Source organism: Thioclava kandeliae, from assembly GCF_040297545.1.
Classification (GTDB): Bacteria; Pseudomonadota; Alphaproteobacteria; order Rhodobacterales; family Rhodobacteraceae; genus Thioclava; species Thioclava kandeliae.
The window spans coordinates 56,639-113,405 of record NZ_JAYWLC010000008.1 but is presented as its reverse complement, the minus strand read 5'-3'; the positions used below and the strand labels follow the sequence as shown (position 1 = coordinate 113,405).

Sequence of the window (56,767 nt, the reverse complement as noted above, 5' to 3'; positions counted from 1 at the left end):
TGCCCGAGCACAAAGAGGATGATCCCGAGGAGATGCATCGAGACCAGCGTGACAAGCGCTGATGTCTCGCCCACCCGCGAGGACACCGCCCCGAGGAAGAATACGGCCACCACCGGCGGCACGAGGATGGAGAACGCCTGCTGGAGATAGGACCAGATCCCGTCCGCATACTGGATCAGCGGCGCCACCAGCACGGCGATCAGCATGAAGAGCACCGTGCACAGGCTGCCATATCTGCGCGCGGCCTCTGGCGCGACCGCGCGATCGGGGCGGGTGAGGAAATCATGCACGACAAGCGTGGAGGAGCTGTTGAGCGTGGAATCCACCGTCGACATGATCGCGGCCACCAGCCCCGCCAGCACCAGCCCCGTCAGTCCGGGTGGTAGGATCTGGGTGATCATCGTCGGGAAGACCATATCCTGCGTCGGCAGATCGGGCAGAAGCGGCACCGCCATCGCCCCCGGCAGGACCATGATGAAGAGCGGTACGCATTTGAGGATGCCGCCGAAAAGCGCACCGCGCTGCGCATCGGGCAGGCTGCGCGCGCCCAGCACCCGCTGAACCACATACTGGTTGGTCACCCAGTACCAGAAGCCCAGCATCCACACCCCCAGAAACAGCCCCGGCCATGGCAGTCCGGGATCGTCGATCGGCTTGACGATATCGAGATGTCCTTCGGGCAACGCCTCGCGCACGCGGTCCCACGAGAAATCGAGCGATTGGAACATCAGGAAGGCGACGATCGAACATCCCACCAGCAGGATCACCGCCTGGATCACATCGGTATAGACAACCGCCTTCAGCCCGCCTGTGGCGGCATAGCCGCCCGCGAAGGCCCCGATGGCGATACAGCTGAGCCAGAGCGGCAGATCGGGGAAGAAGGTGGTCAGCACCACGCCCCCCGCATAGAGCCCGCCCGCTGTCTCGACCACCACGGTGAAGAAAATGGTCAGCGCCGAGAAATAGAGCCGCACCTTGCGCGAATAGCGCTGATCCAGCCATTCGGGCGTCGTCGTGACCTTTGCCTTGAGATAAAGCGGCGCGAAAATGAGCGCGAGAAAGATCAACGGGATCCCCGACATCCACTCGAAGGCCGAGCTGGCGATGCCGGTCGCATAGGCCGAGCCCGTCAGCCCGATGATCGTTGTGGTCGAGATATTGGAAGCGAAAAGCGACAGGCCGATTGCCCCCCATGCCAGCGACCGCCCGCCCAGAAAGAGGTCATCGCCGGTCTTGGTTCGCATCGAGACCCATATCCCGATCGCCAGCACCACGACGAGATAGGCGATGATCACGGCAATATCCAATGTGGTGATATGGGTCTGGACGGATTCCATGTGACGGGTTCCTTTTGGCTGGATGCGGCGGGCGGATCGCCTGTCGCGGGCCTTGCGCAGCGGCTGGATGCGGCAGGCACCTTACCCTTTCGCAAGATGGCAACAGGGCAGTGCGGGAAACGGGTTCCAGAGGCGCAAATATGGATGGCTGCCGCCCCCGAAATTATCGAGCGGGTGTCCTGCCGGCCATCGGGGCGATCTCGGGGCCGAGTCCCGGGCAGGGATCTCACTGGTGATCAATAAACTGTGTCACGTCTGACAGGCAGGTAGCCCGCAGGGCGGGTTCGTAAAGCGTCAAGCGCGCCGCGGGTGCAAGGTGACATCCTCCGGAACCGAGAAAATACCGGCAAAGGGGGAGGGGCGGCGGTCTGGCAGAGGGGCCTGAGATGGCGGCCCGATTGGTCGTTAGGCCTTCTCGCGCCACGATTTCAGCACGATGGAGGTGGTCACATCGATCACCTCCGGATGGCGCGAAAGCCGGTCGCGCAGCTCCTCGAGCACATCGAGATTGGCCGCCTCCAGCAGGATACGCATGTCGATATCGCCGGTCAGCGACCAGCATGATACCACTTCGCTCCAGCGTTGGATCGAAGCATAGACCACCGAGCAGGTATTGCGCTTGAGCCGCAGATCGAACATCGCGCGCGTTGTGGTGACCGAGGCCGCATGGGTCTGGTCCATCTCGATGGTGAAGCGGCTGATCACTTTCGTCTCGATCAGCTTGTCGACATGATACTTCACCGTAGGCCGCGACAGCCCGATGATATCCGCAATCTCGGTCAGCGAGCGACGACTGTTTTCGCGCAAGAGTTCCAGGATCAGATTATCGGTCGGGCTCAATTGCATGGCGATTCCTTAATTCCTGACAAGGATAGGGGATTTTTCTCCGAATCGAAGAGAGAATTGCATTTTGCACTGTATGCGGCGCGACGTCAGCGCGGCCAAACTCACTTAAACACTCAGTCAAGGATCATGATTCATGGATTTAGTCCTCACGCGGAACGATGTGGCCGGAAGGTATGGCGGCCAGGATTGGCAGCGGGTCGTGTTTTCCGAATTCGATGCGGCACTCACCAGCAAAAGCCGCCCCTTCCCCTGTGTCTTCGGCGTGGCGGGGTTCAAGACGGACCGGCTGCGCTTTGCCTTCCCCGAGCCGTTGACCCCCGAGACGCTGGCGCCGATCCTGCGCAACTATCTGGCGCAGGCCCGCGGGATCGGGGCAATGACCTCGCTGGTGATCTTCGCGCGCCCCACGCCGGTCGACACGCTCGAAGCCTATCGCGACCAGTTCTGGGATCTGCTCGACGGTCTGGTGGCCCTTGATGACAGCCCGCAGCCCGAAGGTGTCTCGCGCAATCTCGACGATCCGACATGGGAATTCTCCTTTGGCGGGGAGCCGATCTTTGTCGTGTGCAATACCCCCGCCCATGTGCTGCGCCAGAGCCGCCGCTCGAGCAGCTTCATGATCACCTTCCAGCCGCGTTGGGTGTTCAACGGCATCACCGATAGCAAGGCCCCCAGCATCACCCGTTCGCTGGACCGTGTGCGCGAGCTTCTGTCCGAATATGACATGCTCGCCCCCTCGCCGACGCTCGGCCATTACGGCGATCCCGCCAATCGCGAATACCAGCAGTATTTTATCGACGACACCAACGAGACCCCCGCCTGCCCCTACCACCAGCTGGGCAAGCCGCCTCTCAAACTCGTCAAGGAAGGATGATCCCATGAAAGACCTGAACCTGAGCCCCAAATCCCCGAGCGTGCGCCAGATCTCCGTCACCAAGGCCGATTACTGGTCGATCGTTGAAGAGCTCATGCCGCTTCAGGGCTGTATCGAGGTGCAGCAGGACCAGCCCGGCAAGGAGCATGCCTGGCATGTGCATGACAATGACGAGACCCTGGTGGTGCTGGAGGGGCATGCGAAATTCTACTGGGAGGGCGGCGATCAGATCTGCGGGCCGGGCTCGGTGATCTCGCTGCCCGCAGGCGTGCGCCACGGCTCCATCGCGATGGAAGATGGCGTGCGCTATCTCATCGCCTTCCAGGCGGTCGATCTGTCCCAGTTTGGAGCGGATAATGGCTGAGCTGAAAAAATCCCTTGGCGTCACCCGTGGCACGGCGATGATGCTCAATATCGTCCTCGGCGCCGGTCTGCTGACGCTGCCGGGTCTGGCGCTGCAGGAAGTGGGCGCGAGCGCCACGCTGATCTGGATCGCCTGTGCCGTGGCCGCAGCCCCACTCCTGTGGGTCTTCGGCATTCTCGGCAGACGCTATCCCGATGCGGGCGGGATCGCGGCGATCATGGGCCATGCGTTCGGGCGGCAGGGGCGCATCTGCGCGACGCTGCTGTTTCTGGGTGCTGTCTCGGTGGGGCTGCCGGCCATCGCACTGACCGGCGGGCATTATGTAGCGGCCACATTCGGCGGGCCCGCGGCGCTCTATGCCGCCATCATCCTGCTGGCCGCACTGGGCGTGAATTTCCTCTCGGCGGAAACCGCCGGACGGGTCAATACCTTTATCGCCTCGCTGGTGCTGGTGTTTATCCTCGGGCTGGCAATCGTGGGCTATCTCGCGGTCGCGCCTGCGCCTGCGCCTGCTCCGGTAACCGTGCCCCTGCAGGAGGTGCCGAGCCTGAGCCATATGGGCATGGCCTTCATGATGGTCTTCTTCGCCTTTACCGGCTGGGAGGTCAGCGCCAATCTGGGCGGCGAGTTCCGCAATCCCAAGCGCGATCTGCCGCGGGCCATGGCGCTGTCTTTCGCGGTGGCCGTCGTGCTCTATCTCGTGCTCTCGCAGGTCGTGGCCAAGGCCGGTGTGCTGGGGGCGGGGCCTGCGCCCTTCGCGCAGATCTTCGGCCAGTCCTTCGGGATCGGCGGGAGCGTCGCAATCTCGGCGCTGGCGGTCCTGCTGATCTTCGCCAATCTCTCGGCGGCGGTCTGGGCGGTCTCGCGCATGGTCTATTCGGCAGCCCGTGACGGGCTTCTGCCTGCGCCCATCGCCCGTATCCGCAATGACGTGCCGCTCAATGCGGTGATGCTGACGGTGGCGGTGCTTTTGGGCGTGGTCGCGCTGGTGGGCAGCGGTCTCCTCGATATGGCGCAGCTTCTGGCGGCGGCGGGGCAGAATTTCCTCCTGCTCTATACCGGTGCCGCGGCAAGTCTTCTCCGGCTCGAACGCAAGGCGCTCTACCGTGCGCTGTCGCTCCTGTGTCTGGCGCTGGTCGCCGCGCTCTTTATCGGGCGCGGGGGCGAGGGGCTAGCCTATCCCGCGCTCCTGATCGCGCTCGGACTGGTGATCGCCAAGGCGCAGGGCAAGGATCGCCCGATTGCCAGCCCCGCCGAATGAGGCGGGACCGATATCCTTTGGGCATAACCTGTCTCTTTTAGACTGCCTCTCCCCCAGACTGGGCCGATCTCCGGATCGGCCCTTTTTTCCTATGCGCGGTTTGGCCGGACGAGGGGGCCAGAACTGCTGCCGGGAACTGGATGCCGGAACCGGATGCCCGAATTGGCGGCCCGAAATATTGACCCGCCCCCGATCGGGGCGTATCGCCTATGATCGTCACCCATCGCCGGAGCCCGCCATGACCCGACCGCCCTTCGTGATCTCGATCCAGAGTCAGGTCGTCTTCGGCCATGTCGGAAATTCGGCGGCTGCTTTCCCGATGCAGGCAGCGGGGCTGGAGGTGGCGGTGATCCCGACGGTGATCTTCTCCAATACCCCTGATTATCCGACGCTCCGGGGCCAGGCGCTGCCGCCCGGTTTCTTTGCCGATCTTCTCCTAGGGGCGCAGGAACGCGATCTGCCACGGCGGGCCGATTACATCGTGACGGGCTATATCGGCTCGCTCGAGGTGGCCCAGCAAACCGCTGATTTTATCGCTGATGCCAAGGCGCAGAACCCCGATCTGATCTATCTGTGCGATCCGGTGATGGGCGATCAGGGGCCGGGTCTCTATGTGCCCGAAACCATTGCCGATGTGATGCGCGAGCGTCTTTTGCCGATGGCCGATCTGGCCACGCCCAACCCTTTCGAGCTGGGATGGCTGACGGGGCGCAAGATCGACACGCTGGCCGGTCTGGAGGACGCGAGGGCCGATCTGCGTCTGGCGCCCGGGGCGCGGCTCGTGGTGACGGGATGTGCGTTGAACGATACGCCTGCGGGCAAGATCGAGAGCATCATCTTGGGCGAGGGCGTGCCCAGCCGCCATCCTGTCACCCATCTGCCGATTGCTCTGCCCGGGACCGGCGATCTTTTCGCGGGGCTGATCGTGGCCTGCCTCGGGCGCGGAATGACCCTGCGGCAAGCGGTGGCCCGTGCGCAGGATCTGGTCTCTGTCGCCTTGGCCCACGCCCGTGATCTGGGCGCGGGCGAGGTGGTGCTGAGCGAACCCGGCTTCCGCAAGGCGCTGCTGACCTTGGGCGATTGAACGGCCTATGCCAGCTCGGGCGGCGTGAAGGGGGCGGGCGCTGAGGCCTGTGTGGCTTTCACGATGCGCACCAGACAGCTATGGGCCGCACATCCCTGCGAGAGCTGGGAGGCGGGGCGGTCCTGTGTCAGCACATTGGGGTTGCCATGGCGCTCGAGCCCCGTCTCGGGACAGGGGTCGAACCAAGCGCCCGTCGAGAGCCTTAGCACATTGGGCGCCACACCCGCATCGGGCACCGCAGAGGCCAGACAGCGCCCGCGCGCATTATGGATCTCGACCAGATCGCCATAGGCCAGACCCAGACGCGCGGCGTCGCGGTCGTTGAGATGGGCGGGCTCGCGCCCGTGGATCTTGCCTGCCAGACTATGGGGCGAGGCATCGAGCTGGCTGTGGAGCTTGCGGGCGGGCTGGTCCGAGATCAGGTGGAACTGGTCGGGGGCGGCCTCTCCCGCCCATTCTCCGGGCGGCATCCAGGTGGGATGGCCGAAACAATCTGGGAGCCCCATCGCATGGATTGCCTCGCTGAAGATCTCGATCCGGCCCGAGGGCGTCTCGAGCGGTGCGCCTTCGGGATCTGCGCGGAAGGCACTCAGCATCACGCGTTGCTCGGGCGGATCATGGGGCTGCAGATCGATCACGCCGGCCTCGCGGAAGGCGGCATAATCGGGCAGGTCGACCCCCTCGCGCGCCCACATCTTGCGCATGCGGGCATAGAGGCTCTCGATCCATTCGGCCTCGCTGCGGTTCTCGGTGAATTTCTCCTCAACGCCCATCACCCGGGCGATGCGGGTGAAGATGGCATAATCGCTCTCGGCCAGTCCGGGGGGCTCGGCCGCCTTATGGGTATGCATCACCACCCCCTCCATCGTGGCATAGCCCAGATCCTCGCGCTCATGCGCCATCGAGACCGGTAGCACGATATCGGCGCGCCGCGCGGTGGCGGTCCATGCCTGCTCATGCACGATGATCGTATCGGGCTTCTGCCAGGCCCGCTCCAGCCGGTTGAGGTCCTGATGGTGGTGATAGGGGTTGCCGCCGGCCCAGTAGACCAGCCGGATATCGGGGTAGCTATAGGTTTCGCCATCATAGGTGAAAGGCGCGCCCGGAGTGAGAAGCATATCCGCGATCCGCGCTACGGGGATGAACTCCTTCACCGGATTGATCCCCTGCGGCAGCGAGGCCCCGCGAAGCTCGGCATGCGGGCTACCCATCAGGTTCTCGGCGCCATAGCCCACGCCGAAGCCGCCACCGGGCAGTCCGATCTGACCCAGCATCGCGGCCAGTGTAACGACCATCCAGAAAGGCTGCTCGCCATGTTCGGCCCGTTGCAGCGCCCATGCGATATTGATCATCACCCGCTTGCCGGTCATCTTGCGCGCAAGGGCGCGGATCGTGGGGGCCTCGATCCCGCACAGGGGGGCGGCCCAGTCGGCATCTTTGGGCTGACCGTCTCCGGCCCCCGTCAGATAGGGCTCGAATTTTTCCCAACCGGTGCAATAGCGGTCAAGGAAGGCGCGGTCATGCGCGCCCATCGCGCGGATCTCATGGGCCAGTGCCAGAAGGAAGGCGGTGTCACTTCCGGGCCGGATTGGCAGCCACTCTACGGGTGCGCCGGTCTCCATATTGTCGCGCAGCGGCGAGACATTGATACATTCGACCCCGGCACCCGCCATCTGGCGCAGCCCCTCGCGCACGCGGTGACGCGCGACACCCGCCTGCGAGATCTGTGCGTTTTTCAGCGGCACCCCGCCAAGGGTCAGGAAGAGATCGCAATGCGCGGCCAGATCGTCCCATGTGTTGTGGTTGTTCATCAGCCAAGCCATCGGTGCCACTGCATGCGGCAGAACCACCCGTGCGGCGGCGAGGGAATAGCTGTCGCGATGGGCGACATAGCCGCCGATCGTGTTGAGGAAACGGTGAACCTGCGATTGCGCGTGATGGAAGCGCCCCGCCGAAGCCCAGCCGTAGGAGCCGCCAAAAATCGCTTTGTTTCCATAGGCCTGGCGGATGCGGTCCAGCTCGGCACCTGCCAGTTCGGCGGCCTTGTCCCAGCTGACCTCGACAAAAGCTTCGCGTCCGCGCAGATCGGGGCGCGCACCCGGACCCTGTTCGAGCCAGCTCTTGCGGATGGCGGGCCGCAAGACCCGTGTGCGTGCCACCTCGGGCGAAAGCTGGTGCAGCCCGATCGGGTTCGGATCGGGATCGAGCGCATTGCTCTTCAGCCGCACCCCTTTGGGGCCTTCGACAATATCATAGGTGCCCCAATGGGAAAGCGTCTGGCGGGAAGTCATGGCGGGCCTCATGCACGGATTACACGTGCAGACCATGCCACTGGAAAAGTGGCTTAGCCATAGGCAGGCTCAGGTTTTTCGGGCTGGTGGCGCAGAATTACTCCCGCGCCACCCGAATGGGCAGTTGTCCTTACCGCATCACGAATGGATCGGGAATGGGATCGTCGCTGGTGCGCAGCCAGACCGTTTTGACGGTGGTGTAATCGAGTGCGGCGGCCAGCCCGCCCTCGCGCCCATGCCCCGACATCCCGTGCCCGCCGAAAGGCGCCATCGGGCTGACCGCGCGATAGGTGTTCACCCAGACGATGCCTGCGCGGATCGCGCGGATCATCCGGTGCGCGCGGGTGAGGTTTTGGGTGAATACCCCCGAGGCCAGACCGAAGGCCGTGTCATTGGCCAGAGCGATGGCCTCGTCCTCGGTGTCGAACCCCACGACCGACAGCACGGGCCCGAAGAATTCCTGCGTGATGCAATCGGCCTCGCGGGCATGGGTGCAATCGAGGATGGTGGGCGGGAAATAGTAGCCCGCACGGTCCGGCACTGTGCCGCCCGTGACCAGCGTCGCCCCCTGATCCAGCGAGCGGGCGATCAGCTCCTGCGCATGCGCGCGCTGGCGGGCGGTGCAAAGGGGGCCGATCTCGGTGCCCATATCATCGGGCGGGCCGATGATGCAGGCTTCGGCCTTGGCCTTCAGCCTTGCCAGAAATGCGTCCTTCACCCCGTTCTGGACCAGTAGCCGCGAGCCCGCCACACAGCTCTGGCCGGTGGCGGCAAAGATCCCCGAGACCTGCGCATTGGCCGCGCTGTCCAGATCGGCATCGTCAAAGACGATGAAGGGCGATTTGCCCCCCAGTTCCAGCGAGGTCGAGGCGAGGTTCTCGGCCGAATTGCGGATGATCTGGCGCGCGGTCTCCGGCCCGCCGGTAAAGGCCACATGCGCCACTTTGGGATGGCGGGTCAGCACCGCGCCACACTCCGCCCCGAAGCCCGTGACGATGTTGAGTACCCCTTTGGGGAAGCCCGCCTGATCGAAGATCTTGGCGAATTCCAGCATCGGCGCGGGGCCGTCCTCTGACGCTTTGAGCACGACCGTGCAGCCCGCCGCCAGTGCCGGCCCGATCTTGACCGCCGAAAGAAACAGCTGCGAGTTCCACGGCACGATGGCGGCCACCACGCCAATCGGCTCGCGCCGGAGCCAGACCTCCATATCGGGCTTGTCGATGGGCAGATGCGCCCCCTCGATTTTATCGGCAAGCCCCGCATAATAGCGGTAATACTCGGCCACATAGGCGATCTGGGCGCGGGTCTCGCGGATGATCTTGCCGGTGTCGCGGGTCTCGATCTCGGCCAGCGCCTGCGCGTTCTCGGCAATCAGGTCGGCCAGCCGGTAGAGCAGTTTGCCCCGTGCGCTCGCGGTCATTCCCGCCCATTCGGGGGAGAGGAAGGCACGATGGGCGGCCTCCACCGCGCGGTCCACATCGGCGGATTTCGCCTCGGGCATCAGTGCCCAGGGCGCGCCCGTTGCGGGGTCGAGGCTTTCGAACTGCGCCGATCCAGCGTCAAAAGTGCCGTCAATATACTGCTGAAAGCTCTGCATCGGCATCCTCCTTCTTGAAGGCGGGCATCACCTCGTTGATGAAGCGCAAAAGCGAGGCCTTTTTGCGCTCGAAACTCTGGCTCGAGTCGATCCAGAAGGAATATTCGTCATAGCCCTGCGCCTCATAGGTGCGGAGGCGGGCGATGAATTCCTCGGGCGTGCCGATCACCAGATCGCGCTGCATGGCCTCGGGGGTGTAGAACGGATGGGCCGCGATCTCCTCGTCCGAGAGAGGAGCTATCAGACCTTGGGTGATCTCGCGCTTGTTCATGAACCACGCGCCGAAATAGTTGTAGAAGCGGTTGAACTCGCGGGCCGCTTCCTTGGCATCCGCCGCGTCCTCGGCCACATAGCTATGCATCAGAAGCATGATCTTGGGGCGCGGGATTTCGGGGTGTCTGGCGCAGGCATCGTTGAACGTGTCGATCAGATGCTGCACCTCTGGCTCGCCCTTCCACAGCGGCGCGACCTGCACGTTGCAGCCATTGGCCACGGCAAATTCATGGCTGTTGGGGTCGCGGGCGGCGACCCAGATCGGCGGGCCGTTCTCTTGCAGCGGTAGCGGTGCCGAAGTGGTTTTGGGGAACTGGTAGAATTCGCCTTCATGGGCGTAATCCCCCTTCCAGAGCGCCTTTACCGCAGGGACCAGCTCGCGCAGGCGCTGGCCCGCGCCCCATGCGTCGAGCCCCGGCATCATCCGGTCATATTCGAACGTATAGGCGCCGCGGGCAATGCCGAGATCAAGGCGCCCGTCGGTGATGATGTCGGCCATCGCCGCCTCGCCCGCCAGCCGGATCGGATGCCAGAAGGGCGCGATCACGGTGCCGGTGCCAAGGCGCACATGTTTGGTGTGACGCGCGACATCCACGAGGCTGAGAAGCGGATTGGGCGCGATGGTAAAATTCATCCCGTGATGCTCGCCCGTCCAGACGGCATGCATGCCGCCTTCATCGGCGATCTTACACAATTCGATGAATTCGTCGTAAAGCTGTTTTTGATTATCTTCGGAAGAGATGCGCTCCATATGCGCGAAAAGCGAGAATTTCATACCGTTAGCTCCCGGCAGAGACCGTGCGGACCTCGCCGCTGGTCTGCGTTCCGTAATAAACCCCGAAGCTGCCGATGCGCGTTTCCTCCATGAAACGCTTCAGCATCTGGCAGGTGGCTGGATCGGCAAGATCCATCAATGTCGACGGGACGAGTTCGGTGAAAGCGCCGGTTTGCGGCACCCCACCTGCGGCATCACAGTGAAAGGTAATATGCTGGCAGTTGCGGCGCGTATCCTCATAGACGGCATAGAGAAACCCCTTGCGGGCATCGAGCCCCGTGGCCTCCAGCAGCCGGTCGAGTGCGGCCGAGACCCCGTCACGCCCGACCTTGGTTTCGGGCAGGACAAGGCCCCCGTTGCGGTCGCTCACCAGAAGGACGCGGTCCTCGTGGCGGATCAGGGCCGAGACCCTGACCTCCACGCCTGAATCGATTCGGTCAAGCGCACGGGCCTCGGTTGCGGGGCGCAGATAGGCCCCGCGTGCATAGCCCAGACCTGCGGTAGGGCTGGTGCCGAACGCCTCCACGCGCCCGATCAGGATCACATGGTCACCCGCCTCGACGATCTGGTGGGGAACGCAGTCGAACCATGCCGAGACATCACCGATCACCGGTGCGCCATTGGGACCCGGCCACCAATGCAGGTCGCGGAAGCGGTCCTCTGAGGGCCGCGCGAAGGTATTGGAGATGTCTTTCTGGTCTTCGGAGAGGATATTCACCGCAAAGCCGCGGCTCTCGGTAAAGGCGCGGTAATTGCGCGAGCCATTGGCGAGGCAGACAAGAAGAAGCGGCGGATCAAGGGAAACGGAAGTAAAGGAATTTGCTGTAAAGCCCAAGGGCTTGCCAGTCTCGTCATGGGTGGTGACCACGGTCACACCGGTCAGGAATGACCCGAACGCATCGCGGAGCGCGCGTGGATCGAGCTGGGTCATGGGGCACCTCCTCCCGTAACCGGTGCAAGCGCCGGTATCGCAAGCCATTCCTCCAGCGCGGCATTCACCCGCGCGGGGGCCGTCAGATTCACCATGTGGCGCTGGTCTTCGATTATGAGCGTGCGGCCGCGAGGAGCGGCTCGTGCCATAGCTTCGGCCATTGCGGGGGTCGAGTTGGGGTCACCCGATCCTGTCAGTGCCAGAAGCGGGCAGGTGATCTGGGCAAACCTGTCAGCATAGGTGGCGTCCCCTTCGGCAAAGGCCCGATAGGCGGTGGCATAGCCATTCGGGTCCACCGCCTTCAACCAACCCGCCACTTTTTCGCGTGCGGATTGCTCCTCGGGGGTCTCTGCAAACCAGCGCGTGAGCGGTGTGGTCAGATCGAACACGCCCTGCGCGATGAGGGCCGCACGGGCCTTGACCGCCTCGCGGGCGGCGGGATCGCGGCGGAACACTCCGTTCAGCAGCGCCACGCGAGTGACCTGATCGGGATGCTCGACCGCCATGCCGCCGGCCACCAGCGCCCCCATCGAATGGCCTGCCAGACTGACCGGCCCCAGATCGAGCGCCTCGAGCACCTGATGCAGCCATCCGACATAATCGGGCAGGCGAGCGGTGTCGGGCAGGGGGGAGCTTTGCCCATGACCGGGCATATCGAGGGCGATTACCCGATAGCGGTCCGAGAGCGCCTCGATCTGCGGCCCCCATGCGGCGGAGTTCATCCCCACCCCATGGATCAGCACCAGTGGCGCGCCCTTGCCTGCGTCAATCCCCCCGAGCGTTCCCAGACGCTCAGACAGATGCAGGGTTGTCGACATCGCCACCCATCTCCTTCAGATCCTGATAGCGGTCACCGATGCGGTGATGCGGGCGCCCACCGATCGAGGCCCCGAGCGCGATGACAATTTCATCTGCGGCGGGGGCATCGGCCACCGATAGCTGCATGGTCAGATAATGACTGCGACGGCCGCCATCATTCTTGTCCATCAGCGGGATATAAAGGGGGGCATTGGCCGGACCGCGGGTGTTGCAGAAGGCCAGATAGGATTTGGCACCGACCGCTTCGCGGTAATGGTTGCCAAAGCGCAGGGTATGGATAAGGGCCGAGGCATGTTCGACCTCGCCATTGAGACCCACAATCGCCGATTTGCCATAACCCTCGACCTTGTCGCCGCCCCCTGCGGCATCAAGGATCATCTTGGTCAGCAGCGCGCCAAGGCCCGGTGCGCAATCAAGGATCTCGGGACTGAGGTCTTCAACAAAGCCCTTTCCCGCCCAAGGGTTACGGATAACGGCGATGGCCGCGATCATGCGCAAAGGGGTCTCGGCCACCTTGCCACCTTCGATCAGCGTGTCTTCGATATGCAGCAATGTCTTGCGAATCTCAGCAGGCATTGAACGCTCCCGGTTGGATCTATTTTTTAGTATTATGGACTCATGGAATACCGTAATACAATCCTACAATCAAGCTTGTCGTATGAGGGCGGATCTGATAGGAAAATGCCATGACAACTCTTGGCCTCAATAAGATCGACCAGCAGCCGATCACCCTGCGCGAGGTGGTGCTTGACCGCCTGCGTGATGCGATCATCAATGACGTGTTCAAGCCCGGCGAGCGGCTGATCGAGCGGGTTCTGTGCGAACAGCTGGGCGTCAGTCGCACGGTCGTGCGCGAGAGCCTGCGCTATCTCGATGCCGAGGGGCTGGTGGAGCATGTGCCTAATCGCGGGCCGATTGTCGCACGGATGACTTGGGCCGATGCCCGCCAGATTTACGAGATCCGGCGCAAGCTGGAAAGTGATGCGGCGGAGGCCTGCGCGCGTAATATGACGCCCGCGCAGGAGCGCCGCCTGCGCAAGGCCCTGAACGAGCTGGAATCGGCGGCGCTGCAACATGAAAGCTCGGCGCTCTTCAAGGCCACAACGAGGTTCTACGAGGTGATCTTCGAGGGCGCGGGCCACACTATCGCTTGGGAAATCGTGAGCCGGTTGAACAGCCGGATTTCGCGGCTCCGGATCATGACGCTGACCAGTGCCGACCGGGATGTGTCCGGCCCGGGCCATATGCGCGCGATCTGCGAGGCGATTGCCGCCCATGATGCGCAGGCCGCCCGTCTGGCGGTCGAGGCGCATCTGAAAGACGCCTCCGCGATTGCCGAAACGCTTCTGAAACGCGAGGAGAGCTGACATGCCCAAAGCCTACTGGATCGCGCGGGTGACGGTGACCGACCCCGACGCCTATAGCGGCTATCAGGCGCTGGCACCTGCGGCCTTCCAGAAATACGGCGCGGTGTTTCTGGCGCGTGGCGGCGTGACCGAGGCGATGGAGGGCCCCGACTGGGAGCGCCATGTGGTGATCGAATTTGCCGATCTGGCCACAGCCAAAGCCTGTTACACCTCGCCTGAATATCGCGCGGCCCGAGAGGCCCGCGCAGGCGCTTGCCGCGCCGAGATCTTCCTCACCGAAGGGATTTAAGGGGCGCGTAGCGCCCCTTTTGTCAGCTCAGGTGATGGGGCGGCGCGAGGCCGTAAACGGGCGTGTCGATCCCCGCATGACGTGCCTTCAGCTGCAGCGCCAGATAGCGCGAATAATGGCGTGACTGGTGCAGGTTACCGCCGTGGAACCATAGGCCGTCCTGCATGGTGGGTTTCCACATATTGCGCTGCTCGCCCTCCCATGGACCGGGGTCTTTGGTGGTGTCGGAGCCCAGGCCCCAGCATTTACCGACCTTGTCGGCGACTTCCTGGGAGATGAGATCGGCGGCCCAACCGTTCATCGAGCCGTAACCCGTCGCATAGACCACCAGATCGGCGGGGAGGTCCGTGCCATCATCGAGCACCACGGAAGTTTCGGTCAGATGGCTGATCCCCTTGCCCGATTGCAGCTTTATCGAGCCATCGATCACCAGATCACAAGCGCCCACATCGATATAGTAGCCCGAGCCACGGCGCAGATATTTCATGAACAGACCCGACTCATCATCGCCGAAATCGAGCATGAATCCCGCCTTTTCCAGTGCTGAATAGAAGTCTGCATCGCGGGCCTTGATCTCGGCATATTGCGGGACATGCCACTCATGCATGATCTTGTAGGGCAATGAGGCAAAAATCATATCGGCCTTATCGGTGGTGATGCCGTTTGCCACCGCCTCTTCGGAATAGAGCGCGCCCAGACAGACCTCGCGCAGGCTGTCGGATTTGACGATATGGGTCGAGGACCGCTGCACCATCGTCACATCCGCCCCATTCTCCCAAAGGGCGGCGCAGATATCATGGGCCGAGTTATTCGCCCCGATCACCACCACCTTTTTGCCGCGATAGGCATCGGGGCCGGGATGCTGGCTGGAATGTTGCTGCTCGCCCTTGAAGACATCCTGCCCCTTGATCTGCGGGACATTCGCCTTGCCCGACATGCCGGTGGCCATCACCAATTGCTTGGGGTGCAGGGTGATCTCTTCGCCCGCGCGGTCGAGCACCACGGTCCATTCGCCCTTGGCCGCGTCATATTGCGCCGATGTCGCGCGGGTGGAGGACCAGTAATTCAGCTCCATCACGCGGGTATACATCTCGAGCCAGTCCCCGATCTTGTCTTTGGGCGCAAAGACCGGCCAGTTATCGGGGAAGGGGATATATGGCAGGTGGTCATACCAGACCGGATCATGCAGGCAGAGCGATTTATAGCGCTGCCGCCATTGGTCACCGGGCCGCTCATGCGCATCCACCACGATGGTCGGCACATCCAGCTGCCGCAGCCGCGCACCCAAGGCGATGCCACCCTGACCGCCGCCGATAATCAGCACATAGGGCTGGGTCTCGATGCCAAGGCTTGCTGCCTCCTGCTCGCGCTGTTCCTTCCACGAGAGGCGGTTCGGGTCATGGCCGTGCTCGGCCCCCATCGGACGGCGCAGTTTGCGCGGCTCCTCATGGCCTGTCAGCTCATGAAGTGTCGTCAGCAGGGTCCAGATCTTGCCCTCTTTCATCCGGATATACCCCACGCCGTGCCCCAGCGAGGTCTCGAGCCGGAGCCAGCCTTCGGTCACGCCATCGGCCTCTGTCACCGCCTCCGACGGGTCCAGATGTAGCGCCTGTGCGCGGATCACCGGTAGCTGTGCGGCCGCCATATCGGCAATTGCCGGACGCCCCTCAAGCGTCTTCAGGTTCCATGTGAAGGCCGCCAGATCGCGCCAATAGCTGTCTTCCAGAAACAGATCGGCCACCGCCTGCGCATCGCAGGCAATCATCGCGCGTTCGAGATCGGTCACGAGCGCCTGCAAAGCGCCGTGTTGGGACGTATCGAGCATAGGTTTCTCCTCCCTTGGCTCTGGTGAAGCATCGGCGCGCGGGGCCTCCTCAAACCCCTGATGCGCGCCGATGCGGGATTTTATGCCTCCAGATCGATCAGGATCTTGAGGTGGTTGCCCGCCGGATCAAGCAGCGCGTCAAAGCCTTCCTTGACCGCATCGTCGAGCTTGATCTTCTTGGTGACAATCTTGGCCGCAGGGACCGCGCCGGTGGCGATCAGGTCGATGACCTTGGGCCAGTAATAGGTGGGATAGGCCCATGCGCCGCGCACATCGACATCCTTGAAGGTCACGTCATGCCAATGCAGCTTGCTGTCCTTGGTATGGAGCCCCACCTGAACGATGGTGCCTTGCTTGCGCACCGCCTGCAGGCCGGTGTTGAGAGCGGCCTCGTTACCAGAGGCCTCAATCACCTTGTCGCAGCCCACGCCACCCTCGGTCGCCTCGCGGATGCGGGCCACGACATCATCCTTCATCGGGTTCAGCGTGATCACCTCGGGCAGGATATCGCGGGCCATTTTCAGGCGCGTCTCGTTGACATCCGACAGGAAAACCTTGGTTGCGCCGTAAGCTTTGGCGGCCAGAAGCGCCAGCATCCCGATCGGGCCTGCGCCGGTAATCAGCACGCTATCGCCTGCAGTGATCTCGCCACGCTCTGCGGCATAGACGGCCACGGCGGTGGGTTCCACAAGGGCTGCTTCCTCATCCGACATGCTGTCGGGGATCTTGACCGCATTATAGTCGTTGATCACGCAGCCTTCGGCAAAGCCGCCGCCATTCCAGCTCAGGCCGACAAGCGCCAGATCTTCGGACAGGTGGAACAGCCCGCGATCCGAGAAGTAATCGCCCGAGCGCGGCATGACCAGCGGCTGGCACGAGATCCGGTCGCCCACTTTCACATGGGTCACGCCTTCGCCCACAGCCGTGACGGTGCCGCCGAATTCGTGGCCCAGAACCTGCGGCAGGACCGCCTTGGTGAAGGGATGGGGCTCGGAGGGCACGAAAATCGGCCCTGCCACATATTCATGCAGGTCGGTGCCGCAGATACCGGCGAAACGATTCTTCACCGCCACTTGGCCGGGGCCGGGTTTGGCGATCTCTTCGATATTCTCTACACGCAGGTCTTTGGCCGCGTGAAACCGTAGCGCTTTCATTGACGCTTCTCCTTAACTTTTACGTCTCCCATGATGCGCCACTGGCTGCGACAAAATAGCTCAGCTTATGTTAAGCTGTCTTTTCAGGGGGTTATTGCGGCAACCTGTTGCAGGCCCCGCGGCAGCTGTTGCATCTCTGCGCAACAGTTACGCTGCATTGCCGCACAAATGCTGCGCCATGCAGACGACCCCGTTCCCTGATAGGCAGATGTGGACTAGGCTTTGCTCTGCCACAGGGCGCGGCAGGGGGATGGGGGACGTATGCACAGGATCAGGGAGCATATCCGCGAAATCGAGGCCGTCTCGCACGGGGCCGCCATCGGACGCGATCCGGCGATTGCCGCCAGCTGGCGCCGCTGCCTGAGCGAGCACAAGCTCGACCCCGCCCGCCGCTCCGAGGCCTATATCGTGCCAAACCGTGTGCTGCGCCAGCATCGCGAGCGCTCGGGCGATCTGATCTCCATCGCGCGCTCGGGGATCGAAGATCTCTACAAGCTGGTGGCGGGTCAGGACTATGTTCTGCTTCTGGCCGATGCGGCCGGTGTCACGGTCGAGTTTCTGGGGCAGGAGAACCGCCGCGCGGACCTGCAGCAATCGGGGCTCTATCTGGGCGCCGAATGGTCCGAGGCACGGGCGGGGACCTGTGCGCTCGGGGCCTGTATCATGGGCGGCGAGCCGATCATCGTGCATCAGAGCGACCATTTCGATAGCACCCATACCGGTCTCAGCTGCACGGCTGCGCCGATCCATGATCTCTCGGGGCGGCTGAGCGCGGTGCTCGACATCTCGCTGCTGTCCTCACCGCGGGCGCGGGTCAGCCAGTCGCTGGCGCTCAATCTGGTCAAACAGACGGCGCGGCGGATAGAGATGGCCAATATCATGGCAGAGAGCCGCCGCGATTGGGTCTTGCGGCTGGGCACCAGCGCCGAGTTTCTGGATACCGATCCCGAGGCGGCGCTGCGTCTGGATGCGGCAGGCCGTGTGACCGGCATGACGCATGGCGCGGCGCGGATGATCGCGCAGGCTCTCGGGCAGGACTGGCGCAGGCCGGATCTGCTGCTGGGACGTCCGATCTCGGAGATCCTGCATCTGGACCCCACGCGGATCGAGGAGCTGACCCGCCACACCCCCGCCCGCGAGCGGATCGTCGAAACCCGCGACGGCCACCGCCTCTTTGCCCATGCGATCGAGCCGCGCCGCGAGCCTGCCCGACATTCCCGCCCCGCGCGGCCCATGCCGCAATCGCTCAGAGCCCTTGTGCGCGACGATCCGGCGATGACCCGCGTGATCGCGCGGGCCAGCGAGCTGGCCTTCGCGCAGGGGCCTGTCCTGCTAACGGGGCCGCAGGGGGCGGGCAAACGCCATCTGGCGCGGGCGATCTGCGAGGCGGGACAGGTGGCGAAATTCATTCCTCTGCGCTGTGGCGAGTTTCTGGCCGAGGAGGAGCCCGCGATTTTCGGGCGCGAGACGCGGCAGGGTTTTGAGCCAGGGCTGATCGAGGAGGCGCAAGGGGGCGCGCTCTATCTCGACCGGCTGGAGGAATTGCCGCCCAAAGCGCAGGCGCGGCTGGTATCGCTGGTGGCGGAGGGGCAATGGCGTCCGGTCGGGGCGGTGAGGCCCCGCAAGGCACGGATGCGGATTTTCGCCTCGCTTGGGATGCCCGCAGAGGAGGCCTTCGCCAAGGGGCTGTTGCGCCGCGATCTATATTTTTACTTGCACCAGAATACATTGGCGCTCCCTGCGGTGAGGGACCGGCGCGATCTGGTCTGGTTGGCGGAAATGGCGCTCTCCGAGGCAATGCGCCAGCCCGTCACGCTGGCTCCCGATGCTGCACGATGGGTCACGCAGCAGCCATGGTCGGGCAATATGTCGGAACTGCGCGATTTTGCCCGCCAGACAACGGTGGATCTGTCGCGGCGCGGGCTGGAGCAGAGGCTGTGTCTTGACTGTGCCGATCTGGCGCTGCCCCTCCCCGAAGCCGCTCCGGCGGAGGAAAGCCACGCCGCCTTGCTGGCCCATATCTTGCGCCAGACGGGGGGTAATATCTCCGAGGCGGCCAGCAGGCTCGGGGTGAACCGCTCCACGATCCACCGCCAGATGCACCGATACGGGCTGGTGCGACGTTAAACATGGTTGTCAAAAGCCGGTCCATTTGCCAGATGCACCGGAGGCCACGCGAACGGAGACCCACATGACTAACCTGCGTCTGATCGACACCGGCGGCACGATCGGTATGGTGCCCTCAGAGCAGGGGCTCGTGCCGGGTGAGGGGGTGGTCGAGACCTATCTGCGCGCGATCCTGCCCGAAGGCGTGACGCTGGATGTGGTGACCTTCGACCCGCTGATCGACAGCGCCAATATCATGCCCTCCGACTGGAACCGGCTGGCCGATCTGGTCGAGGCCCATGACGGGCCGGTGCTGATTACCCATGGCACCGATACGCTGGGCTATACGGCGGCGGCGCTCTCGCAGGTGATCGCGCCCGAGCGCTCGGTCGTGCTCTGCGCCGCGATGCAGCCTCTGGGTCAGAAAGCGGATGCCGAGGACAGCCTGCGGGTCGCGATGGGGCATCTGGTCACCGGCGCCGCTGGCGTGACGGTGGCGGTGAATGGCGCCATCCTTGCGGGCGCAGGCGTGACAAAGACTGACAGCCATGCGCCCCAAGCTTTCATTTCGGTCCCGCAGGCGGCCGCGCGCGTGGGCGATCAGGGTAAGCGGTTCCGCGAGGATGTGGATATCGGCGTTCTCACGCTCGCCCCCGGTCTATCGGCAAAGGCGCTTGCGGCGCAGCTGGGATGTTTCGACGCGGTTGTCTTGCGGATCTATGGTGCGGGGACCTTCCCCGAGCGCGCGGATCTGGTTCAGGCCGTGGCCGATGCCACGGCGCGAGGCATGCCCATCCGTGTGGTCAGCCAATGCCTGACGGGCGGTCTGGCTCCGGGACTCTATGCCGCCGGAGCGCAGTTCTGGCAAAGCGGCTGCACCAGCGGCGGGACCGAGACGGTCGAGCTGGCGCTTGTGCGGCTGTCGCTGGATCTCGCCCACTGACTTTCCAGTGAAATCATTGTGATTTCGACTCTCGAGAGGCGCATCAGATGGCGTATATGCTGCTGAGGCGAAAGCATCATCCTGATGCGATATACACGCCAAAGATGTATTCCCGATTTTGATGATCACGAAGCGGTAGCAGCTTTGCTCAAATCGTTGCCGAACTTGTGATACATCAGTAATTTCGAGTAATTAACTCGGTTATAATAGCCATGCTTAGATGTATTGCGGATTTATATTCGCAGGCTAAGTGTCGCGCATAATCGGCTCGGTATACGGCGGTATTCCGCCGCTCGATCCGAAGGGATTCGTCCCACGCAACATTTTTGGAGCCCTAGTCATGGATTATTTCATCAAAGCGGGAGGCGCCGCGACGCGCCAGACTGCTGGCGTGATGTCTCGGCGCAAGTTTCTTGGTACGACCGCAGCGCTTTTGGCTGTGACCCCCGTTGCCAGCCGCGCCTTTGCAAAGACCGCACCCGCGCAGACCGATGTCGCCAATCTGGCCAGCCTGCTGACCGGCAAGGACGTAAATGCCGCACTTGCCATGCGCGCGCAGGCCGCCCTCACCGAGAACAACCCCGACTTCCCCGCGAATATGGACGCGTTGCAGGAATTCGTGGCGCAAAGCGGTGCGACCGATATCGAAGCGTTGAAAGATATGCCCGGTTTCGAGGGCAGCATCCGCCAGACCGCACAGGACATGATCTCGGCGCTCTATCTCGGCTATGTCGGCACGCCCAAGGGGCAGAGCGCCGTGGATGACGTGAAATTCGTGACTTTTACCGAGGCCCTCACATTCCAGCTGACCCATGATTACACGCCGATCCCGAGCTATTCGCGCTGGGGCACGGATTATTGGGTCGAGCTTCCGAAGACCAACTGAGCCACCGCTCACCCACGTCTTCAAATCTAATAAGGAATTCCCATTTTGGCTCAAGAATACGATGCAGATGTGATCGTGGTCGGCTCGGGGGCGGTTGGTTCCAACGTCGCCAACGAGCTCGTCGATCAAGGCAAATCGGTGATCATCCTCGAGGCGGGCCCGTCGGTGCCGCGCTGGAAGATCCTCATGAATTTCCGCAATTCGGGGCGTCATTACGACCATAACGACCCCTATCCGAACAACCCTTGGGCGCCGACGAGCTACCAGCCGGGTTATCTGGAAAACTCGGGCAGTTTCAACATGATGCCCGGTATGCTCAAGCTGGTGGGCGGCACCACTTGGCACTGGGGCGGCGCGACATGGCGCTATGTTCCCAATGATTTCAAGCTGAACTCGCTTTATGGCAAGGGCCGCGACTGGCCGATCAGCTATGACGATCTCGAACCCTATTACACCCGCGCCGAATACCAGCTGGGGATTGCGGGCTCGGATACCGAGGATCAGTCGGGTAACCATGCAGGCGAGGCCTTCCCGCCGCGTTCCAAGCCCTATCCGATCGATAACGAGAAATATTCCTATAACGCGCAGGTCCTGAACGACCGTCTGGTGGAGGCTGGCTACAAGACCTGCCACGAGCCGACCGTGCGGATCCATAAGCCCTGGGATGGCCGTCCGGCCTGTCAGGGCAATAATAACTGCGATCAGGTCTGCCCGATCGGCACGCTTTATAACGGCTCGATCCATGCCGACCGCGCCACCAGGAAGGGCGCGAAACTGATCACCGAAGCGGTGGTCCACAAGATCGAGACCGGCGAGGGCGGCAAGGTCACCGCCGTGCGCTACCTGACCCCCGAGGGTGAGGAGCACCGCCTGACCGCAAAGGCCTTCGTGCTGGCCGCCCATAGTTTCGAGACCGCCAAGCTGATGATGATGAACGATATCGGCAACTCTTCCGATATGGTGGGTCGTAACCTGATGGACCATATCGGGATCTCGATGGAATTCCTTGCCAAGGATACCATGTGGTCCGGCCGTGGTCCGGTGCAGCAGGCCACCATCATGAACTGGCGCGATGGCGATTTCCGGTCCGAGCATTCGGCCAATAAATCGGCGCTCGCCAATGGCAACCCGCAGATCGGTCTGGCCGATGCCGCCATCAAGGCGGGCCTGATGGGCAAGGAACTGGACGAGCGCATCATGGATCAGTCCTCGCGCTATATGTATGTCTATTCCTTCTTCGAGATGCTGCCCGATCCGGCCAACCGCATCCAACCGAACCCGAACTGGAAAGACAGCATCGGCCTGCCGGGGATCAAGATCCATTTCGACGTTGATGATTATGTGAAAGCGGGGGCCGTGAAGGCGCGCGAGATGTATCACGACATCAATAACAAGATGGGCGGAGAAATCCTGCGTATCAACGGCTTCGAGAACCACGACCACCTGATGGGCACGATGATCATGGGGGATGATGCGAAAAACTCGGTCGTCAACCATGAGGGCCGCAGCCACGATCACGAGAACCTCTTTATTGCCTCCGTCGGGATCATTCCGGCTGCAGGCGTTGTCAACCCGACGCTGACCGCGGTGGCCCTTGGCATCCGTTCGGCCGATATCATCGCGAAGGAGGTCTGAGATGTTGCATGCTCGCTTGAAAGCCGGCCTTGCAGGAGCGCTGCTGCTCGGGGCTTTTGCCGCTCCCGCGCTTGCGCAGGACGATCTGGTGGCACGGGGCGAATATCTGGCGAAGGCTGGCGACTGCACGGCCTGCCACACCACCAAAGGCGGTGAGGCCATGGCCGGTGGCTATGTCTTCAAAATGCCGATGGGGACGATCATCTCCTCCAATATCACGCCCTCCAAGACCAACGGTATCGGCAACTGGACCGAGGAACAGTTCGCGCGTGCCTTGCGTGAGGGGGTCAGCGCCGATGGTCGTAGGCTTTATCCGGCGATGCCCTACACGTCCTATTCGAATATCACCGATGACGACATGAAGGCGCTTTATGCCTATTTCCAACAGGCTGTGAAGCCGGTGGACGCCGATCCTGTCCGCAAGACGGAGCTGGATTTCCCCTTCAACCTGCCGGGCGAGATGGCGGCATGGGATCTGCTTTATGCCAATGGCAAACCCTTCACCCCCGATCCGAAGCTGAATGACCAGCAGAACCGCGGGAAATATCTGGTGGATGGTCTGGCGCATTGCTCGACCTGCCACACGCCGCGCAACTCGATGATGGCCGAAGAGAGCGACAAGTTCCTTTCGGGCGCCGTGGTCGATGGCTGGATGGCCTCCAATATCACGCCCGACGAGAATAGCGGTATCGGTGGCTGGTCCGAGGACGAGATCGCGACCTATCTGAAAACCGGTCATGTCGAAGGCAAGGCGCAGGCCGGTGGCCCGATGGCGGATGCGGTGGAGCATAGCTTCCAGCATCTGACCGATGAGGATACCCATGCAATCGCGGCCTATCTGAAAACGATCCCCGCGATTGCGACCTCGAAAACGGCGCAGCCCGCCTATTCCTATGGCAAGGTCTCGCCGGTTGACTGGACGCAATACGAGCCGGGTGAGGGGGCGTCCGATACCAAGGATTACACCGATACCAGCACCACCGATGGTCCGCTTCTGTATAACGTGAACTGCGCGGCCTGCCACGGCATCAATGGCGAAGGCAGCGATGACGGGCATTTCTCCTCGCTGACCCATAACACCGCCGTCGGTGCCGAGACGCCCGATAACCTCGTGATGGCGATTGTTGACGGGATCCACCGCGAGAGTGCTGATGGCAATGCCGTCATGCCCGCCTTCGCGCCCGAAACGCAGGTGATCCATACGGGTCTCGATAACGACCAGATCGCCGCGGTCAGCAACTTTGTTACGGCGCAGTTCGGCCGTGGCGATGCGGGCCTGACGGGTTCCAAGGTTGCATCGATCCGTGCCGGTGCACCGTTGCCCTTCCTGCTGAAGAATGCGGCGGCTCTGGCGATTATCGGCTTTGTCATTGGGGCACTGGTGATCATCGCGCTGATTTTCTGGGCGGTCAAACGCAGCCGTAAAACGGCCTGACCGCAAAGTCCGGTGTCCGCCTCCAACGGCATCCTGCCGTGCGCATGGTTTTGCGCGCGGCGTTCACGACCGTTACAGACAGCTGCCTGTGACGGTCAAACCTCCCCACGGGTCTGCCCGTGACAAGAAGTAGGATTTTGATTATGAAGATGTTCGCACTCAGCCTGGCCTTTGCCGCCGCCGCTGCCACTCAGGCAGGCGCGGTCACCATGCAGCCGGTTCTCGAAGACGCAGATGTTGCGAAAATCGTGGCCGCGGCCAAGAAAGGCATGGAAGATCGCGATGTCAAAGGCTGCATCGCAATCTCCAATGCCGAGGGCTCGTTGATCTATTTCGAACGTGAGCAGGGCGCCTATACCAACTGCAATTCTTCCGCGCTGGTCAAAGCCCATACGGCATCGATGTTCCAGACCGATACCGATACGTTCATGAATATGCTCAATAAGGACGGCGTGACCAACCTTCTGGCCGTGCCGGATCTGGCACCGATGCCGGGTGGCTCACCCATCAAAGTCGATGGTGTCGTGGTTGGTGGCGTTGGGGTCAGCACGCCTGATGGCAATCTGGATATCCCGATTGCGAAAGCGGCTGCGGGGGCTCTGGAAGAGACCAAAGCGGCGAATTAAGTCGGTCCTCGGCCGACCGGAAGTCCGGGCTGTAAGGCCCGGACTTCTATATTTCAGTCCTCGCGCAGAGCATAGGCCATATAATCGGCGAGGGGCTTTACCAGAACCGATGCGGGCGAGCGCGCGCCGGTGCGGATAAAGGCCTCGAGCGGCATGCCGGGTTGCAAAGGCAGATCCCCTAACTCCGTTTGCGCCTCCTCCGTCAGTTCCAGTTCGGCCGTATAATAAGTCGCCTGCGTGGCCGGATCGGTGATCGTATCGGGCGAGACCGTGCGCAGCGTCGCGGCAAAGCTTGGCGTGGTGCGACTGTTGAAATTGGGGAAGCGGACCATCGCCAGCTGCCCGGCATGAATGCGGTCGATCTGGACCGGATCGATACGCACGGTAAAGATCAGTGGCACGTCTTGTGGCACGATGGAAACGACTTCTTGGCCGGGGGTGATGACGCCCCCGACGGTATGTATTTTCAGCCCCAGAACGCGACCCGACATCGGCGCGCGTAGAACGAGACGGCTCAGCCGGGTCTCGACCACGCCCAGTTGTTCCCGGATCTCCAGTTCGCGCGGCTGTTCGGCGCGCAGCGCATCCTGACTTTCCTCGCGACGCGAGGCTTGCGTGCGCAATCCCTCGATCTCGAACCCTGCAATAGAGCTGCGGGCTTCGGCAATCGAGGCCTCTAGCTGACCGATATTGCCCTGCAATTCCGCCTCCTGCCGGTAGAGCGCCGAGACACGGCTGGCCTGCGTCAGCCCCCGATCGAGCAGGCTCGCCTGATCGGCCAGTTCCTGCCGGATCAGATTCAGCTGACGCTCGCCCGCCTGCACCTGCCGCTGATAGCCACCGATGAGGGCCTGGGTCTGTTTCTTGCGCTCGACGAGTTGTTCAAGGGTGCGGGCCTGTGTGTCGCGCCGCGATTCGAAGAGCGCGATCTCCGAGCGCAACAGCCGGTCGGTCTGCGGATCGCGTGCGGCCTCCTCTAGGAGAACCGGATCGAAGCTGATCTGGGCGAAATCGGCGACCTCCGCCTGCAACCGGTTGATGCGGGCGAGCGTTTCGGTGAGGTTGGCCTGAAGCAGGCTGCGTTGGGCCAGCAATTCGGCCTCATCCAGACGCAAAAGCGGCGCATTGGCCTCGACCGTCTGGCCGTCGCGCACCAGGATTTCGGACACGAGGCCGCCATCGGGATGTTGCAGGGTCTGGCGCCGTGCCTCGACCTCGACGCGACCCTGTGTAACCACGGCCCCATCGATCTCGGTCGCAACCGCCCAGGCCATGAAGCCGCCACAGCCGAGGGCGAGCACCGTCAGACCGGCGATGACAGGCATGCGGGTGGAATAGCGGCTCATCTCAATTCTCTCCTACGGCACGGGGGCGGGTGAAATTGCCCGCATTCTTCACATGTGTCCGCAGAACCTCGTCGCGTGGGCCGAAGGCGCGGATCTGGCCCTTGTCGAGCAGCATCACCTTGTTGCAATGCGCCAGTGCCGAGGGGCGGTGCGACATGACCAGCGTGATCTGTCCCAGTTTGCGGGCCATGGCGATGGACTGGTTGAGCGCCTTGGTGCCCGCGTCATCAAGGCTGGAATTGGGCTCGTCGAGCACCAGAAGGATCGGATCGCCAAAGAGCGCACGCGCCAGCCCGATACGCTGGCGCTGACCGCCCGAGAGTTCGGGGGCGCCATCGCTCAGTTGCGTGTCATAGCCTTGGGGCAGGGACAGGATCAGCTCATGGGCGGCAGCCGTCTGCGCCGCACGGACCACGTCTTCCGGATTCGCCCCTTCGGTAAACCGCGCGATATTCTCCGACACAGTGCCCGCAAACAGCATCACTTCCTGAGGCAGGTAACCAAGAAGCCGTCCGAGACCCTCGCGGTCGAACTGTCCGAGTGTTGCCCCGCCAAGCCGGATCTCGCCATGAAGTGGAGGCCAGAGCCCGACAAGCGCCCGCGCCAATGTCGATTTTCCGGAGGCAGACACACCGATCACTGCAATCGCATCGCCCGCACTGGCCTCGAAGCTCAGCTGGTGCAGGGTGGGGGTGCGGGTGCCCGGCGGCGCGACGAGGATCTCGCTCACGCTCAAGGCCACGGCAGGGCGCGGCAGCGCCATGGGTGCCGGTTTCTCGGGGGTCTCCTCGAGCAGTTTTGTCAGGGATTTTCGCGCCATCCACGCATTCTGGATGGCCGACCACTGACCCACCGTCTGTTCGACCGGCGCCAGCGCGCGGCCCAGCAGCACGGAGCCCGCGATCATTGCGCCCGCCGTCAGCATACCTTGCAGCACCAGCCATGCGCCCAGTGCCAGTATGGCCGATTGTATGAACATCCGGAAGGCTTTGGTGGCTTGTGTAAAGCCGCCGCTGCGGTCGGCGGCTTGCATGGCGTGATGCAGTGCACGCGCGCGCGCGTCTTGCCAGCGGGCCATAAGCTCGTTGCTCATTCCCAATCCGCGCAGGGTTTCGATGCCGGTCCGCATGGTAGTGCTGCGCATTTCGGCTTCGGCTGCGGCGCGATTGGCCTCGCCATGGGCGGCATGGGTCAGGCGCTGATTGAGCACCGCGAGCGTAAAGACGACGAGCGAAGAGGCGATCGCGAACCATCCCATCAGGGGATGGAAGAGGAAGAGCAGCGCCACGAAAAGCGGCGTGAACGGCAGATCGAACACCGCACCAAGCGCGGAGGAGCCGAAGAGCGCGTTGATCCGGCTGAGTTCGGCGGCGCCGGTGGCGGGTGTGCCGCGCAACCCGCCCGAAGCGGTGCGGTCCATGGTGGCGCGCATGATCCGGCTGTCGAGCCGTTCCACAAGTTGCGCGCCGATCCGGGACAGAATGCGACCGCGGAAATAATCGAGGAGCCCCATCATCGTGAACAGGAAGCCCACGATCAGGAACAGCACCAGCAATGTCGAGGTGGAGCGCGACCCGATCACCCTGTCATAGACTTGCAGCATGAAGAGTGGTCCGGTCAGCAAAAGCAGGTTGATGGCCACCGAGAAAATCCCGACGACCCATAAGGCGGAGCGCGCCGGACCGAAGATGTCGTGCAGCTCGTTCGAATGCCGCCCAGAGGATGGTTTTGCCATAACAGCGCCCTTGCCTACCCATGTATTTATCGGGACCGATGCTAGGGAGCGTCTGTTAAGGATCTCTTCTGTCGCGTGGATAATCAGCCTGATCGGTAAAATGCGCTGTATTTTAACCCTGAACGCGGCGCTAGAACAGCTTCAGCCGGTGCGACATCCGCTTCCATGCCTGCATCCGTCCGGCGACATCCGCCCCTCCCGCCTCGGCGGTGGCATGGACCAGAAGGCTCGCCGCCGCATGCAGCCCGAGCGTGGATTCCAGAAACAGCCCCGTTTTCGAGGGCGCATTGATCACCGCATCGGCTAGTCCCTGTGCCCAATGGCAGTATTCATCGGTGATCAGAACCACGCCCGCCCCCCGATCCTTGGCAATCCGCGCGATCATTTCGGCCTCGGCAGCATAGGGGATTACATCGAACATCATCAGACAGCTTCCGGCCTCCGGAACCGGCGCGATCCATTCCGACAGCATCGAGTCATGTCCCGAGAGAAACCGGACATTGTCGCGCGCCAGAGCCAGCCTGCGGGCGCAATCCTCGGCCAGACCGCGGATGGTCTGGAAACCGGTCACATAGACCTCTCCCGATCCCGCAAGAAGATCGCGCGCCTGCGTGAAAGCGGGGGTCTCCATCTGGTCATAGACCATCTGCACCCCGTGCATCTCGACGGTCAGCTGCTCCTGCCAGTCGCGCGAGAGTTCTGTCTTCTTGCGGCCCATCACCTCGCCACTGACCGAATAGCGCTGGCGCAACAGCGCCTTGAACTCTTTCATCCCCGCGCAATCGAACCGGCGCAGCATCCGCCCCACGGTAATTTCGGCAACGCCGGCCTTGGAGGCGATGGATTGCCCCGTCTCGAGGGGAATCGAGGCGAGGTTCAGGAGGATATATTGTGCAACTTTTGCTTCCTGTTTGGGCAGATCGGCCATGCCTGCTTCAATTTTGCGCGCCAACTCGTCGAGAGGGGCATCGGAAAAGGAGGAAAACCCGATTGGCATGGAGAACCTCTGCATGACAGAAAACTAACGTTTGACGAAAATGACAGTAAACAACCACCCTGAGAGCACAAGAAAAACACGTCATGCCTGACGGGGAGAAATGAATGACGATGAAATATCTTGCGCTCGGGGCCGTGCTTGCCCTGACCCCGCTGGGCGCGCAGGCCGAAGGGAAACTCGCGCTCTATAACTGGGGCGATTACATTAATCCGGCGGTTCTGGAGAAATTCACCGAAGAGACGGGGATCGAGGTCAGCCTCGATACCTATGGCTCGAACGAGGAGATGCTGGCCAAAATCCAGGCGGGGGCTACGGGCTATGACATCGTCTTCCCCTCGGTCCATATGCAGGACATCATGTCCCACCTGGATCTTCTGGCCGAGACCGATATCAACGAGGATCCCGCCTTCGCCAATATCGATCCGCAATTCCTGCGCGCCAAGACCGACCCCGAGGGCAAATTCTGCCTGCCCTATGCCTTTGGCAATGTGGGCATCGTCTATAACAAGGCGCTGGCAGGCGATATCACCGGCTGGAAGGATTTCTTCGCGCTCGGCGATGCGGGCAAGAAGATCATCATGCTCGACGATCTGCGTGAGGTGATCGGTGTCGGTCACATCATGAACGGCACCTCGGTCAACTCCACCGACGAGGCCGAGGTCGAGAAAGCCGCCGATTATATTATTGCGCATAAGAAGGGCATTTCGGCCTTCTCCTATGACTCGATCCCGCTGGTCACCTCGGGCGATGTGGCGGCAGCCCAATGGTATGTGGGGGCGAATATCTTCGTGAACGAGCATCCCGACACGCTGGGCTATATCATCCCCGAAGAAGGCGCGACCATGTATCAGGAAGATATCTGCGTGCTGAAAACGGCGCCCAATTTCGACAATGCCGTGAAATTCCTGAAATTCTACCTCAAGCCCGAGATTGCCGCGCTCAATGTCGAGCAGCAGATGAACGGCACGCCCAACACACCGGCACAGGCGCTGATCCCCAAGGAGATCGCCGATAACAAGACCATCTACCCGCCGCAGGACGTCCTGGACAAACTCCAGATCTTCGAGGATCTGGGGCGCGACCTGCAGCTGTATAATAGTGAGTGGACGCGGATCAAAACCGCACAGTAACGAGTGACGGGGGAGGCCCTTCGGGGCCTCCCCCACCCCCTAATACCTGACGGCCCCTTTTTGTTTTTACGGGCCGGAAAGACTGGACGACCATGGCTGCACCTCTGGAAATCTTCAACGCCAGCAAGAGCTTCCGCACACCCGAAGGCGGCACGCTGATCGCGCTTGACAAGGTGTCTCTCAAACTCGCCTCGGCCGAATTTGTCACGCTTCTGGGTCCCTCGGGCTGTGGCAAGACCACGCTTTTGCGGATGGTCTCGGGCTTCGAGAGCCTTGATGCGGGCGATATCCTGATCGATGGCACCGCGATGACGGACTGGCCCGCCTATCAGCGCCCCGTCAATACCGTGTTCCAGAAATACGCGCTGTTCGAGCATATGTCGGTGGGCCGAAATGTTGGCTATGCGCTGGAAATCGCAGGTGAAAACCGCGCCACGATCAAGAGGCGTGTGGGCGAGATGCTTGATCTGGTAGGCCTTTCGGGGCTGGAGAAACGGTCGATCTCGCAGCTGTCGGGCGGCCAACAGCAGCGGGTGGCTCTGGCGCGGGCCTTGGCGGGCAAGCCCAAGCTGCTTTTGCTCGACGAGCCGCTCTCGGCGCTTGACAAGAACTTGCGCCAGAAGATGCAGCAGGAGCTGAAATCGATCCAGCGCGAGCTGGGGATCGGGTTCATCTTTGTCACCCATGATCAGGAAGAGGCGCTGTCCATGTCCGACCGGATCGCCGTTCTGGCAGGCGGGCAGATCCAGCAGCTGGGCACGCCTGCCGCACTCTACCGCCGCCCCGAGAACCTCTTCACCGCGCGCTTCCTTGGCGAGAGCAACCTGATGCCCGTGCGTATCGCGGGCGGGCAAGCGGAGCTGGCGGATGGCCAGCGCTTTGCCAGCCCGCATAAAGGGGCCGAGGCAACCGCCATGCTGCGCCCCGAGGCGCTGCATCTGACCCCGCCCGAGGGCCCGCATCTGACCTTCGATGGCATTGTGACCGCGGAGGCCTATACCGGCAAGGATCGCCAGATCACGCTGGAGACCGCGTCTTTCGGCCCGCTGCACGCACTCCTGCGCGCGGGCGGTTGGGTGCCCGAACAGGGCGCCACCATCCGGCTTTATGCTTCTCTGGGCGATCTGCATCTGATCGATGAGGTGGCGCGATGAAACTGGCCCTGCGCAAGCGTGTCCAGCTTTTCGGGCTCCTGTCGGTGCCCACCGCCTTCCTGCTGTTTTTCTTCTTCTGTCCGCTCGTCATCATGCTCGTCTACAGTTTCCTGATGCCCGGTCTTTATGGCGGGGTGGAATGGAGCTTCTTCCATCTCAATTACGGGCGCATCCTCGGCTGGGCCGATACGAAATACGAGAAATTCGACCCCGTCTATCTGCAGATCTTCGCCCGCTCGCTGGAACTGGCGGCGCTGACGGTGCTCTCGACACTGGTTGTCAGTTATCCGGCGGCGTTCTGGATCTCGCGAATGCGCCCCACCACGCGCAATCTGGCGATGTTTCTGGTCACGCTGCCGTTTTTCGTCAGCCTGATCGTGCGACTCTTTGCATGGGTGCTGATCCTGCGACCTACCGGATTTCTCAATCAGGGCATGATGGCACTGGGGCTGATCGATGCGCCCCTCGAGCTGCTCTATACCGATTTCGCGGTGATCCTTGGCATGACCTATGTGTTCATCCCCTTCATGTTTCTGCCGCTTTACGGTGCGCTTGAACGGCTGGACCCCGCCCAGATCGAGGCTTCTGCCGATCTGGGGGCCACGCGCCTGCAAACCTTCCGCAAGGTGATCCTGCCTGCCACATTCCCCGGGATATTGGGCGGGGCGATCCTTGTCTTCATCCCTGCCTTGGGCAATTTCATCGTGCCCTCGGTTCTGGGCGGCGCGAAGGTCGTGATGATCGGCAACCTGATCGAGCAGCAGTTCCTGTCGGCACGCAACTGGCCTTTCGGCTCGGCGCTGGCAATGCTGGTGATGGCCGCCGTGCTGGTGCTTTTGGTCGTGCAGTTACGGCTTGGCCGTAGGGAGGGCCGCGCATGAAACGCCCCTATCTGACGCTTTACGGCATCGCCTTCTTCGTCTTCATCTATGCGCCGATCCTGCTGGTCGTGGTGTTTTCCTTCAACGCCAATCCGGTCAATATGATGATCTGGAGCGGCTTCACGCTTGACTGGTATCGCGAGCTTTTCGGCATCAAGACCGCGCTCTCGGACAGCTCCACCTATATCGACAGCACCGACCAGCTCTACGCCTCGATCCGCACCTCGCTGATCGTCGCTTTCTCGACCTCCGTGATCTCGACCGTCTTCGGCACGGCGCTTGCGCTGGCGGTGGCGCGCTACCGGTTCCGGCTGGCGGGGTTCTACCGGATGCTGATGATGGTGCCGATGGTTATGCCCGATATCGTGCTGGGCATCGCGCTTCTGATCTTCTTCATCATTATCGGGATCAATCTCTCGGTCGTGACGATCATCCTTGGCCAGTGCACCTTCCTGATCTCCTACGTCTTCGTGACCGTCTCGGCGCGGCTTGCGCAATATGATCCGGCCATCGAGGAGGCCTCGGCCGATCTGGGCGCCACCCCCGCCCAGACCTTCCGCAAGGTGACCTTGCCGGCCATTGCGCCCGGTGTGATGGGCGGCGGGCTTCTGGCCTTCATCATCTCGATGGATGATCTGGTGATCACCTATTTCATCGCCGGCACCGGTAATACCACCCTGCCGATCCATATCTGGGGCATGCTGCGGCGCGGGATCAAACCCGAGATCAACGCCATCGCGACCCTGATGCTCCTGTTCACGGTGATCGTGGCGGGCATCGGCCTCTATATCCGCTCCCGAAAGACCTGACCCATGACTGACAAGAAACGCGCCCGCGATCTCGGGATCGCCCTTGGGGGAGAGACCGGCCCGCTCAATGCTATTACCGATGTGGCAGGGGTCGAGGTGGGGACGATGGAGCTCCTTTCGTCGCGCGATCCGTCGCTGGCCACGCGCGGCATTCCGGTGCAGACCGGCGTTACCGCGATCCTGCCCCGCGGGCGGGATGCGCAGCCGAAACCGGTCTGGGCGGGGCAGTTCAGCCTCAATGGCAATGGCGAGATGACGGGCGCGCATTGGGTGCGCGATGGCGGCTGGCTTTGCGGGCCGATCCTGATCACCAATTCCCATGCGGTGGGTGCGGCCCATCAGGCCGCGACCCGCTGGATGATCGAGACCTATGCCGATATTTGGGAAAACAACCATCTCTGGGCGCTGCCGGTGGTGGGCGAGACCTATGACGGTATTCTTAACGATATCAACGGGATGCACGTCACCGAAGCGCATGCCCGTCAGGCAATCGATGCCGCCCGCACGGGCCCTGTGGCCGAGGGCAATACCGGCGGCGGGGCAGGGATGATCTGCTACGAGTTCAAGGGCGGCACCGGCACCTCGTCGCGGCGGATCACGCTGGATGGGCAGAGCTTTACATTGGGCGCATTGGTGCAGGCCAATCACGGGCTGCGACCATGGCTGACGGTCGCGGGCCAGAAGGTGGGGGGACAGTTCTCCGAACACCGTATCCCCGGAATGAAGGCCGAGCGGGGCTCCATCATCGTGGTGCTGGCCACCGATATTCCGCTGCAATCGGGGCAGCTTGAGCGCATCGCGCGGCGGGCGTCGATTGGCATCGGGCGCGGCGGCACCCCGGGGGGTAACAATTCCGGCGATATTTTCCTTGCCTTCTCGACCGCTAACGAGATGGATCTGCCGCAGCTCTCGGGCCCGTGGCGGCAGATGGTGAGCCTCAATGACGAGCTCCTCGATCCGGTCTATCTGGCCGCGGTAGAGGCGGTGGAGGAGGCGGTGCTCAACGCGATGCTGGCCGCCGAGGATGTGGCGATTGCCCGCCCTGAAGGGGGCGGCACCTGCAAGGCCATCGATCCCGAGGCTCTTATGGCGGCGTTACGGGCGAGCGATCTATGCCCGGACGCGCCTGAGCGGGTTGCCATGTGACTGATCCTGCAGTCTTTTCGACGGATTTCTGTTTGCGGGGGGCGCGACCGATGATCTGGCGCCGAGATTTTGGAACGAGAGAGAGACCGGATGCGGGAGGGCCTGTTCATCAGGCTTGATGTCACAAGGCAATGTTCAGTCGGCGTTTTCTACGGGCTCTTGTGGGGAGCGGGCGCCACCTGCACGCAGCCTTTCCGTTCCGCGCATCGGGTGCCGCAGATCGTCTTTCAGGATTAGGTTGATACTGTCATCGATGCGGAGGCGCAGGGGGTGTGGCCGACAGGGCAGATCACGATGCTACTGCCGGATTGGGATCTGCCGCCCGTTAGGGCCGCATCTCGCGCAGCCCGTCCACCTCGCGCAGGAGCGCCTCGAGGGCCGGATCGGCAATGCCCAGCTCGTGACATCCCGCCAGCACATTGGCCAGATACTCGCGGCTGCTACCGAGCCGCCCCGTGCCGGTTACCAGATAGCGCAGTTGGTCGTGATGCGAGATGTCGGTCTCGATCATGGCGGCCTCGGGATCGGCCACAAAACAAAGCGCCTCCACCTGACCCTGCGCGGTCTCCACAGGGGCAAAAACAGCCTTGTAGCATGGCGCCATCATTTCGCGCCGCCAGATGATCTCGGATTCGCGATCCGCCGTCTCGGCGGCCAGACGGAACACCAAACCGTCGCAATAGGGCCCGTGATCCAGCGCGGCCATCAGACCCGGTGCCTCCGCCGTGCCGCGCGCGCCCGAGCGGTCCACCAGACAGAAGCTGCGCCGGTATCCCTCGAGCCGCGCTCGCCGGACCTCGGCAAAATAGACCGCCGGATCCCACATCAACGAGCCATAGGCAAAGACCCACAGATCCTTGCCGCGATAGGGCGCCAGTGCCTCGTGGCGCATCGCCTCGCGGGTCGCATCGTCATAGCGCGGGTTGGATTGCTCTCCGGCTTCGGCCCAGATCCGGTCGATCTCGGCCATATCGAGATCGCGGAAGAAACTCACCGCCGGATCGCGGATCTTGTCGGCCAATCCCGGATGGTGGCGGAAGGCATCGGGGGCAAAACTCATGACGGGGCTCCTGATCAGACAGTCGCGACGCTAGAGAAAACCGCAGCGGATGGCCACCGGCTTTGGCAAGACAGGGGCATGTTCGCGTCCGCAGAATGTCTGGCGCCTGTGCGTTTGGGCCAAGCACGCTCTGTTTGCCTGCCGGATTGGTGCAGCGGCGGATCCGGCCCATAGTCCGGATATGGAAAGCATACGCCCAACCCAGCCGCGCGCCATTCCCAGACTCGACGTCGTCGTGATCGGCGGCGGGCAGGCGGGGCTGTCGGCGGGCTATTATCTGCGCGAGGCGGGGCTCCGGCCCGATCGCGATTTCACGATCCTCGATCATGCACCGGAAGCGGGCGGGGCGTGGCAGTTCCGCTGGCCCTCGCTGACACTCAGCACGGTCAACGGGGTGCATGACTTGCCGGGCGGGTTCGGTCTGGCCGAGAGCCTCGGGCTGGAGAACAGCCCCGAAATCAAGGCGGCGCATGCCGTGCCGCAGTATTTCCACCAGTATGAGGCGCGGTTCGGCCTGCCGGTGCATCGGCCCGTCTCTGTCCGGCAGGTCAGCTTGCGAGGCGGGCGCTATCTCGTGGAGACGGATCGGGGGCGGATTTCAACGCGGGCGGTGTTGAATGCGACAGGCACATGGGACGCGCCCTACAGGCCCGCGATCACGGGGGCGGAGCGGTTTACGGGTCTGCAGATCCATGCGCAGGGCTATCGCGACGCGGCGCCGTTTCGCGGGATGGAGGTGGTGGTGGTCGGGGCCGGGATCTCGGCGATCCAGATCCTTGAGGAGGTCTCGCAGGTGGCACATTGCTACTGGGCGACCCGAAGCGCGCCGCGCTACCATGAGGGCCCGTTCCTGCCCGAACATGGCCGCGCAGCGGTGGCCCGGGTCGAGGCACGGGTGCGGGCAGGGCTGCCGCCCGGATCGCTGGTCTCGGCCACCGGCCTGCCGCCCTCGGAGGTGCTCGAACGCGCGCGGAGCCGCGGGGTGCTGGACCCGAAGCCCATGTTCACCGAGATGACGGAAGAGGCGGTGATCCTGCCCGATGGAACGGCCCATAGGGCGGATGCGGTGATCTGGTCGACGGGGTTCGGCAACGCGCTCGGGCATCTGGCAGGGCTCGGGCTGTTCAACGCGCAAGGCGGCATTACCATGACGGGACGGCTGGCGACGCAGGTGGAGGGACATCCGCGCCTGCATCTTCTGGGCTATGGTCCGAGTGCCTCGACCGTGGGCGCGACCCGGGCGGGACGGGCCGCGGTGAGGGAGGTTCTGGCCGATCTAAGGCGAGAAGGTTAGTGCACAATACCAGAGGGTTATAGGGCGTAATTCATCCTATGATTGAAGATTGACCATCGCGGGCCAGCGGCCGGAAGCTGACCTGTGACAGAAGCCAGTCGCGGAAGGTCTCCACCGCTTGGCTGCGGCCCTCGGGTGTCACGATATAATAGCCCTGGTCGGTCGAATGTGGAGCCTCGAGCACCACTGTCAATTCGCCCGAGGCAAGCTCGGCTTCGATCAGGTAGCGCGGCAGGAGCGCGTAGCCCAGACCGGCTTTTGCCGCCTCGATTGTCAGCGAGAACTGGTCGAACCAGTGCCCGTTCTGCGGTTTTTCGTCCGAGCCCATCGTGGCAAACCAGTCCGCCCAGAGGCTCGGTCGCTCGCTGACATGCAGCTTGGGCGCGGAGGCCAGATCGCCGACTGTGACGTGGCCGCCCTTGCGCAGCGCCCCGCCCGCGACGGGCAGAACGATCTCGCTACACAGATAGGTGCAGACCGCCCCTGGCCAGAGCGGCTGGCCGTAATGGATGGCCAGATCGCATTGCGTGGTTGTGAAATCGAAAATCCCGCGGCGGGTCGTGATGTCGAAACGGGTCTGCGGATGGGTCGCCAGATAGCCGTCGAGCCGCGGCAGGAGCCAGCGTTCGGCAAAGGTGGGCAGTGCATTGATGGCAAGGATCTGGTGGTCGGGAGGGCCCGCGCGCGCGTGGCGCATGGTGGTCTCCGCCATGGCCAGAAGCCGCTCCACCTCATGGAGGAAACGGCGTCCCTCTTGTGTGGTCACCACCCGTCCGGGCACCCGCTCGAAGAGCCCGAACCCGATCTGCGCCTCCAGGTCGCGGATCTGCCGGCTGACCGCGCTCTGGGTCAGGGCAAGCTCCTCGGCGGCACGGGTGAAATTGCCGTGGCGGGCGGCGGCCTCGAAGGTCTGAAGCATCTTCATATCCGGCAGGTTGCGGCGCTCGATCATAGGGGATTCCTCCGGTCTCGGGCCAGATCTAGCAGCTCTGCGGGCGAAGGTCTTCCCTCAAGGCGCCATGCGCGGGCGGAATGGGGGTAGTCCGATTGTTTGCTGGGCAGGGCTGGGACAAGCCGCTAGGGTTCTGGCAAATCGGGCTTTCGGAGCCAACGCGAAGGACATGACCATGCTGAGCAAACCCCTTTCGACCATCACCCGCGAGACCATGGAGGCCTGCGGCGCGCAGGTCGCGCTCGATGCGGCAGGAATGGATGTGATCTCGCCAGTGACGGGTGAGGTGGTGGCCACCCTGAATCCCCATACGGTGGACGAGGCGCAGGCGATGGTGGCCGGAGCGCAGGCAGCCTTCCGCAAATGGCGCATGGTGCCCGCTCCGCGCCGTGGCGAGCTGATCCGGCTCTACGGCGAGGAGCTGCGCAAGGCCAAGGCCGATCTCGGGCGCATGGTCTCGATCGAGGCGGGCAAATCGCCTTCCGAAGGCTTGGGCGAAGTGCAGGAGATGATCGATATCTGCGATTTCGCCGTGGGTCTCTCGCGCCAGCTTTACGGTCTGACCATCGCCACCGAACGTCCCGGCCACCGTATGATGGAGACATGGCACCCGCTGGGCGTGGTGGGTGTGATTACCGCCTTCAACTTCCCCTGTGCGCCATGGTGCTGGAACACCGCGCTGGCGATTGTCTGTGGCGATCCCGTCATCTGGAAACCCTCCGAGAAGACGCCGCTGACGGCCCTTGCCTGTCAGGCCGTATTCGAGCGTGCATTGGCCCGCTTCGGCGCCGATGCGCCCGAGGGGCTGTCGCAGGTGCTGGTGGGCGGACCGGAACTGGGCGAGGTGATCGTGGATCACGAGAAGGTCGCGCTGATCTCGGCCACCGGATCGACCCGCATGGGGCGGATCGTGGGGCCGAAAGTGGCGGCGCGCTTTGGCAAATGTATCCTCGAACTTGGCGGGAATAACGCGGGCATCGTCTGCCCCTCGGCGGATCTGGACATGGCGCTGCGCGCGATTGCCTTTGGTGCGATGGGCACGGCAGGCCAGCGCTGCACCACGATGCGCCGTCTTTTCGTGCATGAGAGCATCTATGACCAGCTCGTGCCCGCGCTTAAAAAGGCCTATGCCTCGGTCACCGTGGGTAACCCGCTGGAGACGGCCGCCCTTGTCGGGCCGCTGATCGACAAGGCCGCCTATGACGGTATGGTTGCCGCTCTGGAGGAAGCCCGCCAGATGGGCGGCGTGGTACATGGCGGCGCGCGTGAACAGGTGGGGCCGGATGCGGCCTATTATGTGAAACCCGCGCTGGTCGAGATGCCCGAGCAGGCGGGTCCGGTCAAACGCGAGACCTTCGCGCCGATCCTCTATGTCATGAAATACAGCGATTTCGACGAGGTGCTCGAGACGCATAACGATGTGGGGGGCGGGCTGTCCTCGTCGATCTTCACCACCGATCTGCGCGAGATGGAGATGTTCCTCTCGGCACGGGGCTCGGATTGTGGCATCGCCAATGTGAATATCGGCACCTCGGGGGCCGAGATCGGGGGCGCTTTCGGGGGCGAGAAGGAAACCGGCGGCGGGCGCGAGAGCGGCTCGGATGCGTGGCGCGCCTATATGCGCCGCGCGACCAATACGATCAACTACTCCAAGGAGCTGCCTCTGGCGCAGAGCGTCGTCTTCGATATCGACTGATTTTTTCCCGACAGAACGGGCCCTTACAGCGGTAGGGGCCCGTCATCTATAATTGCCTCCATCGAGAAATAGGAGGTGACGGTATCGAGCTCGATTTTCTCGGTGATGCGCTGGTAGACGGCGTCGAACGCGCGGATATCCTCGCTCACGATCTTCAGCATATAGTCGTAATCGCCGCTGATGCGGTAGAAGCCCACGACCTCGGGGATGGTGTGCAGATGCTGGCGGAAGCGTTTGAGCCAGTCCCCCGAATGGTGCCGCGTGCGGATCATCGAGAATGTCACCAGCCCCATGCCCACCGCCGCGCGGTCGATGCGGGCCGTGTATCCGGTGATGACCTCGGCCTCTTCCAGCAGCTTCAGCCGCCGCCAGAGCGCGTTTTGCGACAGACCGACCTCATCGGCCAGCTCGCGCTGCGAACGGTTCGAGTTACGCTGGAGCGCGGCAAGGATGCGACGGTCGATATGATCGAGATTCTTTTCCATTTTTCGATCATATGACCCAAACTATATACTGCCAAGCAATCAATTTGGTGAAAATCCGCGAAAGTCGCGGCGTAGGGTTAGGGAAATCAACAACGGATCCTCCCCATGACTGCTCTTACCGCGCTCCAGCGTTTCCAGGCCTCACTCGACCGTCCCGATATCATCGAATGGCTCCGTGAGGGGCTGATCGGGCGGGGCATGGCGTTCGAGACGGCCTTTGGCACGCAATCGATGCTCTATGCCGATCATATCGCGTCCGGTCGCGCGTTGCGTCAGGTGGAGGCGTTCGTGATGACCGAGATCCTGCCGATCTATTCCAACTCCCATACCGAGGCCTCGCATTGCGGTCGCGTGATCACACGGATGCGGGCCGAGGCGCGCGAGATCATCGCGCAAACCTGTGGCTGTGGCCCCGATTGTCATGTGCTCTTTGCCGGATCGGGGGCCACGGGGGCAATCACCCGTGTGATCGGGCTGTTGGACATCCCTGCACGGCGCGCGGCGGGCGAGAAGGTGACGGTGCTGATCGGGCCTTACGAGCATCACTCGAATATCCTGCCCTGGCGCGAAAGCGGGGCGGAGGTGATCGAGATCGGGGAGGCCGTCTGTGGCGGGGTCGATATGGACGATCTGGAGGCGCGTCTTGTGGCGGCCAAAGGGACCGATCTGATCGTTGGCAGTTTCTCGGCGGCGTCGAATGTGACAGGCCAGCTCACCGATGTGACGGCGGTGACCAAACTCCTCAAGGCGCATGGTGCGCTGTCGATCTGGGATTATGCCTGTGGTGCGCCGCATCTGGCGATGCGGATGGATCTGGAAGGCGCGCCGATCGATGCGATCATCTTCTCGCCGCATAAATTCGCCGGCGGTCCGGGCGGCACCGGCGTCGCGCTGATCCGCGACACCATCGTGGCACGTCAGGTGCCTGCCGCGCCGGGGGGTGGCACGGTATCTTTCGTTTCGCCCTGGACGCAGGTCTATTCGGGGCGCGTCGAGGCGCGTGAGGAAGCGGGCACGCCCAATGTGATCGGCGATATCCGCGCGGCCCTCGCGCTGATGGTGAAAACGGCCATCGGCACCGAGCGGCTGCATGACCGCGAGGTGGTCCTGCGCGCCCGTGCACTGGAGGCATGGCGCGACCTGAAGGGACTTAAAATCCTTGGCAAACCGGAGGCGGCCGCGCTGCCGATCTTCTCTTTCCAGATGTTCGATGAGGCTGGCAAGCAGATCCACCCGCAGCTGATCACGCGGATGCTGTCGGACCGGTTCGGCATTCAGGCGCGGGGCGGCTGTGCCTGCGCGGGCCCCTATGCGCACCGTCTGCTGGAGATTGATCGTGCGGCCTCCGAGGCGCTGCTGGCACGGCTGCAGGCGGGCGAGGAACTGGCCAAGCCCGGCTGGACGCGGCTCGATCTGAGCTGGTGCCATGACGAGGAGGATCTGACCCGCATCATCGATGCGGTGACGCAGCTGTCAAAGGACGCGGCTTCGATGGTCGCGCGATATAGCGCCGATCCGGCGACCGCTAGGTTCGTGCCGCTCGAGGGGTGAGCAGAGGTGGAATGACAAACGGCGGGAGATATCTCCCGCCGTTTTTGTCTCAGGGTCTCAGCCCCAGGTCTGGGCGAACATCCGCAGCCAGTTGGCCCCGAGGATCTTGGTGATCCGCTCCTCCGGCCAGCCGCGCGATTGCATCTCGGCGGTGAGGTTCGGGAATTCGTCATTGCGGCGGATGCCCTCGGGCTTGGTGATCTTGGCAGAGCCGAATTCGGTCAGCGTGCGCCCCGTGCCCTTGTCCTTGTTGGCCCAGAGAAGCCACGGGCCGGGACGGGCGCGGTTATGGTTGAAATCGGTGCCGATGGCGACATGGTCCTCGCCCACCAGATCCATCGTATATTCCATCGCGTCGATCACATCCTTGACACTTGCATCATTGCCCGCCGCCAGACCCGGCGCAAAGAGCGAGGTGCCGATGACACCGCCCTTATCGGCGCAGGCCTTGAAGACCTCGTCGGGCTTGTTGCGCGGCACATCACGCAGGCCGCGCGGCAGGCAATGGGTCACCGCGACCGGCTTTTTGGAATAGGCGATGGTATCAAGCGACGTCTGGATGCCCACATGGCTGAGATCGATCATGATCCCTGCCTCGTTCATCGCATCCACCGCCTCGCGGCCAAAGCCGGTCAGCCCGCTGTCTTTCTCTTCCAGATAGCCCGCGCCGAAAAAGTTCTGCGTGTTATAGGTCAGCTGCATGATATTGACGCCGAGATCTTTGAAGATCCCGAAATAGTCCAGCCTGTCTTCCACCGGAGAGGTGTTCTGCCAGCCAAAGATGATGCCGACCTTGCCTTCGGCCTTGGCACGTTCGATATCGGCCAGTGTCTTGATGGGCATGGCGATATCGGCATTCTCTGCCAGTTTCTGCTTCCACATGATGACATAGTCCATGCCGCCGCGGAAATCTTCCCACAAAACGGAAGAGGCCGAGATTGCGGTCACGCCCCCCTTTTGCGCCTCGATCAGGATCTCGCGATTGAAATCGGAGCATTGCAGGGCGTCGATGACGATGGAACGGGAATGGAGGGACGTATCGGTCACTTGGGTATCCTCTCAGGCAGTCGGTGTAAGATCGGCGGGCAGCCATTCTTCGCCCGTCATGTCGGGCGTGTCGTAATCGCGGAAACGGTCGAGATGGATCTGGGCATCCTCGGCAAAGAGCGATTGCACGAGCCCCGAGGCCAGACGCCGCGCGCCCTCGGAGGCCGAGGGCACGCCCGAGGTGACCTTGCCGTGGCTGGGCACCGCCGGATAGGCAAAGCAGGTCAGGCGCTTGAGCGAGGGGCAGCTGCCCCCAGCCTTCTCGATAAAGGAGAAATCACGCGCCAGATAGGGATGCGAGGCAAGGCCCTGATTGGTAGCGGCGCGCTCGGGCCCCACCACATCGCCCCATGTCCTATACCGGCCGGCGAAGGCCGCCAGCTCGGGACGGGCGTCGAGATCGATGGTGAAGCCTGTGGCAAAGATCGCGACATCCGCCTCGATCGCACCATTGGGGGTGGTGACACGGATGCCCTCTGCGGTCTCCTCCACAGCCAGCACGGCCGCGCCCACATGCAGATGCGCGTTCGGATGGCGCGCGACCCGCTCGACCGAATGTTTGGGCGGCGGCACAGGGAAGCGGTCTCCCTCGTCCATGATCTGCCATTTCACATCATCGGGCAGGCCGACATAGCCTGCGGTCATGCCACGCGATCCGGTGCCGGTAAATTTGTCGATCACCGGAATGGCGGGGCGGCGGACCAGAAGGTCCATCCTTGCACAGCCTTCCTCGAGAGCGGTGGCGGCGTTATCCATCGCCGAGGCACCGGCGCCAACCACGATCACCCGCTTGCCCTTCAGGCTCTGGGTGTCGAACATATCCGCAGAGTGATAGACCTTGCCGTTGGGGAGCCCCTGCGCGACGGCAGGCAGACGGGGCGCGCCAAGCGCATCGAGCCCCGTTGCCAGCACCACGCGGCGTGCCATGAATGTGCCCTGCGAGGTGGTCAGACGGAACAGATCGCCCTCGGGGGTGATCGCCGTGACATCGCAGTCATTGAGCACATCCGCGCCGGTCATCTTGCGATACCAGATCAGGTAATCCATCCACATCCCGCGCGGGGCAAGATGCATGGCCTCCCACGCGTCGAAGCCCCATTGTGCCTCGAACCACGCGCGAAATGTCAGCGCCGGAATGCCCATCGCGGGGCCTGCAGCCTCCTTGACGGTGCGCAGGGTTTCCATGCGGGCATAGGTTATCCACGGCCCTTCGAGATGTGCGGGCGCGCGGTCGAACAGGCGCACATTGGAAATACCCTCCATCGAGAGCGCCAGATTGGCCACCAGCCCGCAAAGCCCCGCCCCGATAATCGCCACATCCAGAACGCCATCCGTCCGCGGCATCCATGCCCTGGGCGGAAGGTTCAGCAGCGTCTTCTGGCGGGCAAGATCGGCTTCGAGGGCAGGCAGCCCGATGGGGGAGGTCATGGCAACATCCTAGAGGTCTGGGCGATGGCGTCGTTTTCGGAAGGGTTGGGAAAGCGGCAATCGGGGATGAGATCGGCGCATACCTGCCGGAACATCTCGGCAAAGCGCGTCTGGGCGGGGGTGGTCACGCGATGGCTGTCGCTGAACAGGCCCCAGAGATAGGGAATCGGTGTGTCGAGCGGCAGGATCGTCGTGCCCTTGACCGGAATGCCGTAGGCGGTGACCGGATCGATGATGGCCACGCCCAGTTCGGCCCGCGCGGCCATGATCGCATTGAGCGAGGAATTGGAAGTAATCGAGCCCGAGGGGCGGATACCGGCGGCCTGCATCGCGGCGTCGATAAGGGGGCGTAGCCGGTAGCGGTTTCCGGCGGATATCAACCGCTTGCCTGCAAGATCGCGTAGCGGGAACCGGCCATCGGGATAGGCGCGGGCTGCCCTGTCGGACAGGGCCACCACAAGCGTGCTCTCGCACAGCACATGGGCCACGAGGCCCGTGGCATCGAGCGGAAAGCCCGCGATGCCCAGATCGGCGGTGCGGTTGCGAAGCGCCTCGACCACATGATCGGCAGTCATGGTCTGCAGATCGACATCCTGCGGCAGGTCTTCGGCCAGAAGCTGCAGCGCAGGCGCCACCAGACCGCCCGCCATCGTGGGCGTGGCGGCAATGTCCAGAGCTTCCTGCCGTTCGCTGCGGATCGCTTCGGCGCGGTCGCGGATCAGTTTGAGGCCGCCCAGCACGCGGCGGGCTTCTTCGTGAAATTTCAGTCCTTTATCGGTAGGCGTGATCCGCGGGCCATTACGGTGGAACAGATCGAACCCGACCTCGGCCTCGAGCTCTTTTACCAGACGGGTCACCGTCGGTTGCGCGATATTCAGCTGCTTTGCGGCGGCCGTCATCGAGCCGCAGGACATGGCCGCCTCGAAGGCCTCGAGGGCCCGAACATCCATCATTTTATCAATCGCGCTTGACATCATTGCCCTACTATCATCCGAATTATATATAGTGACAAGTCAAGAATGCTTGCAAATTATAATCAGCCGTGAGACCAGTTCATGAGCTGTCTGATCAACAGGAGTTACACGATGTCGATGATGTTCCGTATCGCTGGTGCGCTGATGGCCGCCGGTCTTGCTCTGCCCGCCCATGCCGAAACATGGCGGCTGTCGTCGATGATGACGCCGGACAGTTTCGAGGGGCAGACCTATCAGAAATTCGCGGATCTGGTCGACGAGTATTCGAATGGTGATCTGACGATCAAGATCTATCCCAATGAACAGATCGGCTCGATGGACTCGGTGGTCGAACAGCTTTCGGCGGGTGTGATCCAGCTGGCGCCTTCGGCTGTGGGCTTCATGTCGCGCTGGGAGCCGGGTATCAAATTCGCGGCCTCCCCCTTCCTGTTCGACGATTATGACCATTGGGCACGCTTCATCGATGGTGATCTGTTCCAGGGCTGGCTGAACGAGGTCAAGGACGAGGCGGGCATCTCCGTGCTGGGCGATATTCCGGCGATGCCGCGCGGGTCGTTCCGCACGCTCTTGACCACCAAGCCGATCGAGACCGCAGATGACATCAAAGGCCTGAAGATCCGCCAGTACCAGAGCGACCTGATGATCGATGCCTGGACCTATCTGGGCGCCGAAGTGCGCGTATTGCCGTGGGGCGAGGTCTATGACGGCATCAATCGCGGGATCGTCGACGCGGTGACCGCACCTGCTGAATCGATTGAATCGATGCGCTTTTACGAGGTCGCGCCGAATATCATCCGCACCGATGAATATCCGCAGGCAGTGGCATTCATGATGAGCGAGAAGGCATGGGAAAAGCTCCCCGAGGCCGATCAGCAGGCGCTTTTGCGCGCACATAAGGAAGCAGCAGCCTATGGCCGTGACCTTCTGGCCAAACAGTCGGCCACGCTCAAGGCCGATCTCGAGGCGCATGACGGCGTGAATGTGAATTTCGAGTTCGACACCGCACCGCTGGTGGCCAAGATGAAAGATTTCTACGCCGAATATGACAAGGAGGGCAAACTGCCCGAAGGTCTTCTGGACGCGGTCGACGCCGCGCGTGACAAGTAATCATGGCGGTCTCCGGCGGAAATTCCCCAGCCACCAGCCCGAAGGGGCTGGTGCGCGCCTGCGACAGCGTGCTGGATGCCATTGCGATGGTGTTTGGCGTGATCTGTGCCGTAATCCTTGCGGTAATGGTCGGGCTCAACCTCTATAACGTGCTCTCCCGCTCGTTCCTCGGGGTGGCCTATGGCTGGATCTTCAACTGGACGATGCTTCTGTTCGTCTGGATGCTGCTTTTGGGGCTTTTCGTCTATATCCGGCTGCGTCATGACGTGGTCGTGGATATCGTCATGACGCGATTGCCGCGCCCCGTGCGCAAGCTGGGCGGGCTTCTGGTCTGTGTGATCGGGATGCTGACGATGGCCGCAATCCTGCGCGGGGCGCCCGAACTCCTGAAGCTGCAATCCAAGCCGATGGAGGCCATCGCCCTGCCGATCTATGTCCGCTCGGGGCCGCTGTTTATCTCGTCCATTCTGGTTTTTGCGCATTTCGCGCTGGATTTCCTGCGTATCCTGACGGGGCAAGGCGAGGCCTTCGCCCGCAATGACACAGTCGAGGGAGCGCCCGAATGACCCTTGGTTTCATCGTCATCGGCGGGTTTATCCTGCTTATGCTACTGGGTGTTCCGGTCACCATCGCCATCGGTGCCAGCTCGATTGCGGGGCTCTATTTTGCCGGTTTCGGCGATATGGCTCTGGTTGTGCCGCAGCAGATCCTCGATGGGGCGGCCAAACCCGCGCTCTTGTCGATCCCCTTCTTCATTCTGGCCGGTAACCTGATGAATGCGGTCGGGCTGACCGACCGGATCTTCAATTTCTGCCTCGCGCTGGTGGGGCATTTCCGTGCGGGTCTGGCCTATGTCAACGTCATCGCCTCGCTCCTTTTTGCGGGTGTGTCGGGGGCGGCAACGGCCGATATCGCGGGGCTCGGACAGCTCGAGGTCCGCGCCATGCGCGAGCGTGGCTACTCGCCGGAATTCTCGGCAGCACTGACCGTGGCCACCTCGCTGGTGGGGCCGATCGTGCCGCCTTCGATCTCGCTCATCGTGTATGCGTGGCTTGCCAATGAATCGGTCGCGCGGCTCTTCCTTGCAGGGATCGTGCCGGGCATTCTGGTGGCGCTGTCTTTCATTCTCTATATCCGCGTGGTCTCGACATGGACCCCGATGCCGCGTGAAAACCGCGCCACCCTGCGGCAGGTGGGCACCAGCGCCATGGAAGGGATTCCCGCGCTGATTGCACCGGGGATCATCCTTGGCGCCATCGTCTTCGGCTTTGCCACAGCGACCGAAGCCGGGGTCATTGCCTGCGGCTATTCGATCCTGATCGGCCTGTTCTACCGCTCGCTCACGGCGCGCGGCATCTGGGACGCGCTGGCCTCCTCGGCACGGCTCTCGGCGCTGATCATGATGATCATCGGTTTCTCGCAGATCATGGGCTGGCTCTTCGCCTTCGAGCAGGTGCCGCAGGCCTTCGCCTCGGGGCTTCTCGAGGCGATCAACCAGCGTTGGGTCTTCATGGTGTTCACCATCGTGCTTCTGGTGATCATCGGCTGTTTCATGGAAGCCTCGCCCGCCAAGATCATTCTGTTGCCGCTCCTGCTGCCTGCCGCTGATGCCTTCGGGATCGACCGCGTGCAATTCGGGATGGTGATCACATTGGCCCTGCTGCTGGGTATCGCCACGCCACCGCTGGGCGTCGGCCTCTATCTGATGTCGGCGGTCTCGGGCGTGAAATTCGAGCGCCTTTCGGTCGCCATCCTCCCTTTGATGATCCCCCCGATCATCGTCCTGATCCTGATCGCAAGCTTCCCGCAGATCACTCTGTGGTTGCCCGATCTGGTTATGGGCCCGAAATAGGGTCCAGCCTATGTATGTAACGAGTGTGTTGGTTGCATAACGAGTAGCGTGTGTGGATGGCGGGCCCCGTGTGTTGGGGCCCGCCATTTTCCTGTCTGCCTGTATGGCACCGAACCGCAGGAGCCATAAAAAAGGCCGCATCCGGAAGGATACGGCCAGTCGGGGATAATCGGGTCCGGCTCAATGCAGGATCTGGGCCAGAAACTCCTTGGCGCGCGCGCTTTGCGGCCTGTCGAAGAACTCCGCGGGCGGGGCTTCCTCGATGATCTCGCCACGATCCATGAACACCACGCGATCGGCAACCTGACGCGCAAAGCCAATCTCGTGGGTCACGCAGATCATGGTCATGCCGTCTTTCGCGAGTGTCTCCATCGTTTCCAGAACCTCCTTGACCATCTCGGGGTCGAGCGCCGAGGTCGGTTCGTCAAAGAGCATGATCTCGGGCTCCATGCAGAGCGAGCGGGCAATGGCCACGCGCTGTTGCTGGCCGCCCGACAGCTGGATGGGATATTTATGCGCCTGTTCGGCGATACGGACCTTTTCCAGATAGGCCATGGCGCGGGCCTCCGCCTCCGGTCGCCCGAGCCCGAGCGAAGACATCGGCGCCAGCACGCAGTTCTCGAGAATGGTCATATGCGGGAAGAGGTTGAACCCCTGGAACACCATCCCCGTGAGCGAGCGCACCTTGGCGATATTGGCGCGGGTGCCATTGAGATCGGTGCCATTGACCGAGATCATGCCATCATCACGTTTCTCGATATGGTTGATGCAGCGGATCAGGGTGGATTTGCCGGATCCCGAGGGGCCGCAGACCACCACCCGCTCGCCGGGACTGACCACCATATTCACATTGGTCAGGGCGCGGAACTCGCCATAGTATTTATAGACAGCGGCCATGCGGACGGCGGGGATCGGGGTGCCATGGGTCTTGGCTGGGGTGAAATCGGGCATAGCGTTTCCCTCGGTTCAGGCGGCTTTGGGATTGGGCTTTCTGGCCGCAGTCTGGGTGAAGGAGCGGGCGAAATGCGCCTCGATCCGGCGTTGGGCAAGATCCCAGAGCGTGGTCAGCAAGAGGTAATAGCAGGCGGCCGCGGCATAGACCTCGAGCGTCTGGAAATCCTGCTGCATCAGCTCGTCGGAACGGCGCATGATCTCTTCGACCGAGATGACCGAGGCCAGCGAGGTGGCCTTGAGGAGGCTGTTGATCGAGTTGCCCAGAGGCGGCACCATCAGGCGGAACGCCTGCGGTAGGGTCACCCGCCAGAAGATGGTAAAGGGCGAGAGGTTGAGCGACCAGCCTGCCTCGGTCTGGCCTTTGGGCACCGACATGAAGCCCGAGCGCACGATTTCGGCCATATACGCGGCCTCGTGCAGGATCAGCCCGACAAGGGCACAGGTGATCACATCGAGCTTCAGCCCCAATTGCGGCAGGCCGGTATAGATGACGACCAGCTGGATCAGCAAAGGCGTGCCGCGGAAGAACCAGATATAGGCGCGGGCGGGCAGGCTGATCAGGCGTTGCGGGGACATACGCGCCATCGCGATGGCTGTCCCAAGGATGAGGCCCCCGATCACGGAGGCCACGGTCAGGGCGATGGTCACGCCAACGCCGCCGATCAGGAAGCTGTTGACCAGATAGCCGAAAAAGGCTTCGGGATCGAATACGGTCATTGGCGTGATCCTTTTTTATGCACTCAGTGGCTCAGCTTACGCCCTCAGTTCGAGGGGCCGGGGCCTGCGATGGACACTTTCTCGCCCTCGGGCAGCGGCGAGAGCTTCCATTTGTCGAAGAGCGCCTGATAGGTGCCGTCATCCTGCATCTCGTCCATCGCCTTCACGACAGCATCGGCCACGTTCTTGTTGGCGAATGCCATCGTGGTGCGGGTCTTGCCAAGGCCCGTCAGCACCTCTTTCGCCTTCTCGCGCTTGACCAGATCCGCGCCAACGCTGTCGACGACCAGCGCGTTATCGACCTGACCGGCCTGTAGCGCGGCCACAACGGCGCTGGCGGTGGCGAAGCCGCGGATGTCGATCTCTTTCTTGCCCGCCGCGACATTGGTCTCGTTGAGCTTCTTCAGCCAGTTCTGCTGGTAGCTGTTGGTCTCGACGCCCACGGTCTTGCCCTCGAGATCGGTCTCCGAGGACAGTTTCTCGTCGCTGCCCGGCTTGGCGATAACGGCGATCGACTGCTCGGAATAGGGAACGGTCCACATCATCTTGGAGCGCTCCTCGGTCCAGAACATGCCGGTATTCATCCCGTCGATCCGGCCTCCCTTCATGGCGGGGATCATCGCGGGAAAGTCCATGCGCACGAGCTCCACATCGACGCAGACGCGTTTGGAGATCTCGTCGGCCAGATCCACATTCAGACCCTGCAGCTTGCCGTCCTTGTCGACGAATTGCTGCGGCGGGTTGGTGGGGTTGATCGAGAGTTGCAGCTTGCCCGCATCGATCAGGTCGGCATCGGCAATGGCGGGCGTGCACTGGGCATGGGCGGCCAGCGGCGCCACGAGTGCGACACTCAATGCGGCAATCTTGGGGAGTTTGAACATCTGGGAGTTCCCTTGTTGGTCGACGCGGCGTCTTCATGGCCGCTATCAGAAACCGGGCAGGCACCATGCCCCCCCGGCCGGTCTTATCAGAATTTCTCGGTGATCGCGCGGATCTGGACGCGAGCGAAATTTCTGACATGGGGGGTGAAGGGACCAAAGCCTTTCACCTTATGGAATTCCGGCGTGTCGAAGGCCCATTTGCCTGCGACCTCGTAGACGGCGGCATATTTCTGGCCCTCGCCCACAGTGATATAGCGTTGGGCGCTCAACCAGCCGGGGCAGGCGAGCAGATCGGGGAAATGCTGGCTGACATACCATTCGGCAAAGGCGTCCTCGTGTTCGGGGTCGATATCCACGCGCACGATATGGGTGAAGGGGGCGTCGTCCATGGGGTCCTCAGACATGTTCGGCCAACTGTCCGGTCGCGCGCAGGGCGGCGACGATCTTGGCCCTTTGCTCGGGCAGCACCGGCATCAGGGGCGCACGGGGCGCGTCATTGGCGATGATGCCCATCTCTTTCAGTCCGGTCTTCATACGCGTGTGCATATCCATAACCGGCTGGTCATGGTAGATGGCGCGGATCACAGGATAGAGACGGTCATTGGCTGCGCGTAAAGCTACGAGATCATTGGATTTCGCAGCCGTCCACAGATCGATGAACAGATCCGGCACAAGGCTGATGAGACCCGACAGGATCCCGTCGCACCCGATGGCCAGCTGTGGCAGGAACCAGTTGAAATTCGAGGCGAGCACCGCCACATCGGGGGCCGATGCGCGCAGGGCGCGCAGGTTCTCGTCATAGGCGAGGATGCTGTCACAGCCTTCCTTCACCGCGATCACACCCGGCACAGAGGCGATCTCGGCCAGCACCTTTGGCGCATAGCCCATGCCCGACCCGAGCGGATACTGGAAGATCGACACTGGTAGCGAGACGGCCCGCGCGATGGCCTCGACATAGGCTCTGGGGGCGCGGGCGGTCAGCGAGGCGCCCCCTCCCAGCGGAATGGCGGGGAAGACCACGATACAATCGGCGCCTGCGGCCTCGGCCTGACGCGCCTGATCGATGGCCACATCGGTCGCATGGGCGATCACGCCTGCCAGAAGCGGTTTGGGGCCGATTTTGGCGCGGGTGCGGCGGATCACCTCGACGCGCTCGGCATCGCTGAGCGCGCCGCCCTCGCCCGCATGGCCATTGACCAGCACCGCCGTGATCCCCGCAGGGCAGGCGCAATGGTCCAGCACGCGGTCATAGCCCGCCCAGTCGATGGACATATCCTCAAGGAACGGCAGAACGGTCGCGACCGTGAGGCCATGCAGATCCTTGCCTGTCAGTTTGCTCATGATGTGCTCCTCAGGCGGCAGGTTTACGGCGAGGGAATTTCAGCGTGGCGCGGGCCTTGAGAACCTCGAGTCCGGTCTCGTTGGTGGCGCTGGCTTCCCAGATGATGGTCCGGTTCTCCTCGACCTTCTCGGCAATCCAGACCGAGAACGAGATCGTATCGCCATAGAAAACGGGGCCGGTGAACCAGAAACGGTCCTCGATGGAGACGCCGATGGTCCCGACAAGCTCGGCGGTCAGCACCGAGGTGCACAGCCCCGCCACCATGATGCCGGGGGCAAGGCGCTGGCCGAAACGGGTGTCGGCGGCATAGGCCTCGTCGATATGGACAGGGCCGAAATCGCCGGTTGCGGCAATATAGAGCGCGCCATCGGCTTCGGTGACGGTCTTGTTCAGAGTGACCTTGTCGCCAACCTCCAGATCGTCAAAGGATTTGGGATCATACATGGCGATCTCCGCTCAGGCTGCGTAGGGCACGAGCTGTGCGCTGCCGGTGGCCACAATGGTGCCTTCGGGGTTCAGGGTGCAGGTGATCGCGCAGGTGATCTCGGTCCCGCTCAGGGTGGTGACCTCGGCGCGTGCCGCGATGGAATTGCCGATATGGACGGGCACGGGGAACTCGAAGCTCACGCCCCTGATGCGCCACTCGGGGCCGGCCAGGCGATTGAGGGCCGTGGACGCCATGGCGCCAGCGATCAATTCGAAGGCCACCTGCGCGGGGGCCCCCAGAGCGCGGGCGCGGGTGGCGTCGACGTAAAGACCGCCAAGGTTGCCGCTGATGCCGGTAAACATGGCCTGTTCGGCCACGGTGATGGTTTTGCGGAAGGCGAAGCTGTCGCCGGTTTTCAGAGTGCTCATGCTCATACCCCCAGAATATCGAAGCCTTTTTTGATCACGCCGCGCGCGATCAGCATGCGGTGGATCTCGGAGGTGCCGTCATAGATGCGGGTGACGCGGGCATCGCGATACATCCGTTCGAGCGGCATCTCCTTGGTGAAGCCCATCCCGCCGAAGACCTGAATGGCGCGGTCGACCACGCGGCCCTGCATCTCGGAGGCGGCAACCTTGACCGCCGAAACCTTGGTGCGCACATCGCGGCCCTGATCGATTTCCCAGGCGGTGTTCAGCACCATCATCTTCACGCCGAAGATCTCGGTCGCGCTATCTGCGATCAGCTTCTGGACCATCTGGAAGTCGCCGATGGGCTGGCCGAACTGTTTACGGTCGGCGGCATAGTCGCGCATCAGATCGAGTGCGCGGGTGGCCATTCCCACGGCGCGCGCGCCGATATGGGCCAGCCGGATTTCCTCGACCGAGGTCATGATCAGCTTGAAGCCCTGACCGACCTCGCCCAGCACCGCGTCTTTGGGGATGCGCACATTGTCGAATACCAGTTCCGCATGGCCATAGCCGCGATGGCCCATCATCGGCTGGGTGCGCGAGACCTTGAAGCCCGCGATGCCCTTGTCCACAAGGAAGAGCGTGATGCCGCCGCGGGCGCGCTTGTCCTTATCGGTCAGCGCCATGACGATGACGTAATCGGCGATATCGCCATCCGAGATGAAATGCTTGGTGCCGTTGATCACCCATTCATTGCCCTCGAGCACCGCATTGGTCGAGATCGAGGCCGCATCCGAGCCCGCGCCCGGTTCGGTGATCGCCATGGCGCAGATCTTCTCGCCACGCACGGTGGGCAGGAGGTATTTCTCGCGCTGCTCACCCTTGCACTCGAGAAGCATCGGATAGACCTGACCGAAAACGCGACGGATCAGCGCATCCGAGGTCTTGCCCAGCTCTTCCTCGACAAAGCAATGGTCCACACAGCTCAGGCCGCCACCGCCCACATCCTCGGGCATGTTCATGGCATAAAGGCCGAGCTCCTGTGCTTTGGCCTTGATGACCGCGAGCTTGTCGGCGGGCACGCGGGCGGTTTCCTCGACCTCGGCCTCGAGCGGCTGCACTTCGGTCTCGACGAAGCGGCGCACGGTGTCGACCAGCATACGGGTTTCTTCGGGGATGGAGAAATCGATCATGTTCTTCTTCCGGAGGGGCCGCGCGAGGCGGCGCGTCAAGTCAGGCAGCGCGAACCGCGCCGGTTTCGATCAGGGCCTCGATCTCGTCGGGGCTCAGCCCCAGCTCGGCCAGAACCTCGCGGGTCTGGGCGCCGAGCGGTTGCGGGATCAGGCGGGTTTTGGGGGATTGGCCATCATAGCGGGCCGGATGCATCACCATGGTGATCTCCTCGCCCGAGGCATTTGTGGTGGTTTCAAAAGCGCCCAGATGGGAGAGCTGCGGATCGTCCATCAGGTCGGGATAATCCTGCACCGGCGCGTGCCAGACCTTGGCGGCCTCCAGCATCGGCAACCAATGCGCGGTGGGATGCTGCGCCAGACGCGCACTCACCGCGCAGGTGATCTCCTCGCGCTTGGTGAAACTCTCGTCATCGCCGAATTGCGCGAGCTCGGGCGCCTCGAGCCCTTTGGCCAGCGCCGAAGGGGCCGCCATCGAGATGGCAAGGAAACCATCGGCGGTTGTGTGGATGCCATAGGGGCCGGGGCTGAACCACGAGGCAATCCCCGACGGGCCGCGCGGGCTGTCCGATTGCGCGCCGTTGAGGAAGGCGGTGAGCGATTCACCCTGCAGGTCGATGGCGGCCTGATAGAGGTTCACCTCGACCAGACGGCCCTTGCCGGTTTGTGTGCGGGCATAGAGCGCCGCCAGAATGGACATGGCATAGAGCGAGGCGGCATGTTGATCAACGAGCACGGTGCCCACGGCGGTGGGAGCCCCGTCGGCCTGACCCGTGCGGGCGGCAAGGCCCGAAAGCGCCTGCAATAGCAGATCCTGTCCGGGACGGTCCTTCCACGGGCCGGTGGTGCCGAAGCCCGATGAAACCGCATAGATCAGGCGCGGATTGATCTCGCGCAGGGTCTCGTAGCCGATGCCGAGCTTTTCCATCGTGCCGGGGCGGAAATTCTCCATCACCACATCGGCGGTGGCGGCCAGTTTCTTCACGGCCTCCACACCCGCGGGCGATTTCAGATCGACCACGATCGAGCGTTTGTTCCGCCCCGTGGCCAGATGGTTGACGCTATCGGAGCCCACGAATTTATTGGCCACCGCCCAGTTGCGCTGGAAGGCGCCGCCCGGAGGTTCGATGCAGATCACGTCAGCGCCAAGATCGCCCAGCGTCTGGGCTGCAAGCGGCCCTGCTAGATAGTGATTGAAGCTGAGGACGCGAACGCCTGCCAACAAATCCATACTCTTAATCCTTGATACTCTTGCCCTTTTGTCGGGCCCGATCCACGTCACCGGAGTGCTGAAGGGGGTTGGTGACCATGGGACCACTATCCGGCAGCATCGGGGTTCCGGCAATATCACTATGGATTATTTATTGATGCTCATGGATATTTTAAAATTATTGATGACTCGGAATTTTATGGATAAAATTCGGTCATCTAACCGGTTCCTCCTGAAAGGCTTCCATGAACCTCCGTCAGCTCGAGATTCTGCGTGCCGTGGTGCGCACCCGTTCGACCGTCTCCGCCGCCGAGACATTGGGCATGTCGCAACCCGCCGTCAGTAACGCGGTGAAGGCGATGGAAGGAACGTTGGGCTTTGCGCTGTTCGAGCGCTCGCAGAAGCGGATGAACCCCACGCAGGAGGCGCTGATCCTGCTGGGCGAGGCGGAGCCGCTATTCCGCATGGCCGAGGCGATCAACCAGACGGCGGCGCATCTGAAATCGGGCAAGAAAGGGCGGCTGAGGATCGTGGCGACTTCCGAGCTGTCGGAAACACTCCTGCCGCGGGTGCTCGCGCGGTTCTGGGCCGAGCATCGCGGTGTGGAGATCTCGCTCGAGACGCAGCGGCTCGATGTGATCATGGAAGAGGTCGAGCAGGGCGTTGTCGATATCGGGCTGGCGATGGAGCCGCATCCGCGCAGCACGCTCGATTTCGAGCCGCTGGCCGAAATGGAGATGGTCGTGGCGGTGCACGAGGCCAATCCGCTGGCGCGGCGGATCACGGTCAACCCGCGCGATCTGGAGGATCAGGTGATGATCAATGCGCGCACCTCCAGCCGGATCGCCTCGCTGATCGAGGCGGCCTTCCGCAAGGAGGGTGCGCGGCTGGTGCCCGATATGGATGTGCGCTTCATGAATGTGGCGGGGCATATGGTCGAGGAAGGCTTGGGCATTACGATCATGGATGCGCTGACGGCCACATCCTCGCGCTTCCGGCATCTGCGCGCGGTGGCGCTAGAGCCGCGGGTCAACATTACGCTCTCTGCGATCACCCAGCATAACCGATTGAATTACATAATGATCCAGTCATTCCTGCGCCATGCCAAGGCCGAGATCGCCTCGCGCGGGATCAGGGTTCCATAAGCGCGCGGGCAGCGTTTTCCTGCGCCTGCAGCGCCTTGCGGCGGATCTTGCCGAACCCGTCGCGGGGCAGGGCGTCCTGCTGACGCAGCGTTTTCGGAATGTCGCCCGGCTCCAGATGCGCGCGCAGGAAGGCGCGCACCTCCTCGAGATCCAGCGCATCGGGGCCAGAGACGAGCGCCATCACCGATTGCCCCCAGTCACGATCCTCCACCCCGAAACAGACGGCGTCGTTGATCTGCGGATGGCGCAGGAGGGCGGCCTCGACCCGCTCGGGATGGACCTTATGGCCGCCGGTATTGATCACGTCATCGCGCCGTCCGGACAGGTAGAGATAGCCATCCTTGTCGAGCCATCCGGCATCGCCCACCGAATAGAACCCGTCCTCATCCGCACGCGGTTGCGGCGCATCCTTGCCCAGATAGCGCGAGCGGCCCGAAAGATCATCGGGGCGCATGAAGACCTCGCCCACCTCGTCGGGTCCGAGGAGCGCGCCTTGGGCATCGCGGATACGGATCTGGGTCTCGAAGCCCCGCCCAACCGATCCCACATGCTCCAGCCATTCGGGGCCGGTAATGACGGTCTGTCCGGTATTCTCGCCCGAGCCATACATCTCGTAGACACGCTCGGGGCCAAGAATATCTATCCATGCTTTCTTCAGCCATACAGGGCAGGGGGCCGCCGTGTGGTAGAGCGCATGGAGCGAGGCGAAGCTGGCATTGGCGGTGGGCCAGAGATCGAGCATCCTGACCAGCATGGTGGGCACTGTCAGCAGGAAGCCTACCTTGAACCGGTCGACGGCCGCGATCACCTTTGCCGCGTCGAACCGCTCCATCAGGATGGTGGTGTTGCCCTCGAAGATGCCGTTCTGGGTCCATGTCAGGGGCGCGTTATGCGACATCGCCGCACAGGTCAGCTGCACCTGATCGGTGCGGAACCCGAGCGCCGGCGCCACATCGCCCCAGGTCTTGCCGGGTGCGCGCAGATAGGGCTGGTCATCGGCCATCAGTTTGGGCAGGCCGGTCGAGCCGCCCGACATCAGGATCTTGCCCGGATGCGAGGTGACATTGGGCACGGGATCGGCGCTCTGGGCCGCGGCCCGTGCCTCGAGTGTCGCGCGGTCCAGACAATC

At 62.8% G+C, this 56,767-nt stretch carries 53 protein-coding genes (2 of these 53 cut by a window edge); 24 read left to right on the top strand and 29 right to left on the bottom strand.

The window, feature by feature from the left end:
- Positions 1-1,337 carry the 5' portion of a sodium:solute symporter family transporter gene (locus tag VSX56_RS11715; RefSeq protein ID WP_350937280.1) on the bottom strand. 247 nt of this gene lie to the left of the window's left edge, so the window shows 1,337 of its 1,584 coding nt (coding positions 1-1,337); it begins with the start codon at positions 1,335-1,337; its stop codon lies beyond the left edge, outside the window.
- A 405-nt stretch (positions 1,338-1,742) separates the two neighbouring features.
- Positions 1,743-2,183 (bottom strand): Lrp/AsnC family transcriptional regulator, encoded by a 441-nt coding sequence (locus tag VSX56_RS11710; protein ID WP_339115440.1) that lies wholly within the window; start codon positions 2,181-2,183, stop codon positions 1,743-1,745.
- 133 nt (positions 2,184-2,316) lie between these two features.
- Between VSX56_RS11710 and VSX56_RS11705 the strand changes: the two genes are divergently transcribed.
- From VSX56_RS11705 to pdxY, 4 genes are all read left to right on the top strand, one after another.
- Complete coding sequence (locus VSX56_RS11705) at positions 2,317-3,057, top strand: YqcI/YcgG family protein (protein WP_339115441.1); 741 nt, start codon at positions 2,317-2,319, stop codon at positions 3,055-3,057.
- 4 nt (positions 3,058-3,061) lie between these two features.
- Complete coding sequence (locus VSX56_RS11700; protein ID WP_350937277.1) at positions 3,062-3,421, top strand: cupin domain-containing protein; 360 nt, start codon at positions 3,062-3,064, stop codon at positions 3,419-3,421.
- Complete coding sequence (locus VSX56_RS11695) at positions 3,414-4,682, top strand: APC family permease (protein WP_350937275.1); 1,269 nt, start codon at positions 3,414-3,416, stop codon at positions 4,680-4,682. Before VSX56_RS11700 ends, VSX56_RS11695 begins: the two co-directional genes overlap by 8 nt.
- A gap of 238 nt (positions 4,683-4,920) precedes the next feature.
- Positions 4,921-5,766 carry a pyridoxal kinase gene (gene pdxY / locus VSX56_RS11690; RefSeq protein WP_350937273.1) on the top strand — a complete coding sequence of 282 codons (846 nt, stop codon included), beginning with the start codon at positions 4,921-4,923 and terminating at the stop codon, positions 5,764-5,766.
- A 5-nt stretch (positions 5,767-5,771) separates the two neighbouring features.
- Here the strand turns inward: pdxY and VSX56_RS11685 are convergent, their stop codons facing one another.
- The 6 genes from VSX56_RS11685 to VSX56_RS11660 all read right to left on the bottom strand — a co-directional run bounded on the left by VSX56_RS11685 (position 5,772) and on the right by VSX56_RS11660 (position 13,028).
- A complete protein-coding gene (locus VSX56_RS11685) occupies positions 5,772-8,057 on the bottom strand; it encodes a molybdopterin-dependent oxidoreductase (protein WP_350937271.1) in 2,286 nt (761 codons plus the stop codon).
- A 130-nt stretch (positions 8,058-8,187) separates the two neighbouring features.
- On the bottom strand, positions 8,188-9,654 hold the full coding sequence (locus tag VSX56_RS11680) for an aldehyde dehydrogenase (protein WP_350937269.1): 1,467 nt from the start codon (positions 9,652-9,654) through the stop codon (positions 8,188-8,190).
- Complete coding sequence (locus VSX56_RS11675) at positions 9,629-10,702, bottom strand: LLM class flavin-dependent oxidoreductase (protein ID WP_350937267.1); 1,074 nt, start codon at positions 10,700-10,702, stop codon at positions 9,629-9,631. Before VSX56_RS11675 ends, VSX56_RS11680 begins: the two co-directional genes overlap by 26 nt.
- Positions 10,703-10,706: 4 nt before the next feature.
- Positions 10,707-11,633, bottom strand: coding sequence for a flavin reductase (locus tag VSX56_RS11670; protein ID WP_350937265.1), 927 nt, complete (start codon positions 11,631-11,633; stop codon positions 10,707-10,709).
- A complete protein-coding gene (locus tag VSX56_RS11665; RefSeq protein WP_350937262.1) occupies positions 11,630-12,451 on the bottom strand; it encodes an alpha/beta fold hydrolase in 822 nt (273 codons plus the stop codon). Before VSX56_RS11665 ends, VSX56_RS11670 begins: the two co-directional genes overlap by 4 nt.
- Positions 12,426-13,028, bottom strand: a complete 603-nt coding sequence (locus VSX56_RS11660) for an amino acid synthesis family protein (RefSeq protein WP_350937260.1) — start codon at positions 13,026-13,028, stop codon at positions 12,426-12,428. The genes VSX56_RS11665 and VSX56_RS11660 overlap by 26 nt, the downstream gene beginning before the upstream one ends.
- Positions 13,029-13,138: 110 nt before the next feature.
- Between VSX56_RS11660 and VSX56_RS11655 the strand changes: the two genes are divergently transcribed.
- Together VSX56_RS11655 and VSX56_RS11650 are read left to right on the top strand one after the other, a co-directional pair.
- A complete protein-coding gene (locus VSX56_RS11655) occupies positions 13,139-13,819 on the top strand; it encodes a GntR family transcriptional regulator (protein ID WP_350937258.1) in 681 nt (226 codons plus the stop codon).
- 1 nt (position 13,820) lies between these two features.
- Complete coding sequence (locus tag VSX56_RS11650) at positions 13,821-14,108, top strand: DUF1330 domain-containing protein (protein ID WP_349294971.1); 288 nt, start codon at positions 13,821-13,823, stop codon at positions 14,106-14,108.
- A 22-nt stretch (positions 14,109-14,130) separates the two neighbouring features.
- On the opposite strand, the gene VSX56_RS11645 is transcribed toward VSX56_RS11650, so the two are convergent.
- Both VSX56_RS11645 and VSX56_RS11640 read right to left on the bottom strand, forming a co-directional pair.
- The gene (locus VSX56_RS11645) at positions 14,131-15,933 is read right to left on the bottom strand and encodes an NAD(P)-binding domain-containing protein (RefSeq protein ID WP_350937256.1); all 1,803 of its coding nucleotides are present in this window, start codon (positions 15,931-15,933) and stop codon (positions 14,131-14,133) included.
- 80 nt (positions 15,934-16,013) lie between these two features.
- Complete coding sequence (locus VSX56_RS11640) at positions 16,014-17,087, bottom strand: 2,3-butanediol dehydrogenase (protein WP_339115453.1); 1,074 nt, start codon at positions 17,085-17,087, stop codon at positions 16,014-16,016.
- 261 nt (positions 17,088-17,348) lie between these two features.
- Here VSX56_RS11640 and VSX56_RS11635 point away from each other — a divergent pair, with 261 nt between their 5' ends.
- The 6 genes from VSX56_RS11635 (at position 17,349) to VSX56_RS11610 (ending at position 24,718) form a co-directional block, all read left to right on the top strand.
- Positions 17,349-19,214, top strand: a complete 1,866-nt coding sequence (locus VSX56_RS11635) for a sigma-54-dependent Fis family transcriptional regulator (protein WP_350937252.1) — start codon at positions 17,349-17,351, stop codon at positions 19,212-19,214.
- Between the two features lie 64 nt (positions 19,215-19,278).
- Positions 19,279-20,136 (top strand): asparaginase domain-containing protein, encoded by an 858-nt coding sequence (locus tag VSX56_RS11630; protein ID WP_350937250.1) that lies wholly within the window; start codon positions 19,279-19,281, stop codon positions 20,134-20,136.
- A gap of 340 nt (positions 20,137-20,476) precedes the next feature.
- The gene (locus VSX56_RS11625) at positions 20,477-21,022 is read left to right on the top strand and encodes a sugar dehydrogenase complex small subunit (protein WP_350937248.1); all 546 of its coding nucleotides are present in this window, start codon (positions 20,477-20,479) and stop codon (positions 21,020-21,022) included.
- Between the two features lie 45 nt (positions 21,023-21,067).
- On the top strand, positions 21,068-22,657 hold the full coding sequence (locus tag VSX56_RS11620) for a GMC family oxidoreductase (protein WP_350937246.1): 1,590 nt from the start codon (positions 21,068-21,070) through the stop codon (positions 22,655-22,657).
- A 1-nt stretch (position 22,658) separates the two neighbouring features.
- On the top strand, positions 22,659-24,092 hold the full coding sequence (locus VSX56_RS11615) for a c-type cytochrome (RefSeq protein WP_350937244.1): 1,434 nt from the start codon (positions 22,659-22,661) through the stop codon (positions 24,090-24,092).
- A 143-nt stretch (positions 24,093-24,235) separates the two neighbouring features.
- Positions 24,236-24,718: a GlcG/HbpS family heme-binding protein gene (locus tag VSX56_RS11610; RefSeq protein WP_339115459.1), complete on the top strand. Its 483-nt coding sequence runs from the start codon at positions 24,236-24,238 to the stop codon at positions 24,716-24,718.
- 53 nt (positions 24,719-24,771) lie between these two features.
- On the opposite strand, the gene VSX56_RS11605 is transcribed toward VSX56_RS11610, so the two are convergent.
- The 3 genes from VSX56_RS11605 to VSX56_RS11595 all read right to left on the bottom strand — a co-directional run bounded on the left by VSX56_RS11605 (position 24,772) and on the right by VSX56_RS11595 (position 28,796).
- Positions 24,772-26,064 carry an HlyD family type I secretion periplasmic adaptor subunit gene (locus VSX56_RS11605; RefSeq protein WP_339115460.1) on the bottom strand — a complete coding sequence of 431 codons (1,293 nt, stop codon included), beginning with the start codon at positions 26,062-26,064 and terminating at the stop codon, positions 24,772-24,774.
- 1 nt (position 26,065) lies between these two features.
- Complete coding sequence (locus VSX56_RS11600) at positions 26,066-27,799, bottom strand: type I secretion system permease/ATPase (RefSeq protein WP_350937241.1); 1,734 nt, start codon at positions 27,797-27,799, stop codon at positions 26,066-26,068.
- 130 nt (positions 27,800-27,929) lie between these two features.
- Complete coding sequence (locus VSX56_RS11595; RefSeq protein ID WP_349294976.1) at positions 27,930-28,796, bottom strand: MurR/RpiR family transcriptional regulator; 867 nt, start codon at positions 28,794-28,796, stop codon at positions 27,930-27,932.
- 104 nt (positions 28,797-28,900) lie between these two features.
- On the opposite strand from VSX56_RS11595, the gene VSX56_RS11590 reads away from it, so the two are divergent.
- The 5 genes from VSX56_RS11590 (at position 28,901) to VSX56_RS11570 (ending at position 33,916) form a co-directional block, all read left to right on the top strand.
- Positions 28,901-29,926, top strand: a complete 1,026-nt coding sequence (locus VSX56_RS11590; protein ID WP_350937237.1) for an ABC transporter substrate-binding protein — start codon at positions 28,901-28,903, stop codon at positions 29,924-29,926.
- Positions 29,927-30,018: 92 nt separating this feature from the next.
- Complete coding sequence (locus VSX56_RS11585) at positions 30,019-31,080, top strand: ABC transporter ATP-binding protein (protein WP_350937235.1); 1,062 nt, start codon at positions 30,019-30,021, stop codon at positions 31,078-31,080.
- A complete protein-coding gene (locus VSX56_RS11580) occupies positions 31,077-31,961 on the top strand; it encodes an ABC transporter permease (RefSeq protein ID WP_350937233.1) in 885 nt (294 codons plus the stop codon). The genes VSX56_RS11585 and VSX56_RS11580 overlap by 4 nt, the downstream gene beginning before the upstream one ends.
- Entirely contained in the window at positions 31,958-32,770 is an 813-nt protein-coding gene (locus VSX56_RS11575) for an ABC transporter permease (RefSeq protein WP_350937231.1), read from the top strand. The genes VSX56_RS11580 and VSX56_RS11575 overlap by 4 nt, the downstream gene beginning before the upstream one ends.
- 3 nt (positions 32,771-32,773) lie before the next feature.
- The gene (locus VSX56_RS11570; RefSeq protein ID WP_350937229.1) at positions 32,774-33,916 is read left to right on the top strand and encodes a DmpA family aminopeptidase; all 1,143 of its coding nucleotides are present in this window, start codon (positions 32,774-32,776) and stop codon (positions 33,914-33,916) included.
- Between the two features lie 325 nt (positions 33,917-34,241).
- On the opposite strand, the gene VSX56_RS11565 is transcribed toward VSX56_RS11570, so the two are convergent.
- Positions 34,242-34,976 (bottom strand): gamma-glutamylcyclotransferase, encoded by a 735-nt coding sequence (locus VSX56_RS11565; RefSeq protein ID WP_350937227.1) that lies wholly within the window; start codon positions 34,974-34,976, stop codon positions 34,242-34,244.
- A gap of 181 nt (positions 34,977-35,157) precedes the next feature.
- On the opposite strand from VSX56_RS11565, the gene VSX56_RS11560 reads away from it, so the two are divergent.
- Positions 35,158-36,270 carry an NAD(P)-binding domain-containing protein gene (locus tag VSX56_RS11560; protein ID WP_350937225.1) on the top strand — a complete coding sequence of 371 codons (1,113 nt, stop codon included), beginning with the start codon at positions 35,158-35,160 and terminating at the stop codon, positions 36,268-36,270.
- A 31-nt stretch (positions 36,271-36,301) separates the two neighbouring features.
- Here VSX56_RS11560 and VSX56_RS11555 read toward each other — a convergent pair whose 3' ends face one another.
- On the bottom strand, positions 36,302-37,222 hold the full coding sequence (locus VSX56_RS11555; protein ID WP_350937223.1) for a LysR family transcriptional regulator: 921 nt from the start codon (positions 37,220-37,222) through the stop codon (positions 36,302-36,304).
- 175 nt (positions 37,223-37,397) lie between these two features.
- Here VSX56_RS11555 and amaB point away from each other — a divergent pair, with 175 nt between their 5' ends.
- Complete coding sequence (gene amaB, locus VSX56_RS11550) at positions 37,398-38,918, top strand: L-piperidine-6-carboxylate dehydrogenase (protein ID WP_350937221.1); 1,521 nt, start codon at positions 37,398-37,400, stop codon at positions 38,916-38,918.
- Positions 38,919-38,941: 23 nt separating this feature from the next.
- On the opposite strand, the gene VSX56_RS11545 is transcribed toward amaB, so the two are convergent.
- Positions 38,942-39,403 carry an Lrp/AsnC family transcriptional regulator gene (locus VSX56_RS11545; RefSeq protein ID WP_339115471.1) on the bottom strand — a complete coding sequence of 154 codons (462 nt, stop codon included), beginning with the start codon at positions 39,401-39,403 and terminating at the stop codon, positions 38,942-38,944.
- Positions 39,404-39,508: 105 nt separating this feature from the next.
- Between VSX56_RS11545 and VSX56_RS11540 the strand changes: the two genes are divergently transcribed.
- Positions 39,509-40,954 carry an aminotransferase class V-fold PLP-dependent enzyme gene (locus VSX56_RS11540; protein ID WP_339115472.1) on the top strand — a complete coding sequence of 482 codons (1,446 nt, stop codon included), beginning with the start codon at positions 39,509-39,511 and terminating at the stop codon, positions 40,952-40,954.
- Positions 40,955-41,011: 57 nt separating this feature from the next.
- Here VSX56_RS11540 and VSX56_RS11535 read toward each other — a convergent pair whose 3' ends face one another.
- Genes VSX56_RS11535 through VSX56_RS11525 form a run of 3 tightly spaced genes read right to left on the bottom strand, consistent with a single transcriptional unit; the run spans position 41,012 to position 44,382 of the window.
- On the bottom strand, positions 41,012-42,001 hold the full coding sequence (locus VSX56_RS11535; protein ID WP_350937218.1) for a membrane dipeptidase: 990 nt from the start codon (positions 41,999-42,001) through the stop codon (positions 41,012-41,014).
- Positions 42,002-42,013: 12 nt separating this feature from the next.
- Positions 42,014-43,429: an NAD(P)-binding domain-containing protein gene (locus VSX56_RS11530; protein WP_350937216.1), complete on the bottom strand. Its 1,416-nt coding sequence runs from the start codon at positions 43,427-43,429 to the stop codon at positions 42,014-42,016.
- Positions 43,426-44,382 (bottom strand): LysR family transcriptional regulator, encoded by a 957-nt coding sequence (locus VSX56_RS11525; protein WP_350937213.1) that lies wholly within the window; start codon positions 44,380-44,382, stop codon positions 43,426-43,428. The genes VSX56_RS11530 and VSX56_RS11525 overlap by 4 nt, the downstream gene beginning before the upstream one ends.
- Before the next feature lie 132 nt (positions 44,383-44,514).
- Between VSX56_RS11525 and VSX56_RS11520 the strand changes: the two genes are divergently transcribed.
- The 3 genes from VSX56_RS11520 to VSX56_RS11510 are packed head-to-tail and all read left to right on the top strand — an operon-like array spanning position 44,515 to position 47,362.
- A complete protein-coding gene (locus VSX56_RS11520) occupies positions 44,515-45,510 on the top strand; it encodes a TRAP transporter substrate-binding protein (RefSeq protein ID WP_349294985.1) in 996 nt (331 codons plus the stop codon).
- 2 nt (positions 45,511-45,512) lie between these two features.
- A complete protein-coding gene (locus VSX56_RS11515) occupies positions 45,513-46,076 on the top strand; it encodes a TRAP transporter small permease (RefSeq protein WP_339115477.1) in 564 nt (187 codons plus the stop codon).
- A complete protein-coding gene (locus VSX56_RS11510) occupies positions 46,073-47,362 on the top strand; it encodes a TRAP transporter large permease (RefSeq protein ID WP_339115478.1) in 1,290 nt (429 codons plus the stop codon). Before VSX56_RS11515 ends, VSX56_RS11510 begins: the two co-directional genes overlap by 4 nt.
- 180 nt (positions 47,363-47,542) lie before the next feature.
- Here the strand turns inward: VSX56_RS11510 and VSX56_RS11505 are convergent, their stop codons facing one another.
- The 9 genes from VSX56_RS11505 to VSX56_RS11465 all read right to left on the bottom strand — a co-directional run bounded on the left by VSX56_RS11505 (position 47,543) and on the right by VSX56_RS11465 (position 54,514).
- Positions 47,543-48,313 carry an amino acid ABC transporter ATP-binding protein gene (locus VSX56_RS11505; protein ID WP_434096027.1) on the bottom strand — a complete coding sequence of 257 codons (771 nt, stop codon included), beginning with the start codon at positions 48,311-48,313 and terminating at the stop codon, positions 47,543-47,545.
- Between the two features lie 15 nt (positions 48,314-48,328).
- Entirely contained in the window at positions 48,329-49,033 is a 705-nt protein-coding gene (locus tag VSX56_RS11500; protein WP_349294987.1) for an amino acid ABC transporter permease, read from the bottom strand.
- A gap of 44 nt (positions 49,034-49,077) precedes the next feature.
- A complete protein-coding gene (locus VSX56_RS11495; RefSeq protein WP_350937209.1) occupies positions 49,078-49,914 on the bottom strand; it encodes an ABC transporter substrate-binding protein in 837 nt (278 codons plus the stop codon).
- A gap of 86 nt (positions 49,915-50,000) precedes the next feature.
- The gene (locus VSX56_RS11490; RefSeq protein ID WP_339115481.1) at positions 50,001-50,303 is read right to left on the bottom strand and encodes a hypothetical protein; all 303 of its coding nucleotides are present in this window, start codon (positions 50,301-50,303) and stop codon (positions 50,001-50,003) included.
- A 7-nt stretch (positions 50,304-50,310) separates the two neighbouring features.
- The gene (locus VSX56_RS11485; RefSeq protein WP_350937206.1) at positions 50,311-51,255 is read right to left on the bottom strand and encodes a dihydrodipicolinate synthase family protein; all 945 of its coding nucleotides are present in this window, start codon (positions 51,253-51,255) and stop codon (positions 50,311-50,313) included.
- A gap of 10 nt (positions 51,256-51,265) precedes the next feature.
- On the bottom strand, positions 51,266-51,700 hold the full coding sequence (locus VSX56_RS11480; protein WP_339115483.1) for a MaoC family dehydratase: 435 nt from the start codon (positions 51,698-51,700) through the stop codon (positions 51,266-51,268).
- 12 nt (positions 51,701-51,712) lie between these two features.
- Complete coding sequence (locus VSX56_RS11475) at positions 51,713-52,111, bottom strand: hotdog family protein (RefSeq protein WP_350937203.1); 399 nt, start codon at positions 52,109-52,111, stop codon at positions 51,713-51,715.
- Positions 52,112-52,113: 2 nt separating this feature from the next.
- Positions 52,114-53,286 (bottom strand): acyl-CoA dehydrogenase family protein, encoded by a 1,173-nt coding sequence (locus tag VSX56_RS11470; protein WP_350937201.1) that lies wholly within the window; start codon positions 53,284-53,286, stop codon positions 52,114-52,116.
- A gap of 40 nt (positions 53,287-53,326) precedes the next feature.
- On the bottom strand, positions 53,327-54,514 hold the full coding sequence (locus tag VSX56_RS11465; RefSeq protein WP_350937198.1) for a CaiB/BaiF CoA transferase family protein: 1,188 nt from the start codon (positions 54,512-54,514) through the stop codon (positions 53,327-53,329).
- Between the two features lie 224 nt (positions 54,515-54,738).
- On the opposite strand from VSX56_RS11465, the gene VSX56_RS11460 reads away from it, so the two are divergent.
- Positions 54,739-55,638: a LysR family transcriptional regulator gene (locus VSX56_RS11460; RefSeq protein ID WP_339115487.1), complete on the top strand. Its 900-nt coding sequence runs from the start codon at positions 54,739-54,741 to the stop codon at positions 55,636-55,638.
- Here the strand turns inward: VSX56_RS11460 and VSX56_RS11455 are convergent.
- Positions 55,625-56,767, bottom strand: the 3' portion of a protein-coding gene (locus tag VSX56_RS11455; RefSeq protein WP_350937196.1) for an AMP-binding protein. 360 nt of this gene lie beyond the right edge of the window; only the last 1,143 of its 1,503 coding nucleotides appear in the window; its start codon lies off the right edge, out of view — the gene reads right to left on this strand; the stop codon is at positions 55,625-55,627. The two genes, VSX56_RS11460 and VSX56_RS11455, sit on opposite strands and share 14 nt — an antisense overlap.

Coding starts and splice junctions, on each gene's coding strand:
- VSX56_RS11485 (WP_350937206.1), bottom strand. CDS start 51,255: ATGAGCAAACTGACAGGCAAGGATCTGCATGGCCTCACGGTCGCGACC.
- VSX56_RS11695 (WP_350937275.1), top strand. CDS start 3,414: ATGGCTGAGCTGAAAAAATCCCTTGGCGTCACCCGTGGCACGGCGATG.
- VSX56_RS11490 (WP_339115481.1), bottom strand. CDS start 50,303: ATGGACGACGCCCCCTTCACCCATATCGTGCGCGTGGATATCGACCCC.
- VSX56_RS11580 (WP_350937233.1), top strand. CDS start 31,077: ATGAAACTGGCCCTGCGCAAGCGTGTCCAGCTTTTCGGGCTCCTGTCG.
- VSX56_RS11665 (WP_350937262.1), bottom strand. CDS start 12,451: ATGTCGACAACCCTGCATCTGTCTGAGCGTCTGGGAACGCTCGGGGGG.
- VSX56_RS11710 (WP_339115440.1), bottom strand. CDS start 2,183: ATGCAATTGAGCCCGACCGATAATCTGATCCTGGAACTCTTGCGCGAA.
- amaB (WP_350937221.1), top strand. CDS start 37,398: ATGCTGAGCAAACCCCTTTCGACCATCACCCGCGAGACCATGGAGGCC.
- VSX56_RS11515 (WP_339115477.1), top strand. CDS start 45,513: ATGGCGGTCTCCGGCGGAAATTCCCCAGCCACCAGCCCGAAGGGGCTG.
- VSX56_RS11565 (WP_350937227.1), bottom strand. CDS start 34,976: ATGAGTTTTGCCCCCGATGCCTTCCGCCACCATCCGGGATTGGCCGAC.
- VSX56_RS11615 (WP_350937244.1), top strand. CDS start 22,659: ATGTTGCATGCTCGCTTGAAAGCCGGCCTTGCAGGAGCGCTGCTGCTC.
- VSX56_RS11655 (WP_350937258.1), top strand. CDS start 13,139: ATGACAACTCTTGGCCTCAATAAGATCGACCAGCAGCCGATCACCCTG.
- VSX56_RS11605 (WP_339115460.1), bottom strand. CDS start 26,064: ATGAGCCGCTATTCCACCCGCATGCCTGTCATCGCCGGTCTGACGGTG.
- VSX56_RS11585 (WP_350937235.1), top strand. CDS start 30,019: ATGGCTGCACCTCTGGAAATCTTCAACGCCAGCAAGAGCTTCCGCACA.
- VSX56_RS11680 (WP_350937269.1), bottom strand. CDS start 9,654: ATGCAGAGCTTTCAGCAGTATATTGACGGCACTTTTGACGCTGGATCG.
- VSX56_RS11705 (WP_339115441.1), top strand. CDS start 2,317: ATGGATTTAGTCCTCACGCGGAACGATGTGGCCGGAAGGTATGGCGGC.
- VSX56_RS11645 (WP_350937256.1), bottom strand. CDS start 15,933: ATGCTCGATACGTCCCAACACGGCGCTTTGCAGGCGCTCGTGACCGAT.
- VSX56_RS11560 (WP_350937225.1), top strand. CDS start 35,158: ATGGAAAGCATACGCCCAACCCAGCCGCGCGCCATTCCCAGACTCGAC.
- pdxY (WP_350937273.1), top strand. CDS start 4,921: ATGACCCGACCGCCCTTCGTGATCTCGATCCAGAGTCAGGTCGTCTTC.
- VSX56_RS11540 (WP_339115472.1), top strand. CDS start 39,509: ATGACTGCTCTTACCGCGCTCCAGCGTTTCCAGGCCTCACTCGACCGT.
- VSX56_RS11650 (WP_349294971.1), top strand. CDS start 13,821: ATGCCCAAAGCCTACTGGATCGCGCGGGTGACGGTGACCGACCCCGAC.
- VSX56_RS11675 (WP_350937267.1), bottom strand. CDS start 10,702: ATGAAATTCTCGCTTTTCGCGCATATGGAGCGCATCTCTTCCGAAGAT.
- VSX56_RS11625 (WP_350937248.1), top strand. CDS start 20,477: ATGGATTATTTCATCAAAGCGGGAGGCGCCGCGACGCGCCAGACTGCT.
- VSX56_RS11635 (WP_350937252.1), top strand. CDS start 17,349: ATGCACAGGATCAGGGAGCATATCCGCGAAATCGAGGCCGTCTCGCAC.
- VSX56_RS11500 (WP_349294987.1), bottom strand. CDS start 49,033: ATGACCGTATTCGATCCCGAAGCCTTTTTCGGCTATCTGGTCAACAGC.
- VSX56_RS11570 (WP_350937229.1), top strand. CDS start 32,774: ATGACTGACAAGAAACGCGCCCGCGATCTCGGGATCGCCCTTGGGGGA.
- VSX56_RS11610 (WP_339115459.1), top strand. CDS start 24,236: ATGAAGATGTTCGCACTCAGCCTGGCCTTTGCCGCCGCCGCTGCCACT.
- VSX56_RS11505 (WP_434096027.1), bottom strand. CDS start 48,313: ATGCCCGATTTCACCCCAGCCAAGACCCATGGCACCCCGATCCCCGCC.
- VSX56_RS11470 (WP_350937201.1), bottom strand. CDS start 53,286: ATGATCGATTTCTCCATCCCCGAAGAAACCCGTATGCTGGTCGACACC.
- VSX56_RS11465 (WP_350937198.1), bottom strand. CDS start 54,514: ATGGATTTGTTGGCAGGCGTTCGCGTCCTCAGCTTCAATCACTATCTA.
- VSX56_RS11460 (WP_339115487.1), top strand. CDS start 54,739: ATGAACCTCCGTCAGCTCGAGATTCTGCGTGCCGTGGTGCGCACCCGT.
- VSX56_RS11510 (WP_339115478.1), top strand. CDS start 46,073: ATGACCCTTGGTTTCATCGTCATCGGCGGGTTTATCCTGCTTATGCTA.
- VSX56_RS11670 (WP_350937265.1), bottom strand. CDS start 11,633: ATGACCCAGCTCGATCCACGCGCGCTCCGCGATGCGTTCGGGTCATTC.
- VSX56_RS11520 (WP_349294985.1), top strand. CDS start 44,515: ATGTCGATGATGTTCCGTATCGCTGGTGCGCTGATGGCCGCCGGTCTT.
- VSX56_RS11630 (WP_350937250.1), top strand. CDS start 19,279: ATGACTAACCTGCGTCTGATCGACACCGGCGGCACGATCGGTATGGTG.
- VSX56_RS11640 (WP_339115453.1), bottom strand. CDS start 17,087: ATGAAAGCGCTACGGTTTCACGCGGCCAAAGACCTGCGTGTAGAGAAT.
- VSX56_RS11685 (WP_350937271.1), bottom strand. CDS start 8,057: ATGACTTCCCGCCAGACGCTTTCCCATTGGGGCACCTATGATATTGTC.
- VSX56_RS11545 (WP_339115471.1), bottom strand. CDS start 39,403: ATGGAAAAGAATCTCGATCATATCGACCGTCGCATCCTTGCCGCGCTC.
- VSX56_RS11530 (WP_350937216.1), bottom strand. CDS start 43,429: ATGACCTCCCCCATCGGGCTGCCTGCCCTCGAAGCCGATCTTGCCCGC.
- VSX56_RS11590 (WP_350937237.1), top strand. CDS start 28,901: ATGACGATGAAATATCTTGCGCTCGGGGCCGTGCTTGCCCTGACCCCG.
- VSX56_RS11700 (WP_350937277.1), top strand. CDS start 3,062: ATGAAAGACCTGAACCTGAGCCCCAAATCCCCGAGCGTGCGCCAGATC.
- VSX56_RS11475 (WP_350937203.1), bottom strand. CDS start 52,111: ATGAGCACTCTGAAAACCGGCGACAGCTTCGCCTTCCGCAAAACCATC.
- VSX56_RS11660 (WP_350937260.1), bottom strand. CDS start 13,028: ATGCCTGCTGAGATTCGCAAGACATTGCTGCATATCGAAGACACGCTG.
- VSX56_RS11480 (WP_339115483.1), bottom strand. CDS start 51,700: ATGTATGATCCCAAATCCTTTGACGATCTGGAGGTTGGCGACAAGGTC.
- VSX56_RS11525 (WP_350937213.1), bottom strand. CDS start 44,382: ATGATGGATGTTCGGGCCCTCGAGGCCTTCGAGGCGGCCATGTCCTGC.
- VSX56_RS11575 (WP_350937231.1), top strand. CDS start 31,958: ATGAAACGCCCCTATCTGACGCTTTACGGCATCGCCTTCTTCGTCTTC.
- VSX56_RS11495 (WP_350937209.1), bottom strand. CDS start 49,914: ATGTTCAAACTCCCCAAGATTGCCGCATTGAGTGTCGCACTCGTGGCG.
- VSX56_RS11555 (WP_350937223.1), bottom strand. CDS start 37,222: ATGATCGAGCGCCGCAACCTGCCGGATATGAAGATGCTTCAGACCTTC.
- VSX56_RS11595 (WP_349294976.1), bottom strand. CDS start 28,796: ATGCCAATCGGGTTTTCCTCCTTTTCCGATGCCCCTCTCGACGAGTTG.
- VSX56_RS11600 (WP_350937241.1), bottom strand. CDS start 27,799: ATGGCAAAACCATCCTCTGGGCGGCATTCGAACGAGCTGCACGACATC.